49 protein-coding genes (1 of these 49 cut by a window edge) are annotated in these 54,479 nt (G+C 61.8%); 16 read left to right on the forward strand and 33 right to left on the reverse strand.

Translation table 11 applies throughout. The features are described from left to right. The 8 genes from RNA01_RS08565 to RNA01_RS08600 form a co-directional block, all read right to left on the reverse strand. Window positions 1-627, reverse strand: the 5' portion of a protein-coding gene (locus RNA01_RS08565) for an ABC transporter permease (protein ID WP_147179555.1). It extends 264 nt beyond the left edge of the window; only the first 627 of its 891 coding nucleotides appear in the window; its start codon is at window positions 625-627; the stop codon falls past the left edge of the window. 10 nt (window positions 628-637) lie between these two features. Continuing rightward, entirely contained in the window at window positions 638-1,588 is a 951-nt protein-coding gene (locus RNA01_RS08570; RefSeq protein ID WP_147179556.1) for an ABC transporter permease, read from the reverse strand. A 110-nt stretch (window positions 1,589-1,698) separates the two neighbouring features. Continuing rightward, window positions 1,699-3,363 carry a peptide ABC transporter substrate-binding protein gene (locus tag RNA01_RS08575; RefSeq protein ID WP_147179557.1) on the reverse strand — a complete coding sequence of 555 codons (1,665 nt, stop codon included), beginning with the start codon at window positions 3,361-3,363 and terminating at the stop codon, window positions 1,699-1,701. A 146-nt stretch (window positions 3,364-3,509) separates the two neighbouring features. Then, window positions 3,510-4,841 carry an NAD(P)/FAD-dependent oxidoreductase gene (locus RNA01_RS08580; protein ID WP_147179558.1) on the reverse strand — a complete coding sequence of 444 codons (1,332 nt, stop codon included), beginning with the start codon at window positions 4,839-4,841 and terminating at the stop codon, window positions 3,510-3,512. Between the two features lies 1 nt (window position 4,842). Next, the gene (locus RNA01_RS08585; RefSeq protein WP_147179559.1) at window positions 4,843-5,556 is read right to left on the reverse strand and encodes an SDR family NAD(P)-dependent oxidoreductase; all 714 of its coding nucleotides are present in this window, start codon (window positions 5,554-5,556) and stop codon (window positions 4,843-4,845) included. Next, the gene (locus tag RNA01_RS08590; protein WP_147179560.1) at window positions 5,553-6,041 is read right to left on the reverse strand and encodes a MarR family winged helix-turn-helix transcriptional regulator; all 489 of its coding nucleotides are present in this window, start codon (window positions 6,039-6,041) and stop codon (window positions 5,553-5,555) included. The genes RNA01_RS08585 and RNA01_RS08590 overlap by 4 nt, the downstream gene beginning before the upstream one ends. Before the next feature lie 330 nt (window positions 6,042-6,371). After that, a complete protein-coding gene (locus tag RNA01_RS08595) occupies window positions 6,372-8,018 on the reverse strand; it encodes an ABC transporter ATP-binding protein (protein WP_147179561.1) in 1,647 nt (548 codons plus the stop codon). A 222-nt stretch (window positions 8,019-8,240) separates the two neighbouring features. Further along, on the reverse strand, window positions 8,241-9,170 hold the full coding sequence (locus tag RNA01_RS08600) for a LysR family transcriptional regulator (RefSeq protein ID WP_147179562.1): 930 nt from the start codon (window positions 9,168-9,170) through the stop codon (window positions 8,241-8,243). A 353-nt stretch (window positions 9,171-9,523) separates the two neighbouring features. On the opposite strand from RNA01_RS08600, the gene RNA01_RS08605 reads away from it, so the two are divergent. The 3 genes from RNA01_RS08605 (at window position 9,524) to RNA01_RS08615 (ending at window position 14,913) form a co-directional block, all read left to right on the forward strand. Next, a complete protein-coding gene (locus RNA01_RS08605; RefSeq protein ID WP_147179612.1) occupies window positions 9,524-10,339 on the forward strand; it encodes an alpha/beta hydrolase fold domain-containing protein in 816 nt (271 codons plus the stop codon). Between the two features lie 55 nt (window positions 10,340-10,394). Further along, window positions 10,395-11,594 carry an efflux RND transporter periplasmic adaptor subunit gene (locus RNA01_RS08610; RefSeq protein ID WP_147179563.1) on the forward strand — a complete coding sequence of 400 codons (1,200 nt, stop codon included), beginning with the start codon at window positions 10,395-10,397 and terminating at the stop codon, window positions 11,592-11,594. A 118-nt stretch (window positions 11,595-11,712) separates the two neighbouring features. After that, window positions 11,713-14,913 carry an efflux RND transporter permease subunit gene (locus RNA01_RS08615; RefSeq protein ID WP_147179564.1) on the forward strand — a complete coding sequence of 1,067 codons (3,201 nt, stop codon included), beginning with the start codon at window positions 11,713-11,715 and terminating at the stop codon, window positions 14,911-14,913. 576 nt (window positions 14,914-15,489) lie between these two features. On the opposite strand, the gene RNA01_RS08620 is transcribed toward RNA01_RS08615, so the two are convergent. Together RNA01_RS08620 and RNA01_RS08625 are read right to left on the reverse strand one after the other, a co-directional pair. Continuing rightward, a complete protein-coding gene (locus RNA01_RS08620; protein ID WP_147179565.1) occupies window positions 15,490-16,053 on the reverse strand; it encodes an NIPSNAP family protein in 564 nt (187 codons plus the stop codon). A 98-nt stretch (window positions 16,054-16,151) separates the two neighbouring features. Continuing rightward, window positions 16,152-17,051 carry a helix-turn-helix domain-containing protein gene (locus RNA01_RS08625; RefSeq protein WP_147179566.1) on the reverse strand — a complete coding sequence of 300 codons (900 nt, stop codon included), beginning with the start codon at window positions 17,049-17,051 and terminating at the stop codon, window positions 16,152-16,154. Window positions 17,052-17,169: 118 nt separating this feature from the next. On the opposite strand from RNA01_RS08625, the gene RNA01_RS08630 reads away from it, so the two are divergent. From RNA01_RS08630 to RNA01_RS08640, 3 genes are read left to right on the forward strand one after another with little or no spacing between them, the layout of a single operon-like run. Beyond that, entirely contained in the window at window positions 17,170-18,876 is a 1,707-nt protein-coding gene (locus tag RNA01_RS08630; RefSeq protein ID WP_147179567.1) for an FAD-dependent oxidoreductase, read from the forward strand. Next, window positions 18,873-19,652 carry an SDR family NAD(P)-dependent oxidoreductase gene (locus RNA01_RS08635; protein ID WP_147179568.1) on the forward strand — a complete coding sequence of 260 codons (780 nt, stop codon included), beginning with the start codon at window positions 18,873-18,875 and terminating at the stop codon, window positions 19,650-19,652. Before RNA01_RS08630 ends, RNA01_RS08635 begins: the two co-directional genes overlap by 4 nt. After that, a complete protein-coding gene (locus RNA01_RS08640) occupies window positions 19,645-20,388 on the forward strand; it encodes an SDR family NAD(P)-dependent oxidoreductase (RefSeq protein WP_147179569.1) in 744 nt (247 codons plus the stop codon). Before RNA01_RS08635 ends, RNA01_RS08640 begins: the two co-directional genes overlap by 8 nt. 87 nt (window positions 20,389-20,475) lie before the next feature. Here RNA01_RS08640 and RNA01_RS08645 read toward each other — a convergent pair whose 3' ends face one another. The 8 genes from RNA01_RS08645 to RNA01_RS08680 form a co-directional block, all read right to left on the reverse strand. Next, entirely contained in the window at window positions 20,476-21,198 is a 723-nt protein-coding gene (locus RNA01_RS08645; protein WP_147179570.1) for an ABC transporter ATP-binding protein, read from the reverse strand. A 1-nt stretch (window position 21,199) separates the two neighbouring features. Continuing rightward, window positions 21,200-21,946: an ABC transporter ATP-binding protein gene (locus RNA01_RS08650; protein ID WP_147179571.1), complete on the reverse strand. Its 747-nt coding sequence runs from the start codon at window positions 21,944-21,946 to the stop codon at window positions 21,200-21,202. Then, a complete protein-coding gene (locus tag RNA01_RS08655) occupies window positions 21,943-22,917 on the reverse strand; it encodes a branched-chain amino acid ABC transporter permease (protein WP_147179572.1) in 975 nt (324 codons plus the stop codon). The genes RNA01_RS08650 and RNA01_RS08655 overlap by 4 nt, the downstream gene beginning before the upstream one ends. Beyond that, window positions 22,914-23,792: a branched-chain amino acid ABC transporter permease gene (locus tag RNA01_RS08660; RefSeq protein WP_147179573.1), complete on the reverse strand. Its 879-nt coding sequence runs from the start codon at window positions 23,790-23,792 to the stop codon at window positions 22,914-22,916. Before RNA01_RS08660 ends, RNA01_RS08655 begins: the two co-directional genes overlap by 4 nt. 99 nt (window positions 23,793-23,891) lie before the next feature. After that, a complete protein-coding gene (locus tag RNA01_RS08665) occupies window positions 23,892-25,019 on the reverse strand; it encodes an ABC transporter substrate-binding protein (RefSeq protein WP_147179574.1) in 1,128 nt (375 codons plus the stop codon). Between the two features lie 131 nt (window positions 25,020-25,150). After that, window positions 25,151-25,963: a shikimate dehydrogenase family protein gene (locus tag RNA01_RS08670; protein ID WP_235916523.1), complete on the reverse strand. Its 813-nt coding sequence runs from the start codon at window positions 25,961-25,963 to the stop codon at window positions 25,151-25,153. A 104-nt stretch (window positions 25,964-26,067) separates the two neighbouring features. After that, the gene (locus RNA01_RS08675; protein ID WP_147179576.1) at window positions 26,068-26,955 is read right to left on the reverse strand and encodes an NAD-dependent epimerase/dehydratase family protein; all 888 of its coding nucleotides are present in this window, start codon (window positions 26,953-26,955) and stop codon (window positions 26,068-26,070) included. Beyond that, window positions 26,952-28,682, reverse strand: a complete 1,731-nt coding sequence (locus tag RNA01_RS08680) for an FAD-dependent oxidoreductase (protein WP_147179577.1) — start codon at window positions 28,680-28,682, stop codon at window positions 26,952-26,954. The genes RNA01_RS08675 and RNA01_RS08680 overlap by 4 nt, the downstream gene beginning before the upstream one ends. Before the next feature lie 138 nt (window positions 28,683-28,820). Here RNA01_RS08680 and RNA01_RS08685 point away from each other — a divergent pair, with 138 nt between their 5' ends. The 5 genes from RNA01_RS08685 to RNA01_RS08705 are packed head-to-tail and all read left to right on the forward strand — an operon-like array spanning window position 28,821 to window position 33,982. Beyond that, window positions 28,821-29,918, forward strand: coding sequence for a Gfo/Idh/MocA family protein (locus RNA01_RS08685; protein ID WP_170253399.1), 1,098 nt, complete (start codon window positions 28,821-28,823; stop codon window positions 29,916-29,918). Then, window positions 29,915-30,751 carry an IclR family transcriptional regulator gene (locus RNA01_RS08690; RefSeq protein ID WP_147179579.1) on the forward strand — a complete coding sequence of 279 codons (837 nt, stop codon included), beginning with the start codon at window positions 29,915-29,917 and terminating at the stop codon, window positions 30,749-30,751. The genes RNA01_RS08685 and RNA01_RS08690 overlap by 4 nt, the downstream gene beginning before the upstream one ends. Window positions 30,752-30,810: 59 nt before the next feature. After that, complete coding sequence (locus RNA01_RS08695; protein WP_147179580.1) at window positions 30,811-32,553, forward strand: FAD-dependent oxidoreductase; 1,743 nt, start codon at window positions 30,811-30,813, stop codon at window positions 32,551-32,553. Further along, a complete protein-coding gene (locus RNA01_RS08700; RefSeq protein ID WP_147179581.1) occupies window positions 32,550-33,161 on the forward strand; it encodes an NIPSNAP family protein in 612 nt (203 codons plus the stop codon). The genes RNA01_RS08695 and RNA01_RS08700 overlap by 4 nt, the downstream gene beginning before the upstream one ends. A 2-nt stretch (window positions 33,162-33,163) precedes the next feature. Beyond that, on the forward strand, window positions 33,164-33,982 hold the full coding sequence (locus RNA01_RS08705; RefSeq protein WP_170253400.1) for a sugar phosphate isomerase/epimerase family protein: 819 nt from the start codon (window positions 33,164-33,166) through the stop codon (window positions 33,980-33,982). Between the two features lie 70 nt (window positions 33,983-34,052). On the opposite strand, the gene RNA01_RS08710 is transcribed toward RNA01_RS08705, so the two are convergent. Further along, on the reverse strand, window positions 34,053-34,649 hold the full coding sequence (locus tag RNA01_RS08710) for a pyridoxamine 5'-phosphate oxidase family protein (RefSeq protein ID WP_235916524.1): 597 nt from the start codon (window positions 34,647-34,649) through the stop codon (window positions 34,053-34,055). Between the two features lie 79 nt (window positions 34,650-34,728). On the opposite strand from RNA01_RS08710, the gene RNA01_RS08715 reads away from it, so the two are divergent. Next, entirely contained in the window at window positions 34,729-35,445 is a 717-nt protein-coding gene (locus RNA01_RS08715; protein ID WP_170253401.1) for a TetR/AcrR family transcriptional regulator, read from the forward strand. Between the two features lie 59 nt (window positions 35,446-35,504). Here RNA01_RS08715 and RNA01_RS08720 read toward each other — a convergent pair whose 3' ends face one another. The 4 genes from RNA01_RS08720 to RNA01_RS08735 all read right to left on the reverse strand — a co-directional run bounded on the left by RNA01_RS08720 (window position 35,505) and on the right by RNA01_RS08735 (window position 39,156). After that, window positions 35,505-35,732, reverse strand: coding sequence for a hypothetical protein (locus RNA01_RS08720; protein WP_147179584.1), 228 nt, complete (start codon window positions 35,730-35,732; stop codon window positions 35,505-35,507). A gap of 356 nt (window positions 35,733-36,088) precedes the next feature. Continuing rightward, window positions 36,089-37,639, reverse strand: a complete 1,551-nt coding sequence (locus tag RNA01_RS08725) for a tripartite tricarboxylate transporter permease (protein ID WP_147179585.1) — start codon at window positions 37,637-37,639, stop codon at window positions 36,089-36,091. Between the two features lie 23 nt (window positions 37,640-37,662). Continuing rightward, complete coding sequence (locus RNA01_RS08730) at window positions 37,663-38,094, reverse strand: tripartite tricarboxylate transporter TctB family protein (RefSeq protein ID WP_147179586.1); 432 nt, start codon at window positions 38,092-38,094, stop codon at window positions 37,663-37,665. Window positions 38,095-38,172: 78 nt separating this feature from the next. Then, the gene (locus RNA01_RS08735; protein WP_147179587.1) at window positions 38,173-39,156 is read right to left on the reverse strand and encodes a Bug family tripartite tricarboxylate transporter substrate binding protein; all 984 of its coding nucleotides are present in this window, start codon (window positions 39,154-39,156) and stop codon (window positions 38,173-38,175) included. 110 nt (window positions 39,157-39,266) lie between these two features. On the opposite strand from RNA01_RS08735, the gene RNA01_RS08740 reads away from it, so the two are divergent. The 3 genes from RNA01_RS08740 to RNA01_RS08750 are packed head-to-tail and all read left to right on the forward strand — an operon-like array spanning window position 39,267 to window position 42,417. Further along, entirely contained in the window at window positions 39,267-39,947 is a 681-nt protein-coding gene (locus RNA01_RS08740) for a response regulator transcription factor (protein WP_147179588.1), read from the forward strand. Further along, the gene (locus RNA01_RS08745) at window positions 39,944-41,347 is read left to right on the forward strand and encodes a sensor histidine kinase (RefSeq protein ID WP_147179589.1); all 1,404 of its coding nucleotides are present in this window, start codon (window positions 39,944-39,946) and stop codon (window positions 41,345-41,347) included. Before RNA01_RS08740 ends, RNA01_RS08745 begins: the two co-directional genes overlap by 4 nt. After that, window positions 41,344-42,417: an ABC transporter substrate-binding protein gene (locus RNA01_RS08750; protein ID WP_147179590.1), complete on the forward strand. Its 1,074-nt coding sequence runs from the start codon at window positions 41,344-41,346 to the stop codon at window positions 42,415-42,417. Before RNA01_RS08745 ends, RNA01_RS08750 begins: the two co-directional genes overlap by 4 nt. A gap of 292 nt (window positions 42,418-42,709) precedes the next feature. Here RNA01_RS08750 and RNA01_RS08755 read toward each other — a convergent pair whose 3' ends face one another. Then, a complete protein-coding gene (locus tag RNA01_RS08755) occupies window positions 42,710-43,459 on the reverse strand; it encodes an SDR family oxidoreductase (RefSeq protein WP_147179591.1) in 750 nt (249 codons plus the stop codon). A 97-nt stretch (window positions 43,460-43,556) separates the two neighbouring features. Between RNA01_RS08755 and RNA01_RS08760 the strand changes: the two genes are divergently transcribed. Beyond that, a complete protein-coding gene (locus RNA01_RS08760; protein ID WP_147179592.1) occupies window positions 43,557-44,465 on the forward strand; it encodes an AraC family transcriptional regulator in 909 nt (302 codons plus the stop codon). 304 nt (window positions 44,466-44,769) lie between these two features. Here the strand turns inward: RNA01_RS08760 and RNA01_RS08765 are convergent, their stop codons facing one another. The 9 genes from RNA01_RS08765 to RNA01_RS08810 all read right to left on the reverse strand — a co-directional run bounded on the left by RNA01_RS08765 (window position 44,770) and on the right by RNA01_RS08810 (window position 54,345). Then, window positions 44,770-45,780, reverse strand: a complete 1,011-nt coding sequence (locus RNA01_RS08765) for a zinc-binding alcohol dehydrogenase family protein (protein WP_147179593.1) — start codon at window positions 45,778-45,780, stop codon at window positions 44,770-44,772. Continuing rightward, a complete protein-coding gene (locus tag RNA01_RS08770; RefSeq protein ID WP_147179594.1) occupies window positions 45,777-47,204 on the reverse strand; it encodes a mannitol dehydrogenase family protein in 1,428 nt (475 codons plus the stop codon). The genes RNA01_RS08765 and RNA01_RS08770 overlap by 4 nt, the downstream gene beginning before the upstream one ends. A gap of 5 nt (window positions 47,205-47,209) precedes the next feature. After that, complete coding sequence (gene uxuA / locus RNA01_RS08775) at window positions 47,210-48,406, reverse strand: mannonate dehydratase (protein WP_147179595.1); 1,197 nt, start codon at window positions 48,404-48,406, stop codon at window positions 47,210-47,212. Window positions 48,407-48,423: 17 nt separating this feature from the next. Continuing rightward, complete coding sequence (locus tag RNA01_RS08780; protein WP_147179596.1) at window positions 48,424-49,473, reverse strand: L-idonate 5-dehydrogenase; 1,050 nt, start codon at window positions 49,471-49,473, stop codon at window positions 48,424-48,426. A gap of 69 nt (window positions 49,474-49,542) precedes the next feature. After that, on the reverse strand, window positions 49,543-50,949 hold the full coding sequence (locus tag RNA01_RS08785; RefSeq protein ID WP_147179597.1) for a TRAP transporter large permease: 1,407 nt from the start codon (window positions 50,947-50,949) through the stop codon (window positions 49,543-49,545). Between the two features lie 3 nt (window positions 50,950-50,952). Further along, on the reverse strand, window positions 50,953-51,528 hold the full coding sequence (locus RNA01_RS08790; protein WP_147179598.1) for a TRAP transporter small permease: 576 nt from the start codon (window positions 51,526-51,528) through the stop codon (window positions 50,953-50,955). A 70-nt stretch (window positions 51,529-51,598) separates the two neighbouring features. After that, the gene (locus RNA01_RS08795; protein ID WP_147179599.1) at window positions 51,599-52,573 is read right to left on the reverse strand and encodes a sialic acid TRAP transporter substrate-binding protein SiaP; all 975 of its coding nucleotides are present in this window, start codon (window positions 52,571-52,573) and stop codon (window positions 51,599-51,601) included. Between the two features lie 61 nt (window positions 52,574-52,634). After that, complete coding sequence (locus tag RNA01_RS08800) at window positions 52,635-53,348, reverse strand: FadR/GntR family transcriptional regulator (protein WP_147179600.1); 714 nt, start codon at window positions 53,346-53,348, stop codon at window positions 52,635-52,637. 241 nt (window positions 53,349-53,589) lie between these two features. Then, window positions 53,590-54,345 (reverse strand): response regulator transcription factor, encoded by a 756-nt coding sequence (locus tag RNA01_RS08810; protein ID WP_147179602.1) that lies wholly within the window; start codon window positions 54,343-54,345, stop codon window positions 53,590-53,592. Window positions 54,346-54,479 lie beyond the last annotated feature (134 nt).

Genomic DNA, 54,479 nt, shown 5'->3' on the forward strand with positions numbered 1-54,479 from the left:
ATTGGGCAGCAGCTCGCGGAACATGATCCAGGCATTGGACAGACCGAGCATGCGCGCGGCGAGCACGAAGTCACGCTCGCGCAACGATCGCACCTCGGCCTCCACGAGGCGGGCGATTTCCATCCAGCTGGTCACAGCGATGATGACCGTGATCATGAAGGGGCTCGGCTTGACGAATGCGGCGAGCGCCAGAAGCAGGAAGATGCTTGGGAAGGAGAGGAAGGCGTCGACCAGACGCATCAGTATGGCGCCGAGACGACCGCCGTAATATCCCGCGATGATGCCGATCACCGTCCCGAGGGTGGTCGAAAGGACCATGGCAAAGAAACCGACCAGCAGCGAGATCCGTCCGGCATTGAAGAGCCTGGCGGCGAGATCGCGCCCGAGAGGGTCCGTTCCGAAGATATGATAACCCGTGAACGGCGGGGCGAAGCGCGCCCGCAGATCGATATAGAGTTCGTCATAGGGGAGGATATAGGGTCCCGCCACGCAGGCGATGATGAGCACCGCGAGCATCAGCAGGCCGACGACGGCCAGCCTGTGGCGGGCGAAACGACGAACGGTGCGGTTGTTCCACCAGCGGGAGCGCGGTGAAAGTTCCGTGGAGGGAAGTGTCGTAGCGGACATGGCGGGACTCCTATCCGAGGCGGATGCGCGGATCGACAATGGCGACCAGCAGGTCGGCGAGCAGGCTGCCGAACAGAACGAGGATGGCGGAAAACATCAGGAGCCCCATCACGACCGGATAGTCGTGGTAACCGAGGCTGTCGAGGAACAGGCGTCCCATACCGGGCCAGGTGAACACTGTCTCGGTCACGAGCGCACCGCCGAGGATGGTCGGCAATTGCAGGCCGGCAAGGGTGATCATCGGAAGCAGCGCGTTGCCAACCACGTGTTTCATCAGGACCCGGCGCGGCTTCAGCCCCTTGGCGCGGGCCGTCCGCACGAAGTCCTGATTGATGACATCCAGGGTGGCGGTCCGCATGTAGCGACTCCATACCGCGATGTTGACCAGCGCCAACACCAGGCTCGGCATGATAAGGTGGATGGCATAGTCATAAAACGAGCTGTCGCCGATCGTGTACATGTTGCCCGCGGGCAGCCATTTCAGCTTCAGTGCGAACACGTATATGGCGACCAGTCCGAACCAGAAGGTCGGGATGGAAAGGGCGATCATCGCGCCGACAGTCGCGGCATAATCGAAGATCGAATAGCGTTTCGTCGCTCCCTTTATACCGATCCATGTGCCAATCAGGATCGAGATCAGCGTCGAGGAAACCATCAACAGCAGCGTGGCGAAGAGGTGTCCGGAGATGATTTCCAGAACCGGTCTCTGGTCACGGTAGGACTTTCCCCAATCGCCTTGCAGCAGTCGCCACATCCAGTCGAGATATTGGATGGGTATGGGCCGATCGAGGCCCATCTGGTGAGCGATGCGGTCGAGTGCCTCGCGGGTCATGCCGGGGGTCAGCGCATATTGCGACAACGGTCCGCCGGGTGCCAGGTTAAGGATGGCAAATCCGATGATCGAAACGAGCAGCAGCAGCACGAGGCTCTGCCACAGCCGGTGGAGAAGATAGGACAGCATGTTTGGGCTCCGGGTCACGCCGAGGGGGACACGTCAGGCCGGCCGCATGTCGCGTGGCCGGTCGAAGTTCCATGGCCGGTGCCGACACGACACCGGCCCGGTCTTCAGCCTCAGGCCCAGCGCCAGGTCGCGACGTTCCAGGTGTCGATGCGAACATTGACATTGGGGATGACGTTCTCGACACCCTGTTTGTGGCCGCGAACCGTCGCATACTGGAAGAGCGGCAGGAACGGCATGTCCTTGCGCATGATCTCCTGGATCTTCAGGTAGACCGCCTTGCGCTCCTCGGGCACGAAAATCTCGCCACCCTTGGTCAGGAGATTGTCCACTTCCTTGTTGGCATATTGCCAGGTGTTCTGGCCTGCGCCGCCCTTGGCAGGGCTCGAATTGGAGCGGAAGTAGTCGGACGTATCCGGATCCGATCCGGTGAGGAAGTCGAGACCGACGATGACCGTGTCGAATTTCGACAGCATCCAATAGTCGCCCCACATTACCGCCGGGGGCAGGTTGGAGATGGTCATCTCGACGCCGATGTCCTTGAACGACTGCTGCATGTACTGCTGCACCTGTTCACGGATATGGTTGCCTGCTGTCGTGGAGCAGGTGAAGGAGAGCTTCACGCCGTCCTTGGCGCGGATGCCGTCGGCGCCGGCAGCCCAGCCTGCGTCATCAAGCAGCTTCTTGGCCTTCTCGATATCGTATTCGTGCTTCGGCAGGTCCGGATTGAAGTAGAAGGACTGCTGCGGCACGTAGCTTTCAGTCGGCGTGGGCAGGCCGTAATAAAGCGCGTCGATGATCGATTGCTTGTCGATGGCGTGATAAAGCGCCTCGCGGACAGCCGGATCCTTGAATTGCGGCCGCTCCATGTTGAAGGTGAAGGATTCGATCGTCGAGCCCGGCACGACGTTGACTGCCTTGCCTTCCAGCCCCTTCGCCTCGTCGTAGTGATCGGGCGTGATCCACTGCAGGCCGACGACGTCGATGTCGCCGGTCTTGAACTGGGTGTACATGACGTTGAGGTCGGGAATGTACTTGTAGATGAGTTTCTCGACATAGGGACCGTCGCCGAAATAGTCCGGGTTGGCATCGAGCAGGATATGATCGCCGGCGACGCGCTCGGACCACTTGAACGGACCGGTGCCGACCGGGGCGTTGTTAAAGGCGGCCATGTTCTTGTCAGCTTCCGCGCCGAGGATGTGCTTGGGGGTGATGAATGTCGAAGCGAGGATGGACGGATAGGGCGCGAAGGGCTTTTCCATGCGCCAGGTGATTTCGGTCGGTGAAACCACGGTCAGGTCGCGCACGAGTTCGTGCCCGGTCCTGCGCCAACTGCGGAAATCGGGATCGACCAGAAGCTCGATCGTGAACTTTACGTCTTCGGCCGTGAACGGCTTGCCGTCATGCCATTTGACGTCATCGCGCAGCTTCACTTTCCAGATCAGGCCGTCGGCGGAAATGCCGCCATTCTCGACCGTGGGAACTTCGGCGGCCAGCGCCGCGACGAACTTGCCGGAGGGGTCGACGGAGAAGAGGGTGTCGAAAATGCTGAAGTGAATGCCCTCGTCCACCTCGATATGGGGCATGTGCGGGTTGAATACCGTCGGCTCCTGCGAGAAGCCGACCGTGAGTTGGCCCTTGATGGTCTTGGGCTGATCGGCCAGCGCCTTGCCCATGCCGGGCAGGCCGGAAAGAACAAGCCCGGAGGCGCCGAGCGCCATTAGGCCAAGCGCCTGCCGGCGTGTCGTTTTCATGAATGGGTTGTTTTGGTCAGACATGTCAGTTCCCCTTGTTCTTGGATACGATGAAACGTCAGTTTGCATTTCTGCTCTGCCTCTTCGGGCAGTTTTCGCAGTGAGGCGGTGAACCCTTTTCCACCGCCTGTTCCGGCGCCGGCAGCATTTCTGCCGCCGGCGAAAACCTGTCAGAAGCCGCTGATCAGCTCGATCTTCGATCCATCCGTGAAGCGCTTGAAGCGGAAGTTCTCACGCTCGACGAGCGGCGGGCGTCCGGCGACGATGTCGGCCATCAGTCGGCCGGCCGCGGGACCGATGCCGAAGCCGTGTCCGGAAAAGCCGGTTGCGACATGGAAGCCCGGAATGGCGTCGATCGCGTCGATCACCGGGATGGCATCCGGCGTAACGTCGATCATCCCGGCCCAGCGCTGCGCGATCTCGGCCTTGGCGAAGACAGGAAAGGCCTTCGTCAGCTTGGCGAGCGCGCTGTCAGTCATCGCCTTCGACGGGATCGGGTCGAGCACGCGATTGTATTCGAACGGGGAGGGCTCATCGAGCGTCCAGCGGCGCGGCATGCGGTATTCGTCATAGAACCGTCCGCCGAAACGGAAGCGCAGCGAACGCCATTCATGCCCCAGCGCCGGCAGGAATTTCGTCGCGTAACGGAAGGAGGCGGGCACGATGTCGACGATGTTCTGGAAGCCGTCGGCGATGGTGTAGCCGCCGTCCAGCCGCTTGCGGATGGCGAAGCCGTTCGACCACAACGCCTCCTCCGGGCCGCCGTCCAGCGGTTTCGTGCGCAGCACCGAGTTCATCACCTTGAGCTGCGGGAGATCGAGGCCGTTGTTGCCGAGGAAGAGGCTGGACCATGCGCCGCCGGCCAGGACCACGGCCTTGCAGGCGATTTCTCCGCGTTCAGTCACGACGCCGGAAACCCGGCCCGCAGACAGCTGCAAACCGCGTACCGCGCACTCGGTCAGGATATGGGCGCCCCTGTCGCGGGCGGCTTCCGCTATGGCCGGGGCGGCCCGCTGCGGCTCCGCGCGGCAATCGCCAGCGGTATAGAGAGCGCCGGCGATGTTCATGTTGGAGTCGGGATATTTCGCTTTGAACTCTGCCGCGCTCAGCATGCGGGATTCGATCTGGTAGCCCTCCAGATTGCGGTTCCAGCGTTCGTGTTCATCGAACTGCTTTTCGTCGGCGCAGGTGAAGACGATGCCGGAGCGCTTGAAGCCGGTCTCACGGCCGGTCCTGCGGTTGAGATCGGCCCAGATACGCAGGGACTCGGCCATCAGCGGCACTTCGCGGGGATCGCGGCGGGAAATACGAACCCATCCCCAGTTGCGGCTCGACTGCTCCTGGCCGATGCCTCCCTTTTCGCACAAGGCGACGCGCAGGCCGCTGTCGACCAGTTCCAATGCGGTGGAGGTTCCGATGATCCCGCCGCCGATCACGACGACGTCCACCTCTTTCGGCATTTCCACGTCGCCATGGACGGGAACGACATAAGGACCTGGCATTTCAGAAGAACTCCTCGAGCTGGCAATTGATGGCGAACTCGGCGACCGAGGCCTCGTTCGGAAGGGAAACGAGCAGGGCGATAATGCGGGCGAGATCGTCGGGCTGAGTCATCAGTTCGGCGGGACGATCGGTCAGCCCGGCCGCCATGTCAGTGGCAACGAAACCGGGGCAGACCGCAGTGGCACGCACGCCCTTGTCGAAACCGGCGTGGCGAATGGCGTGGGCGAGCGCCACAGCCGCGAATTTCGAGACGGAATAGCTGCCCGATCCGGGTGACTTGACCCGTTTGCCCGAAAGCGATGCGAGGACGATGACACGTCCTCGACCGCTCTTGCAGAGCAACTCCCAGGCGGCCTTCGCCAGGCGTCGTGGCGCCTTGACGTTGACCGCGAGCATCGCGTCGATGTCTTCGTCGTCGGCCTCGATCACCGTCTTGGGGATCATGATGCCGGCATTGGCGATGACGGCGTCCACCCGTCCGAAGCGCCGGACGGCATCTTGCACCCAGAGCGCTTCGGCCCCGGCGTCGTTGGCGTCGTATTCCGCAAGATGCACGTAATCCGCCCCCGCGCCGGCCCAGACCGGCATGATCGGTTTGCGCATCCCCAGCGACACGGCCCAGCCCTGCCGCAACAATTCCGCAGCGACATGATCGCCGATACCTCTGCTTGCTCCGGAAATCAGCGCGACGCGCCGTTCGATTTTTCCTGTCATGCGTCGAGCCCCACTATTCGGCGATATGCTCGCCGCAGGATGTCCATGAGTTGCTGCTGTTCATCTTCCGGAATGAAGTCGAAAAACTCGCGTGACTGCTTGGGCACGAGTTCGCGGATCTTCACCGCCAGAGCCGCGCCGGCGTCGGTGATGTAAAGCTCCTGAGCGCGGCTGTCCTCGGGCGATGTCTCGCGTCGAAGGAGGTCATGGGCTTCCATCTGGTCGATGATGCGCCCCATCGCCGACCGGTCCTTCATCGTCAGGTGGGCGATGACCGAGGGCCTGATTCCGGGATGGCTGTCGACGAGAAGCAGCGCGGTGATCTTTCCCGTGCCCTTGGCCACGTCGAGACCTTCAAGGTAATCGTCGAGATCCCGCGATACGGCCAGATTGACCGCCCGGATGTAGAAACTCAGTGTGTCCTTCAGGACGTCGAGATCGATTTCCTCGATGGTCGTTGGCGGTTTTGCAGGGGGCTTCGGCATTCTGTTCCTGTTCTTTCATGGACGCGGAAAGCCATTGGCAGTCCGCGCGGAGCGCGAGGCTGCCAGAGACGTTCGTCCGGCCATGTCGTGTGTCGCTGTCAGGGATATGAAAAGACAAATAGTGGATAAGTGCAACTATATTATTCCACTATTAGGAATTTTTTTCTCTTTTCTGGAAATCCTTAAGCACAAAAAGACCACCCCGCCGGACCGTGTGCGATCCAGCCTGTTATTCTCTCGTATCTTTCGCTTTGCCGGGCGGACCGCGCTTATTCCCGAAGAACGTAAGCGGCACGCCTCAGGCGGGATACCTGCAGGGGGGCTCGCCCGTCAGGCTCCGGCAACCCTTGCGGCCGGTTCCCAGTCTGCGCCGGGAATGGCCGAAACGAGGCGCCGGGTATATTCGTGCTCGGGTGCGCGGAATATCTTCGCGGGCGGGCCGTGTTCCACGACGCTTCCCTTGTACATCACGATCACGTTGTCGCAGATCTGGCTGGCCACGCGCAGGTCGTGGGTGATGAAGATCATCGCGACCTTCATTTCCTTCTGCACGCGGGCAAGCAGTTCGAGAATCTGCGCCTGGATGGATACATCGAGGGCGGACACCGCTTCATCGGCGACAAGCAATACGGGATCGAACATCAGTGCGCGCGCAATACCGATACGCTGACGCTGGCCGCCGGAGAACTCGTGCGGGAAGCGGTCGTAAGCGGCCTCGTCGAGGCCGACGAGCTTGAGCAGGCGGAAGGCCTTGGTCTTTGCTTCATGCAGTGCAAGACCGTGCGCCACCGGTCCGACCGTCAGAATCCTGCCGATCGTGTGGCGCGGGTTGAGCGATGCGAAAGGATCCTGGAAGATCATCTGGATATAGGGTCGGAGCAGGCGGAAGCTCTCTTCGGGCATGTTGGCGATGTCCCGGCCGTCGAAGAGTATTCGTCCCGCATCCGGCTCCAGAAGTTTCAGCAAAACGCGACCGAGCGAGGATTTTCCCGAACCGCTTTCGCCCACAACGCCGAGGGTCTGGCCCTTGTGAATGGCAAAACTCACATCGTTGACCGCTTTCACCGTTCGGCCCTTGGCAAAGAAGGTGCCGGAGGTGCGGTATTCCTTTTCCAGATTTTCCACCTGCAACACCACCGGCGCCTCCTCAACCGCCGAGCGATCGTCACTGCGCATGCGCGGGACGGCGGCCACAAGGCGTTGCGTATAGGGATGCGACGGACGGGTCAGGACCTCATCGGCTCCGCCCTGTTCGACCAGAATGCCCTTTTCCATCACGACCACACGATCCGCGATTTCCGCCACCACGCCGAAGTCGTGGGTGATGAACATGACGCTCATGTTCTTGCGTTTCTGGATCTTGCGAATGAGTTCGAGGATCTGCGCCTGCGTGGTGACGTCGAGCGCGGTCGTCGGCTCGTCGGCGATCAGCACGTCGGGGTCGAGGGCCAGCGCCATGGCGATCATTACGCGCTGCCGCTGCCCGCCCGAGAGGCGGAAAGGATATTGCATACGCAGCAGCTTCGGGTCCGGAAGGCCTACTTCCTCCAGCAGTTCGAGTACCTTGGCGGCACGGGTTTCCGGGCTGCCGACGCCATGCGCCTCCATAACCTCGGCAATCTGGTCGCCGATGGTCATCAGCGGGTTCAGCGCCGAAAGGGGGTCCTGGAAGATGATAGAGACGGCTTGTCCGCGCAAGGGCCTGATCTTCTCTTCGGGCGTGGAGAGAATGTCCATATCCTTGAAAAGAATTTGTCCACCCGTCACTTTGATGGACGGGGCAAGAAGCCCCATGATGGCATTGGCGGTTACCGATTTTCCGGAGCCGGACTCGCCGATGATGCACAGGATTTCACCGGCGTTGAGATCGAAGGAAATGTCATGGACCGCATGGGCACGTTCCATCTTGGGAGGCAGGCTGACTGTGAGATGGCGGACTGACAGCACCACGTTGGGAGGCATGGACGCTTGCGACATAGGTTCCCCTTGTTTTCTGGTTTGGTCGCTTTTTTGCCGCGCGGCCTTTTGACCGTCGTCGACCTCAAAATAGTGGATCACATCCACTATTTTGTCCAGAGAGCAATGTGCCTTCGCTCAGCCATGAGAGGGTGCATGAAGTAGGCCTGCGCCAACAGGTGGCCTGATGCTTTGGTCACCCCAAAGTGTGTCGTCGCGGCAAAACCGGTCCTGCCCAGAATGTCACCGACTATCATGCTCCGGGGTCCGGCTAAGCTGCTTGTCCGCCACCAGGCGCACCAACCAGTCGACGAAGACCCGGACCTTGTTACTCAGGTGTCGGTTTGGCGGATAGACGATGTAGAGCGGAATGGGTTCGGTGCGCCATTCGGGCAGGACGCGGATGAGGTCGCCTTTTTCGAGCGCGTCGGTGGCCATGAAGTAGGGTACCGGAGAGACCCCGAGACCGTTCAATGTCGCCGCCATATAGCTGCGCGAGTCATTCACCGAAACGACATAGCGCGCGTTGATTTCGAGCTTTTCGCCGGCCCGTTCGAAGTCGAATGTCATAGTACGATTGTTCTGGGCCATGAAATAGCTGACGCAATGATGCCTTTTCTCCAATTCGGAGGGATGCAGAGGGGTACCGTTCTTCTCCAGGTAGCCCGGTGAGGCGCAAGTGATCATCGAGACCTCCGAGACCCGGCGCGCGATCAGCGATTGGTCGGACGGAATGCCGCCGCGCAGGGCACAGTCGACGTTCTCCGCAAGATAATCGACGGGACGGTCGCCGACGCCAAGATCGACGCGAATATCCGGGAACCGCGCGTGAAAGTCATGTAGGGCCGGGATGACGATCCAGTCGGCAAAGGCGCCCGCCATCTCCACCCGAAGTCGGCCGCTGGGCGACAGGTGCGAGTTCGAGAGGCTGGTGTCGAGCTCATCGAGCTGGGAGATGATCTGTGTCGCTCTCTCGTAGTAGAGCGCCCCATCCGTTGTCACCATGACGCGCCGGGTTGTACGATTCAGCAGCTTGGTGTGAAGGTGCGCCTCCAGTCCCTGAATGAGATTGGTTACCGTCGCCTTGGGCAGGCTGAGCGCCTCGGCGGCGCGGGTGAAGTTGCCCATCTCCACCACCCGGACGAAGGCGCGCATGGCCGATAGCTGATCCATGTGACAGTTCCTGTCAGTATGCGATGCGGTATTGTTCGAAATATCGAACAGTGCGCTCGGATTTGCGAACTTGTTCAGATTTTTGAATAAAGTAGATTAGGTTTCAAGAAAAGCAAAGTGTCCGACAGATGGCCAGACCTGCAATCATCGGTCAAAGGGCGATTGAATCGCATTCTTGCTCTCGAAACTCCTGTCGGTCTAGGCGCGCCTCTTGCGCGACTTCGCTCAAGATTCGAAGCCGCCGGCAAACAAGGAAAGGTGTAGGAAATGCGTTTTCCGCGCTATCTGCCCGTGCCGGTGATGCTCTTCGTGAGCTTGTTCCTGGCAGCATGGCGTCTGAAGTGACCGATCCGATGCCTGTCGAGATCAAGGACATGACGCTGGACAACTTGACCGTTGGCCGCGTTGCGGTACGCGTCTATCAGGGGGCGGAGTATGGTAAGGGACCGCCGGTCCTGATCTATTTTCATGGCGGTGCATTTCGCCATGCCGGGCTTGTCGATTGCCCGATGGCTGAATGCCTGGCTGGTATAGGCGCGATCGTCGTGGTGCCGGATTACAATGCCCTCGGATCGGTCTTCCCGAAGCCGCTGGAGGTCGGCTTTTCCGTCTTCACCTATATGGCGAAGAAGCGGGCGGGGTTCGGCGATCGCAAGTCCTTGCTGCTTGTCGGCGGCTCGGAGGCCGGCGGCAATATCGCCGCCGCGGTCAGTCTCAAGGCCCGTGACCATTTCGCCGACGAACTGGATGGCCAGGTGCTGGTCTCGCCGCTGCTCGACCCCTTCATGGGAACGCCTTCGTTCCGCAAGGCCGAGGCGATCGGCATGCGGGACCTCTGGGCGGACGGCTGGAGCCACTACCTGAGCGGCGGCGTCTGTCACCCCTATGCCGCGCCGTCCGCCTGTTCTCGACTGTCGGGAATTGCGCCGGCGCTGCTGCTTTCTTCGCAGGACGACCCGCTTCTCGACGAGACCCTCAACTACGCTCAGCGACTGAAAAGCGCGGGCGTCGAGGTTCGACAGCATGTCCTTCCCGCCGGGACAGGCTGGCCATCGGTATACGGCGGGAAAACGGAGGAAGCCCCGAGTTGGCAAGAGAGCGCAAGCAGCCAATTCGCAAGTTTCGTACGCGACATCGGGATTCAAAGATCTGATTTGAAGCCCCTTTAGACCACTTAGACCATTTGATCACATGCGGCACCCCAAGGCCGCAAGGAGCTAGACCATGATAAGGAAAGCAAAGCGCTGGGCCCTCGCGGGCACCGGCCTGGGACTGGCTGCGTCCATTTCGGCAGCCGCACTGTTCCTCGACCTGCCTTTCAGCAGGGCAGCCGCGGAGACGAAGGAAGCGGGCGCCGCCGCCGCCCCGCCGGCGACACCCGTCACCGTCGCCGTGGTGCAGAGCCGCGACGTCACCACCTGGCAGGAATTCTCCGGCCGGCTGGAAGCCGTCGACCGTGTCGAGATTCGCCCTCGGGTCGGCGGCGCGATCCAGTCCGTCAATTTCCGCGAGGGCGCGTTGGTGAAGGCCGGAGACCTCCTCTTCACCATCGATCCCGCGCCTTATGAGGCGACCGTTGCCCAGGCCGCCGGGCAGGTCGCCTCCGCGGAAGCCAAGGTGGCGCTGGCGAACACCGAACTCGATCGCGGCCGCCGTCTTGCGAGCAACCGCACGATCTCGCAGAGCGATCTGGACCAGCGTCAGAACGCGGTCGCCGAAGCCGAAGCGGCGCTGAAGACCGCACAGGCCGTTCTTCGTTCCGCCGTGCTCGAGCTCGACTACACCAAGGTCCGCGCGCCGGTGTCCGGCCGAGCAGGCAAAGTCGCGATCACCGCGGGCAACCTCGTTGCCGCCGGCTCCACCTCCTCGGCGCTGACGACCCTGGTGTCGGCCGATCCGATCTATGCGAGCTTCAACGCCAGCGAGGAGATTGTCGCACGGGCGCTCTCGCGCCTTCCGGCGACCGACGGTGCGCTGCCGCCGATCGACCAGATTCCGGTCGAGATCGGCACGCTTGCCGACGAGGGCACCCCGATCAAGGGTAAGTTGCAACTGATCGGCAACGAGGTGGATGCATCGAGCGGCACCATCGCGGTCCGTGCCGTGATCGACAATCCGCAAGGCCTGCTGATCCCCGGCCAGTTCGTGCGCATCCGCATGGGCGAACCGCGACCGGACAGGAAGATCCTCGTCAGCGAACGGGCGATCGGAACCGACCAGGACAAGAAGTTCGTCTTTGTCGTCGATGCCGACAACAAGGTGTCCTATCGACCTGTCGAACTCGGCAGCAGTGCCGATGGCAAGCGGATCGTTGTGAGCGGCCTTGCCGATGGCGACAAGGTGATCGTCAACGGGTTGCAGCGCGTGCGTCCGGGCGCCCTGGTCGATCCGCAGACCAAAGAGGCCGTTGCGGTTGTGAACTGACCTGTCGGCGGGGCACAGGCGCCCCGCCTTTTTCCGCATTGCATCTGATCCGCTGGTGGGCCTCGTCCCACCGGCCCGGGCCGCATTGTCAAAATTTCACCCTGGAGAGGGCTTCGAAATGAGTATTTCCCGCTTCTTTGTCGACCGGCCGGTGTTCGCAGCCGTCCTGTCGATCCTGATCGTCGTCGCAGGTCTGATCGGCATGCGCTCGCTGCCGATCTCGGAATATCCGGAGGTCGTACCGCCATCCATCGTCGTGCGTGCGGTCTATCCCGGCGCCAACCCCGTGGTCATCTCCGAGACGGTGGCGACTCCGCTCGAGGAGCAGATCAATGGCGTCGACGACATGCTCTACATGAACAGCCAGGCGACGTCCGACGGCGTGCTGACGCTGACCGTAACCTTCAAGCTCGGCACGGATCCGGACAAGGCCCAGCAGCTCGTGCAGAACCGCGTCTCGCAGGCCGAGCCGCGCCTTCCGGCGGAGGTGCGCGCGATCGGCGTCACCACGGTCAAGAGTTCGCCGGACTTCATCATGGTGGTGAACCTGGTCTCGACCACCGACCGCTATGACGTGACCTATCTGCGCAACTACGCGACGCTGAACATCAAGGACCGTCTCGCCCGCATCGAGGGCGCCGGCCAGGTTCAGGTCTTCGGCGCCGGCGACTACGCCATGCGCGTCTGGATCGATCCGCAAAAGGCGGCCGAACACGCGCTTGCCGCAAGCGACATAACCAATGCCATCCGCCAGCAGAACGTGCAGGCCGCGGCCGGCATCATCGGTGCGTCCCCCAGCCCGAGCGGCGTCGAACTTCAGCTCAACGTCAATGCCCAGGGCCGTCTCAGCACGCCTGAGGAATTCGGCGAGATCATCGTCAAGACGGGCAATGAGGGCGAGATCACACGCCTCAGGGACGTCGCCCGCATCGAGATGGGTGCGGCCGACTATACGCTGCGTTCGCTGCTCGACGGCCAGCCGGCGGTCGCCATTGCCGTCCTTCAGGCGCCTGGTTCCAATGCGATCGAAATCGCCGACAATGTGCGCGCCACCATGGACCAGCTTCAGCTCGCCATGCCGGACGGCGTGAAATACGAGATCGTCTACGACACCACGGAGTTCGTGCGCGCGTCGATCGAGAAGGTCGTCGACACGCTTCTGGAGGCGGTTGCCCTCGTCGTTCTCGTCGTCATCCTCTTCCTGCAAACCTGGCGCGCGTCGATCATCCCGCTGATCGCCGTGCCGGTCTCGATCATCGGCACCTTTGCCGTGATGTATGCCTTCGGCTTCTCGATCAATGCGCTGACGCTGTTCGGGCTGGTGCTCGCCATCGGCATCGTGGTGGACGACGCGATCGTCGTCGTCGAGAACGTCGAGCGCAATATCGAGAACGGGCTGTCACCGCGCGAGGCGACCTATCGCGCGATGCGGGAAGTCTCCGGGCCGATCATCGCCATCGCGCTGGTGCTCGTTGCGGTCTTCGTACCGCTCGCCTTCATCAGCGGCCTTTCCGGCCAGTTCTACCGCCAGTTCGCGCTGACCATCGCCATCTCGACGGTCATCTCCGCCATCAACTCGCTGACCCTGTCTCCGGCCCTGGCTGCCCTCCTGCTGAAGGATCACCATGCGCCCAAGGACTGGCTGACGCGGGCCATGGATCGGGTCTTCGGCTGGTTCTTCCGTGGCTTCAACCGGGCCTTCGGTGCCGCATCGAACGGCTACGGCCGCAGCGTCGGCGGTCTCCTGTCGCGCAAGTCGCTGGTCATGGTCGTCTATCTCGCGCTGATCGGCGCCACCTATGCCGTCTTCAATGCTGTTCCGGGCGGCTTCGTCCCGGCGCAGGACAAGCAGTATCTCATCGGCTTTGCGCAATTGCCGGACGGTGCGACGCTCGATCGGACGGAAGAGGTCATCAAGCGGATGAGCGACATCGCGCTGGAACAGCCGGGCGTGGCTCATGCCATTGCCTTCCCTGGCCTGTCGATCAACGGCTTCACCATCGGCTCCAATTCGGGCATCGTCTTTGCGGTTCTCGACGATTTCGCTGAACGCACGACGCCCGAGCTGTCCGGTGGCGCCATCGCCATGCAGCTGAACCAGAAGTTCGCCGGCATCCAGGACGCCTTCATCGCCATGTTCCCGCCGCCGCCGGTCAACGGCCTCGGCTCCACCGGCGGCTTCAAGCTGCAGATCGAAGACCGCGCCGGTCTCGGCTACCAGGCGCTGGACGAAGCGACCAAGGCTTTCCTCGGCAAGGCATACCAGACGCCGGAACTCGCGGGCCTGTTCTCCAGTTTCCAGATCAACGTGCCGCAGCTCTATGCCGATCTCGACCGTTCCAAAGCGGAACAGCTCGGTGTGTCGGTGACGGACGTGTTCGAAACGCTGCAGATCTATCTCGGCTCGCTCTACGTCAACGACTTCAATGCCTTCGGCCGCACCTACAGCGTCCGCGTCCAGGCCGATGCCGCCTTCCGGGCGAGGCCCGAGGATATCGGCCAGCTCAAGGTGCGCTCGCGCACCGGGCAGATGATCCCGCTTTCGGCCCTGTTGAAGGTCGACAGCACCACGGGACCGGAGCGCACCACGCGCTATAACGGCTTCCTTTCCGCCGACATCAATGGCGGCCCGGCGCCGGGCTTTTCGTCGGGCCAGGCACAGGCGGCGATCGAGCGCATTGCCGACGAGACGCTGCCGAACGGCATCACCTTCGAATGGACGGACCTGACCTATCAGCAGATCCTGGCCGGCAATTCGAGCATCTTCGTCTTTCCGCTCGCCCTGCTGCTCGTCTATCTGGTGTTGGCGGCGCAGTACGAGAGCCTGACCTTGCCGATCGCGATCGTCATGATCGTGCCCATGGGCGTGCTCGCGGCGCTGGCCGGCGTCTGGTACACGGGCGGGGACAACAACATCTTCACCCAGATCGGCCTCATGGTGCTCGTGGGTCTATCGGCGAAGAATGCGATCCTGATCGTCGAATTCGCCCGGGAACTGGAGTTCGAGGGCCGAACGCCGGTGCAGGCGGCGATCGAGGCAAGCCGGCTCCGCCTGCGGCCGATCCTCATGACGTCGATGGCCTTCATCATGGGCGTCGTGCCCCTGGTGCTATCGACCGGCGCCGGTGCAGAAATGCGCGCCGCGATGGGACTGGCCGTCTTCTCCGGCATGATCGGCGTCACCTTCTTCGGCATCTTCATGACGCCGGTCTTCTACGTGCTTCTGCGCCGCCTCACCGGCAATCGCCCGCTGGTACAGCACAACGAAGATGTGCCGTTTGAAGATGGAGCGCAAGCCCATCGCATCGCTGCGGAATAGGAGGTGTGAAGCAGACAGCAGGAGGCGATGTCTCTTTGAAGACGTCTTGCCGCTCGTGGTGAACCAGATCAGTGCGTGATGATCGAGCGGCAGAACATCAGCCTACGTGGTGGCCACCCCGGAGAACAACCCACGGGTTTCGGTTCAGGCAGACACGCAGCCTGACCGAGCTCGCGGGCCGGTTCTTCGCCGGTTTCCACCCACGACCGGAAACGGCTTGTCGCGCAGGGGACATGACGTTGGGCGCCTTCTTGCCGCGAATCTCCAGCGTTAGGCATTGCGGAGCTTGGCAAGCTTTGCCACTGCCCACATGTCGTTGAACGTCCAAGATCTTGCCGGCATCGGCGGCGGAGCCGGACGAGATCAAAATCGTCGACGACCGCTATGGCGCTTTTGGGCGAGCGCGGATCGATCGCTGAACTGCGCCGGCCGGAACGTCTTGTTTCCTTCTATCTATCGAGGGCATGGGAAAGGGACATCGGCCGATTGATGAGGTATGTATCATGGCAAGTTCCTCATGCCGCTCAGCGATTTTCCAGCTGTGGTTCCCTTGGCGGCTTTAGCCGGAGAGACCGTTCAAAGACGCGAGAACGCCAATGGGCGAAGAACCACATGGGCGGCACCGCCCTGGGGCTTGATGGAGAGTGGGTCGGGGCCCCGCGGCAAAAGCACGAGCCGCGGGCCGGGCTCGCCCGACAATGTCTCCCATGCGGCAATCGGGTTCTCAAGCGCTTCTCCCGCGACCAGAACAGCGCACTGGGCTGCGAAAAGCGGAGCTGCGGCGCTTCGGGCGGGCAGGGGCTGCTGCCTGAGCTGGAGCGCCTGCTCGAAGCAGGAGGAACCGGAGCACAAGCGCAGCATACGATTTTGCTGCTCCTCGACCAGCGCGAAGGCCTTCGGAATGAAGCCGTTCACCCAATCGCTTTCCTGGGCGAGCGCTGCGCGGCAAGCCTCACGCTCGGCCCAATCCGTATAGCTCCACAGATGGTGGATCACATTCAACGGGCCGGTCTCGGCGAGCCAGTACCCCATGAGTGGAAGATGCCGGGTGACAAGCGGCAGCCCGTGGTCGGCCAGCAGTTCTAGATAGGGCACCGCCGCGCCGGGTTTCAGCCGATAGCTCCGCCATTCGTGAATCATGCCATCCTCCGTGGTGGAGCAGGTTGGTCTGGAACGACGCGAAAGGAAATGGATTGTCCGGCGCAAAACATGGACAATTCATGGTTCGCCGACCCGCGTCACTCGCTGGCGCCCGCCGCCTGCTTGCGGTAGGCGCCAGGCGACATCCCGACCTGCCGGGTGAAGAACCGGTTGAAATAGGCCGGATCATCGAAACCCGTCATATGCGCCACCTGCGCCACAGTGCTTTCGCTGTAAACAAGATAGCGCTTGGCCTCGATGATGACGCGCTCGTACAGCAAGTCCGAGGCCGTCTTGCCCGCCCTGTTCTTGCAGGCTGCGTTGAGCCGCGCCGGCGTGACCGCTAATGCGTCCGCATAGAAGGCCGGCGAACGCTCAACCCGGAAGTGATCCTCGAACAGGGAACGATAACGGGCGAGAAGATCGTAGTCGCGATCCGGAGCGATGATGCGAGGATCATCCTGGGTGATGCTGAGGCGCAGGACCATCACGAGAACCCGCATGAACTGTGCCATGATCGCGGTTCGGCGGCCGGGAGCGGACCAGACATATTCTCGGTGCAGCCAGTAGAAGGTGTCGACAGCGGCGGCGATGTTCACACCTGTCCCTTCCAACGGATAGACGGCGGGGCGGTTCGCGGCGTCGGTAAGTCTTGAATCACTCATCGAGGCGGCTTTCAGGCAGCCCACCGCGGCGGTGATGACGAAGCCGTCGGTCCCAGGATCGAAGTCGATCTTGTGCACGATGCCGGCAGGGATAACGAGAATGCCGGGTGCTGGAATCGTCAGCGGTTGCGCCTCCATGCGGATGGTGCCGCCGCCGTCTCGTACCAGCAAGATCTGCATGTGGTCGGGATGGGCGTGTGGACGAATTCTCCAATCATTCGGCCCACTTCGTTCCCGGATGATCTCGATATTCAGAAAGTCGAGTTCGATGTCCTCTCCCTGATCTCCGTAGAGATAGTAATGCGGAATGCTCGCCGTCGTTTCGCCACTCATTCTCACTCCCTCAAATGTGCAGAAAGAATTGTGCAACAATTGCGCGGTTGCGTCCATTGGTCCCGGCCGCCCCGCGCAGTAGCAAAATCCTTGTGACATCCAGCAACGGGAGGAAGCCATGGAACGTGCAGAGGAGGAGCGCGTCTACGACGTGCTCGTGATCGGATCCGGCGCGGGGGGACTCGCCACGGCGATCACCGCAAGAAAACACGGCCTGTCGGTCATCGTCATAGAGAAGGAACCCGTCTTTGGCGGCACCACCGCCTTTTCCGGCGGCGTGCTCTGGATTCCCGGAAACCGCCACTGTAAGGCGCTCAACCCCGGTGATACGCGTGAGGCCGCACGCCACTACATGGCGCTGGAAACCGGTAACTGGTTTCAGCCGGCCGCCGTCGATGCGTTTCTGGACGAAGGCCCGCGTATGCTCGATTGGTTCGAGAAGGAGACGGCCGTCCAGTTCGTGCCGACGCTTTATCCAGATTACCATCCAACGGTGGATGGCGGGGTGGATGTCGGACGGTCTGTCCTTGCCGCGCCCTTCGATACCAGTTCTTTGAACGAGAACCTGAAACGGCTTCGGCCTCCGCTATCGACCATCACCTTTATGGGCATGATGTTCAATTCCTCGAATGCCGACATCAAGCATTTCTTCAACGCAACGAAGTCGCTGACGTCATTTCTCTATGTGACGAAGCGGCTCGTCGCTCATGCCGGCGAAGTGGTTCGTCACGGCAGGGGGGTGCAGGTAACCAGCGGCAATGCGCTCGCCGCACGGCTCGCCAAAACCTGTTTCGACCTCGGCATTCCGATCGTCACCGACACTCCGGCCAAGCATCTCGTCAAGGCGGATGGTCGCGTTGTCGGTGTGGAGGTTGGTGGGCCAAAGCCTGGGCGGATCATGGCGCGACGCGGCGTGGTGTTGGCTTGCGGCGGTTATGCCCATGATCTCGCGCGCCGTGCCGAGGCCTATGCGCATTTGAGGGCGGGCGGAGAACATTTCTCGCCGGTGCCGGCCGGCAATACCGGGGACGGCATTCATCTGGGCGAAGAAGCGGGCGGCGTATTCGAAGCGGAGTTCCCGCAGCCGGCTGCGTGGATGCCGGTCAGCCGCGTACCGGGTAAGGGCGTTTTCCCGCATCTGCTCGACCGCTACAAGCCAGGCATGATCGCGGTGCTTGCCGATGGGCGTCGCTTCACCAATGAGAGCAACAGCTATCATGACGTCGGCGCCGCGATGATCGCGTCCGGCGATGCCGCCGCCTGGCTGATCTGCGACCATCGCACGATTCGCAAATATGGCCTGGGCCATGCCAAGCCGGCGCCGATGCCGCTGTGGCTCTGGCTGCGCACCGGCTACCTGAAAAAGGGTCGCACGCTCGCCGATCTGGCAAAGGCTTGCGGCATCGACGCCAAGGGGCTGGAGGAGACCGTGTCGACCTTCAACCGAGGCGCCAGAGAGGGCCGCGACGATGCCTTCCATCGCGGCGAGACCGCCTTCAACCGCTATCTCGCCGACGCCGACCACAAGCCCAATCCGACTGTCGCTCCGGTGGAGCAGGGACCGTTCTATGCGGTGCGGATGGAAATGGGCGACCTCGGCACTTTCGATGGGCTGAAGACCACGGTGCCGGGCGAGGTCATCGACCGGCAAGGCGCGGTAATCCCTGGCCTGTTCTCCGTCGGCAATGACCGGGCCTCGATCATGGGTGGGAATTATCCCGGTGCGGGCATTACCCTCGGTCCCGCCATGACCTTCGGCTGGATCACCGGACGCTATCTGGCTGGCATCGCGCCGGTCGCAGGGAATGAGGAGAAAGCCGCATGAACTGGCTTGGACTGGAAGGAAAGACCGCCGTTATCACCGGTGCCGGCGGCGGCATCGGTCAGGCGTTGGCGCGTGCCTTCGCTGCGCAGGGTGTTCGCGTAGTGCTTGTCGATCGTGGCGAGGACCGAACGGCGCCGCTCGCCGCCGAACTGGGGCAGGGGGCTTTCGCGCTCGCCTGCGACCTGTCGCGACCGGAAGAGATCGCTTCAGCGGCCGAGCGGGTGGAGACGGATGGCGGCGCCGATATCCTGGTCAACAACGCCGGCATTCTGCGGCCCGGCCCGCTCGACAGCGTGTCGGAGGCCGATTGGTCGGCCATGCTGTCGGTGAATCTCACTGGCTACATGCTGGCAGCGCAGGCCTTCGGCAGGGGCATGGCGACACGGGGAGCGGGTGCGCTCGTGCATATCGCCAGCATAGCCGGCAGCGAGCCGCAACCGGCGAGCGGTGCCTATTCAGCCTCGAAAGCGGCGATCCTGATGTTGTCGCGCCAACTGGCCTATGAATGGGGTCCGAAGGGCATCCGCTCGAATACCGTGAGCCCGGGGCTGGTGCGCACGCCGCTGTCGGAAGCCTTCTACGCTGACGCGGAAACCAAGGCGCGGCGCGAGGCCATGGTGCCGCTGCGCCGCATCTCGACTCCCGAGGACATGGCGGACGTGGCGCTGTTCATCGCCTCGCCACGCGCCTCCTATGTCACTGGCCAGGACATCGTCGTCGATGGCGGATTGTCGCAGACCTTGATGGGCTTGGTGCCGAGGCCGGGCTATGCTTGAGGCGCTCGTAACCGGCGGCGCCGATGGGATGGGCCTTTCCACCGCGCGCAAGCTGGCGGAGGCCGGCTACCGGGTGACGATCGCCGATCTCGACGGCGCGAAGGCAGAGGCGCGCGCCGCCGAACTCGGCGCCGGTCATCGTGGCATCCCCTGCGACATCACGGACGAGGCCCAGGCGATCGCCGCTGCAGCGTCCGCACCCTTTGACGTTCTTGTCAACAATGCGGGCATCGGCGACAGCCACCTGCCAACGCTGGAGCAGGGTATCGAAGCCTTTCGTAAGGTGCTCGATGTGCATCTCGCCGGCACCTTCCTGATGTCGCGGGAGGTCGGGCGAGGAATGGTGGCGCGAGCAAGTGGCGCCATCGTCAACCTATCCTCGATCGCTGGAATTACCGGCCTGCCGAAGCGCAATGCCTATGGCGCCGCCAAGGCCGGGATCGTGGCGATGACGCGGGCCATGGCCTGCGAATGGGCCGGCCATGGCGTCAGGGTCAACGCCGTGGCACCGGCCTTCGTCGAGACCGCGCTCGTGCGCAAGCTGGCCGATGCCGGGCGTGTCGACCTGGCGACCATCCGCCGTCGCACACCGATTGGCCGGCTGATCGCCTCTGAGGAAGTGGCGTCCGCCATTGCCTTTCTGGCCTCGCCGGCCGCGTCCGGGATTACCGGAGTCGTCTTGCCCGTCGATGGAGGCTGGACAGCCTTCGGAGATTTTGGAGACGCATCCGCCTAAATCAGCGGCTTCCGCCAGACGTTGGAAAGCACAAAGGCCCGGCGACGACGTCGCCGGGCCTTTGTTGCAGCGCGCCTTGGGAGGGCCTCACGCGGCATCCTCGATGTGCCCACCGAGGAAGAGTTGGCCAACGCGGGGATCCTTCAGAAGGGCATCCGCCTTGTCGAACATACGGGTCTGGCCGAGTTCGAGCACGAGGCCGTAATCCGACATGGCGAGCGCTGCCTTGGCGTTCTGCTCGACCATCAGGATCGTCACGCCCTGATCGCGCAGCCGCATCAATGTCTGGAATACCTCTTGTACCAGATTGGGCGAAAGGCCGATCGAGGGTTCGTCGATCAGGATCATCTTCGGGTCGAGCAAGAGCGCGCGGGCGATCTCGAGCTGTTTCTGCTGGCCACCGGAAAGCTCGATGGCCTTCTGGTCCTTGCGCTGGCGCAGCATGGGAAACTGGTCCATGACCTCCTCCATCCGCACCTTCACCCGGTCCTGGTCCCTGGAGGTGATGCCGCCAAGCTCAAGATTATGATAGACTGAAAGCTGGGGTACGACATTGCGGCCCTGCGGCACATAGGTGACGCCGCGCTCGATCATGTCCGCCGGGCTCTTGCGCGTCACGTCCTTGCCGTCCAGCAAAATCTGTCCGGAATGGATGTTAAGCAGACCGAAGATGGCCTTGAACACAGTGGATTTTCCGGCACCATTCGGCCCGATCACGGTGGTGATCGAGGCCTTCGGAATGGTGAAGGAGGTGCCGTTGAGGATGGTGATGCGGCCATAGCCGCCCGTGACGTTCTTCAGTTCCAGCATGTCAACCTCCGAGATAGGCGTCGATGACCATCTGGTTCGACCGGATTTCCTCCGGCGTTCCTTCGGCAATGATTTCGCCTTGCGCCAACACGATGATACGGGTGCAGAGCGACATAACGAATTCCATGTTGTGTTCGATCACGACGAAGGTCGTGCTGTGCTCGCGGTTATAGGTGACCAGCCGTTCCTTCAGGTGCGCGAGCATCGTGAGGTTGACGCCGCCGGCGGGCTCATCAAGCAGAACGATACCGGGCCCGGCCATAAAGGCCATGGCCGCGTCGACCAGCTTCTGCTGTCCGTAGGACAGCGAACCCGCCGGTGTATCGCGATAGGGCGTTAGCCGAAAGAATGCGATGAGCTGTTCCGCTTTTTCGGTGAGCCCCGCATCTGACTTGCCGAAGAGGCGCGAGAGCATTGAGCCTTCGTGTTCTTGGCCGGCGAAGATGACATTGTCGAGAACGGTCATTTTGGGAAAGACCGACAGCTGCTGGAAGGTTCGACCAACGCCCATCAGCGACAGGTCGGCCGGACGCACGCCGTCGGTCGATATGCCGTTAATTTCGCAACGCCCTTCGGTAGGCCGAAGCTGACCGAGGATACAGTTGAACAGAGTCGATTTCCCCGAGCCATTCGGTCCGATCAGCCCCAGAATTTCGCCTTTGTGGACGTCGAAGCTGACGCCATTCACGGCGCGGATGCCGCCGAATTGCTTGGAGATGTTGTGAACGGAGAGCACTGGAGTACTCATAGCTGGGCTCCCTGCTGCAGATCGCGCCTTGCCTCGTGCTTCGGGCGGAACTTTCCGGCCATTTTCTGTCCAAGACCGATCAGGCCGTTCGGCGAAAAGACCATCAACACGATGACAAGAAATGCGTAGATTATGAGATAATAGCCTTCGGTGAAGCGGAGTACTTCCGGCAAGAGAATGACGACAGCCGCCCCGAGCATCGGCCCGAAGAAGAAGCCGGAGCCGCCGACTACGACCATCAAAAGAAGCTTCAGCGAGTGGACGAGCGAGAAGCTGCCGGGTTCGATGAACTGTACGAGCGGGGCCTGTAGCGCACCGGCAAGCCCGCCGAACGCCGAGCCGATTGCGAAGGCGAGCAGCGTCTGACGACGAACCTTCAGGCCGAGGCTTTCCGCCCGGATCGGGTTTTCGCGCAGAGCCTTGAAGGCCCGGCCCCAAGGTGAACGCAGAATCCACCACATGCCGCCGACCGCGATCAGAAAGCAGGTGAGCGAGAAATAGTAGAAGGGCAGGTTCTTGTCGGTTGAAAGACCGAAGAAGGACGGCCTGGGCATGCCGAAAAGACCGAAGGAACCACCAGTGATCTCTTCCTCGTTGCGCAGCACGAGAAAGAGCAGCGTGTTGAAGGCGAGCGTGATGAAGGCGAGAAAGTGATGCTGCACCCGCAAAGCCGGGTAGCCGAGCGCAAGGCCGACAATGAAACTGGCGCCGATGGATGCGATGGCGGCAAGAGGCCAAGGAATGCCGGAAAGCGTCATCAGCGCTGTGACATAAGCCCCGATGGCCATGAACCCGGCCTGTGCGAGGCTCACCTGCCCCGCATAGCCGAGGGTGAGGTTAAGGCCCATCGCCGAGATAGAGAACAGCAGCCAAGAGCACAGCGTGTAGATGATGTAGTTGCCCTGGCCGATCGGTGCAGCGATAAGGACGACAATTCCCAGAGCGACGAGAATGGCTTGGTTGCGGGTCATACGGTTCTCCCTTCCGCGGTGCCGAGCAGCCCCTGCGGGCGCAGCAATATGATGGCGATAAGCAGGATCAGCGGCATGGCGGAACGGTATTCAGCGGAGACGTAGACTGCCGAGAGATTATCGACCACGCCAATCAGAAGCCCGCCGACAAGTGCGCCGCGAATCTGGTTGAAGCCACCGACGATCGCCGCGATGAAGGCAACGAGGCCCAGTGTTTCGCCGTTCGAGAACTTGGCGAGATAGATCGGGGAGATCAGCACGGAGGCAATGGTGGCGAGCGCCGCGTTGATCAGGAAGGTGTAAAGGACCATGCGCTTGACATTCACACCGAGAATTTCAGCCACGGCAGGATTCTGGGCGCTGGCCTGCATGCACCGTCCCGTGCGGGTACGACCGAGGAAAAGCTGGAGGCCACCGATCGCCAGCATCGAAACTGCCAGGTTGCCGATGTCCTGCAGCGAAACGCTGGCGCCGAAAACATGATAGACCGACTGTGGAAAGATCGGCGGGAAGGGCTGTGCAGTGGCACCGTAGAATTCTTTAACGCTTTCTTTCAACAGCAGCCCGAGCGCGATGGTCGCAATAACCAGTGGCAGGGTGCCGTGGGGCAGCATGGGCTCCACGATCAGCCTCTTGAAGGCGATGCCCAAAATCAGCAATGAAAGCACTAATGCCAGTCCGATAGCCGGCCAGAGCGACAGGCCGAAAACAGTCATACCGACCAAGACGAAGAATGCCGGAAGCATCACGAACTCGCCTTGGGCGAAATTGATCGTCTGCGAAGCCTGCCACAGCAGCGTGAACCCGACGGCGGCAAGGGCATAGATGGAGCCGGCGGCAAGGCCGGAGATGAAGATTTGAATGAGCTCGGCCACTGGGTCGTCCTCGGCGAGATTTGATCGGCATTTCATGCCGCGAATGAACGGATAGGGTCGACGCCGATCCGGCGTCGACCCGGACGCATCTCTCGGAGCCTAGTTGGCGGGCAGGATGGATTCGACGACCTGCTTGCCGTTATCGACCTTCACGAAGAAGCTCTCGCGCGACATTTCGCCCTTTTCGTCCCAGCTCACATCCATCAGCACGCCGGGATATTCAGAGGCCTTCAGTGTCAAACCATGCAACTTCTTTGCAATGGCTTCGCTATCGGCGCTGCCGACCATCTCGGTCACATATTTGATCGTCCAGGCGGCGATGTAGCCTTTGATCGCATTGTGATCGGGCGTGTACTTGTACTGCGTCTTGAAGCGCTCGACCATGTCCTTCATGGCGGGAATATCAGCGTCGGGGGTGAGGCCGACGTGGCCCATGGCGCCGTTTGCCGCCTCACCAGCCAGTTCGATTACCTTGTTGCCGACAAGCGTGGTATCGCCCAAGAGAGGCTTGTCGAGACCCTGCTTGCGGGCCTCGCGCAGGAAGCGTGCGCTCTCCTCCTCAGTGTAATAGATGAAGAATGCGTCCGCATCGGAGTGTTTCAGCTTCAGCACATCGGCCGAAAAATCGGTCTGTCCCTGTTCCGACGCCACGTCCGCCACAACCTCTATGCCAGCCACTTGCATCGCTTCCATGAAGGCCTTGTATCCGCCCTTGCCGAACTCGGTGTTGGCCCAGGCGACACCGACCTTTTTTACGCCCATGACGTCTGCCATGTATTTTGCGAGCTTCGGTATGCCTTTTTGCGAACCGAAGGCGGTGCGGAAAATGTAGGGATTGCCTGTCGCGGTGATCGATGGCGCTTCGGAGCCCGTGAACTGAGGGATGCCGGCCTTGGCCGCGACCATCATGTTGACGACGGTCGAGGACGAATAGACCGTACCCGTGATAGCGTACACGCCCTCATCGATGGCCTTTTGAACGAGGGCACGCGAAACCTGCGGATCGGTCTGGCTGTCGTATTCCAGGATGTCGACCTTTTCGCCGAGGATCCCGCCTGCGGCATTGATTTCCTCAAAACCCATATGCACGCCGTCACGGAAATTGGTGCCGGCGGCGGCACCGGGTCCGGAGAGTTCGACGATCGAGCCGATCTTCAAATCGGCGAGTGCGGGCGTCGCGGCGAGTGCGATCACAATTGCGGTTGTACTCAGCAGTTTCTTGATCATGACTATTCCTCCCATGTCAGATCGTGTGGCAGTGGCTTACCAGCGGCGATAACGGCCAGTCTTTTCGTGGCATGCGCTCTTCGGCAACGCTTCGGACAACAGTCAAAAACGGTGGGCGGCGGCGCGCGCTGTCATGCGACAATCTTGCGGTTGCCCATAAGCAGTTCGGCCAGCAGCACGGCCTGCGCGTCGAACATACCCGAGCCGGGCATCGTCCCGCAGCCTTTGGCGCGGGCCGCGGCAATCAGTGGCGGGACAGCTGGACGCGTGACGACATCGGCTACGAACTGGTCGGCTGACAGATGTTCCACCTGCACCGGCAGCGGATCGCCTTCGCGCATGCCGAGCGGTGTGGCATTGGCGACGAGCGCGAAACCCCGCGGATCGGTGCTGCCTGCACGCGCCTTGCCGGGAAATGCCTGGTTCAACCGCGCGAGCAGGGCATCGCGGCGCTGCACATCGATATCATGCAGGGCAAGCTCCGACGCTCCGCGCGCGAGAATCTCATAGGCGATGGCCGATCCGGCTCCACCGGCGCCGACGAGCAATGCTGGCTTGCCGGCGACATCAAACCCCTCGGCGGCAATGCCGTCCATATAGCCATGACCATCGGTCGCGTCGCCGATCCAGTGGTCGTCCTCGCGGATCATGATGTTGACCGCTCCGGATGCCTTGGCGCGGTCGGACGCTCGGGCGCAGAAGGCGAGACAGGGCACCTTGTGCGGAACGGTGATGACAATTCCGTTGACATTGCGCATCGCCTTGGCCTGTGCCAGCCACCCGGACAGATCCTCAGGCAGGATGTGCAACGGCACGACAAGCCCGTTGAAACCGCGGTCCGCCATAATCTGGCTTAGCGAGGCCGGAGACTTCACCTGTCCGATGGGATGGCCGATGATCGGGAAAATCCTCGTTTCCCCGTCGACACTGATCTGCTGTTTCACGATTTCCTCCTCCAACACGGTCGCGATTTCATCGGATCGAGCCGTGATTGACAAAAGCATTTGGTTCGCCCGCCGGAAATGGACGATGGGAGCGAATGATTGCACTATTGCTCATGCGCGACCGCCTTCAGTTCGGAAAGGGAAAGGGTGATGCCCTCTTCCATCGCGGTGGACGGCTGTGCTCCAAGCCAGGCCGGAACGACATCCGACGCGAGATCGGCGGGGATACGCAAGGGTAACCCTTCGACCGAAATCCCCGACCATCCGCTCTGCCGCGCGAGTTCGCGCACGAAGTCGTCCATCTCCCGTGTGTCCCCGGCCATGGTCAGGGCTGTCGCCTGATCAAGGGGAACATCCATGGCAGCAATCAGCATCCGGGCAACGTCGTCGACATGGACGAAACCGGCGCGGCCGGAGAAGCGGATGATGGCCGGTTCGTTTCGGACAGACGCCGCGATCGCAATCGACGGACCGGCGGCGAGACCCGAACTGATGCCTGGTCCGTAGACGATATAGGGCCGCAGCCCAAGGCTCGGCACGCCATGATCCGCATGGAAGGCGCGGGCCGCGCCTTCGACCGCGAGCTTGGTCGCGCCGTAAATGGTCATTGGTCGGGGATTGATCCCGTCGTCCGGCCCGAAGACGCCGGCCGTGCTGAGATAGGCCACGGGCAGGCGACGGGGCGCAGCGGCTCCAAATACGTTGAGGCTGCCGATCAGGTTGACCCTGACACCCAGGACAGGATTGTTTGCGCAGTCGACCGTCATTAGACCGGCGAGATGAATGATCCCGTCGCAGCCGTCCACCGCTTGGGCGACGGCTTGGCCGTCGGTGATGTCGCCGGCAACGAGTTCGACACGGGTGCCAGGGGGCAACCGGGCCCGGTCCGGCTTGAGGTCGAAAATGCGCACATCATGCCCGGCACGCATGAGCATTGTTATGGTCCTTTGACCGATGAAGCCCATGCCGCCTGTGACAAGGATCCGGCTCATGCCGCCTGCTCTCTCGCTGCCGACGAAGCGCGTCTGGCCGCATGGCGCGCGGCGATCGCCCCGAACACGATGGCCGGGCCGATGGTGATGCCAGGACCGGGATAGACGCCGCCCATGATCGATTGCAGGTCGTTGCCGCAGGCGTAGAGCCCGCCGATCACGGAACTGTCGCGGCGCAGCAGCCGGGCATTCTCGTCCGCGACCAGTCCCACGGCCGAGCCAATATCGCCTGGCAGCAGACGTACGGCGTAATAAGGCGCCGTTTCAAGCGCGCCGAGCGTCGGGTTGGGGCCATGGGTCGGATCGCCGTTGGCCTTCTCATAAACGGTCGTCCCGCGCGCGAAGTCCTTGTCCACACCGGTCTTGGCATAAGCGTTTATGCGCGCCACGCTGTCCTTCAGCCCGGCCGCATTGATGTCGAGCTTGGCCGCCAATTCGTCGAGTGTTTTGCCTTCAGTCAGATAGCCGTCGGCAAGATAGGACTTAATGTCGGCACCGCCGGGGCGGATCATGCCCATGCCGTATTTCTTCAACGCTTCCGCATCGGCGATCAGATAGGTGGGAATATGGCTGTCGCCCTCATTGGCGGCGTACATAGCCGAGACGAACAGGTGATAGCTGGTGCTTTCGTTGACAAAGCGCCGTCCGTCCTTGCCGACGGATATGATGCCCGGCTTGGAACGGTCGAAGACGAAATGCGGGAAGACCGCCATGCTGCCGTCCTGGCGACGGCGGCAGGAGACCGGCGCCCAGAAACAGGGCTGCTTCGATGTCTCACCGTGATAGGCGCCGATGCCGAAGGCAAGCTCATGCAGGGTGCCGGTATGACCAGGCGCGGAGGGGCTGAATTGCGGTACTGGGTGCGGTAGCTTCTCCTCGCGCATACCGGGATGGCGGGCAAAGCCGCCGGATGCCAGCACCACGCCGCCCCTGACGGCGACCTGCCGCTCGAAACCCTTCTGCCGAAGGGTGATCCCGGTAACGCCGTTCGTGTCGGACGCAAAAGCGACCGTTTCGGTCTCTGTCAGAATGGTGACGCCGAGCTTGCGGGCCGTCTTCAACATGCGGCCGATCAGAGCATTGCCCATCAGCAGGCGGGAATCGCGGCCATATCGCATCTTGCTCAGATAGAACCTGCCGATCAGGCGGAGAGAATAGGTGGTCGACTTCAGCGATTTGCCGATCTTCATAAGGTGGGCGATGTCGTCGCGGTCGATCATCATGCCACCGAGAATGGTGAATTCCGGGATCGGAGGACGGATCAGCTTCAAGTCCTCGCCGAGCGAGGACGCCTCGAACGGTTCGGGCTCCAGTGCCCGCCCGATGGACGTCGCTCCTTCCAGCTCATAGAGATAATCGGGGTGAAACGGCCTCGGTCGGAGGTGAACGTCCGTGCGGTCTTCCAATGTGTCGACGACGCCCGGACCGGCGGCCAGAAAGGCGTCGCGCATCCGTTTGGGGCTAAGGTTGCCGACCGCGCGATCGAGAAAGCCGGAGACCTTTTCCAGGCTGTCATCGGCGCCGACCGTCTTTGCATGGCGGGTGAGCGGTATCCATGTCGTGGCCGCCGAAAAGGCGGACGTGCCGCCGAGATACTCCGTGCGCTCCACGAGCAGAACACGGGCGCCCTCGAGTGCGGCAAAGACCGCGGCGGACATGCCGCCCGCGCCACCGCCCAATACGACGACGTCATAATCCGGCGCGATCTTAATCAACGCGTTGCGCATCCGGGCCTCCTCCCTGCTGCCGACGGCTTCTGTCTGCGCGGACAATTGCAGAAAATGGAAAGCTATTCAACAATAAAAATATGTTCCATTTTATTTTGGTGTCTGTTATTCCATCGTTCGACGGTTCGGGAGGAACGCATGAGTGAGGTCATCGATATCGCCGTTATCGGCGCAGGCGCGATTGGGCGCACGCATATCGATACGTTGGCGCGCATGTCTGACATGCGGCTGTCGGTGCTGGTCGACACGGCCCCCGGCGGCATGGCGCTGGCGGCGTCGCTCAGTTTGCCCTGTGTACCCACCATCGAGGCGCTTCTGGCCTCCGGTCTTGCCCAGGCGGCGATCGTCGCCACTCCCAACGAGACGCATCTGCCGATTTCGCAGACCTTGCTTCGCGCGGGCATTCCGGTGCTTCTGGAAAAGCCGGTGGCCGAAAGTCTCGACTCGGCCCTGCAGCTGATCGCCGTGGCCGACGAGACTGGCGTTCCGCTGCTGGTCGGCCATCACCGGCGGCATAATCCGATCATTCGCGCAGCGCGGGCTGCGATCCAGTCCGGAGAGATCGGCGATCTGGTGCTGGCGACGGTGACCTGTTCGCTGGCCAAGCCGGACAGCTATTTTGAAGCCGCCTGGCGCCGCGAACCGGGTGCCGGAGGGCCGCTTCTGATCAATCTGGTTCATGAAATCGATCTGTTGCGGCATTTCTTCGGGGAGATCGACAGCGTCCAGGCGATTGCCGGCAATGCCCGGCGCGGCTTCGCCGTCGAAGACACCGCCGCCGTCTGCCTGGCATTTTCCGGCGGGGGATTGGCGACGCTCTGCATTTCCGATGCAGCGGTCGGCCCTTGGGCCTGGGACCTGAGCGCCGGGGAAAACCGTGCCCGCTTTCCCGCCCACGACGTCAGTGCCCATCACTATGCCGGCAGTTGCGCCGGGCTGTCCCTGCCGGACCTGACACTGTGGCGGCCGGCCGGCGAGCCGGACTGGACGCGGGAATTACGCCCTTCGAAACTGGCGGTGACGCCGGCCGATCCCTACGAGGAGCAGCTCTCCCATTTCACCACTCTCATTCGCGAGGGAGGAGCGCCTCTCGTCTCGGCGCGTGACGCGACGACCAATCTTATCGTGCTCGACGCCATCAGAAGCGCTGCGGCAAATGGCCGGGTCACCACTGTTGACCTTTCACCCTTGAATTGCGTTAGTGGAACCATATTCAACAACGGAATTGGTCCATGAGCAGCGTCCTTGAAAAATCCCTTGCCATAATCGAACTCCTTGTCGATCACCCGACCGGACTGTCGGTGTCCGCGATCGCGGCGGCGACCGAGCAGCCCGTCAGCGGTGTCCATAGGACACTGCAGGAGCTCTCTCGGCTCGGCTATGTTCGCCAAGCACAAGTGCAGGGCAACTACGCCATGACTATCAAGCTTCCCGCCATGGGACTGGGTTTTCTCGGTCGCGCGGGAATTACCGATGTGGCGCAACCCGTACTCGACGCGCTTGCGGCGGATTCTGGCGAGCTGATCCGATTGTCGGTCATCGATGGCGATCGCCTGATCTGGGTGGCGGTGGCGCAAGGCGCCACGCGCGGCCTCCGATACGATCCGGGGCAGGAACAGGGCGTTGTCGTCCATCTTGCCAGCTCAGCCGGCGGCAAGGCCTGGCTTTCGACGATGAGCGACGAGGAAGCACTGGCGAAGGTTTCCGCGCAGGGTCTGCTCCGACGGGCCGAAGGCGGGGGGGCGAATGCGCCACGAAGCCTCACGTTGCTACTGGAGCAACTGGCCGAAGCACGGGCGCGCGCCTATGCGACGGCGGTGGACAGCTATATCGCCGGTATGGCGGCGATGGCTGTGCCGGTCCGTTATCACGGGAACGGTCCGGTGTTGGGCTGTCTCTCTATTGCGGGGCCAGCGGTACGCATGACAGCAGAGCGCATGGCCGACCTCGCGCCGCGGCTTCAGTCGGCAGCAGTCGAACTCGGCGAGGCGGCTGTGGGCTCGCAGTATTTTCAGGCAATAATGAAGGCACTGGATCCGGTGTCCGCGCAAGATCGGAGGCCCGCATGACAGGCGTGTCGTTCCGTCGTGCCAGGCGTCCGATCCCAATGGCCTTCGGGCAGGAGTGAATGGAACGACAGATTGTCCGCACCATTGCGTGCGATGTACTGGTGATCGGCTCGGGTGCCTCCGGCCTTGCGGCGGCGGTGACCGCCGCCCATCACGGCTTGAAAGTCGTGGTCGCCGAGAAAGCGCCGGTATTCGGTGGCACATCGGCCTGGTCGGGTGGCTGGCTCTGGATTCCACGTAATCCGCTGGCGCGGGCGGCAGGCATCGACGAACCGCCCGAGGCACCGATGGAATATCTGCTCGGCGAACTCGGCAACCGGGCCCGCGACCCGCGACTGGCGGTTTTTCTCGCCAATGGACCAGACATGGTGTCCTTCTTTCAGGACCACACGGCGATCCGCTGGATCGACGGCAATCGTATTCCCGACTTCCACGAAACGCCGGGCTCCGGAAACGGCGGGCGCTCTGTGTCGGTGGCTCCGTTCGACGGGCGTGAACTTGGCAAATGGATAGAGAAATTACGCCCGCCACTCGACGTCATAAGCCTCTGGGGCATGGGCATCGCCAGCGGCGCGGATATGGGGCATTTCTTCCGCGCAACGCGCAGTCCAGGTTCTGCAATCTATGCCTGGCGGAGGCTTGCCCGCCATTTCCGTGACCTCTCCTTGCATCGACGCGGCATGCAACTGGTCAACGGAAACGCGCTGGTCGCCCGGCTGATGCGCTCGGCGCTCGACCTGAAGGTGACGCTGTTGGACACCACCCCGGCCCGGCAATTGCTGCAAGACGGGGACCGGGTGATCGGCGCCCGGCTCGCGACCTCCGATGGGGACGTGGAGGTTCGCACAGCGCGCGGCGTGGTGCTGGCCACCGGCGGTTTTCCTCATGATAGCGAGCGCCTCGACGCGATCGGGCGTCAGGCAGGTGGCGGCAAAGGGCACTATTCGGCCGCGCCACGTACGAACACCGGCGATGGCCTGCGGCTCGGCGAAAGCGCCGGCGCCGAGGTCGACAACAGCCTCGTGTCGTCCATCGCGCTCGCCCCCATTTCGCTTGTTCCTCAGGCCGATGGCTCCTTCGCTCATTTCCCCCATCTGGTCGAGCGGGCCAAACCCGGCATCGTCGCGGTCACGGCGGCGGGCCGGCGTTTCGTCAGCGAGGCCGACAGCTATCACGACTTCATGAAGGCGCTGATCGCGGCGACACCCGCGGGAGAACCGGTGATGGCCTGGCTGATCGCCGATCACAGAGCACAGCGCCGCTGGGGTCTTGGCTGGTCCAAGCCCTTTCCCTTCCCGACCGGACCGGCGATCCGCTCCGGTTACCTGAAATGCGCGGGAACCCTCGGCGAACTCGCGCAAGCCTGCGGTATTTTGGGCGGCGCGCTGGAAGAGACGGTCGGCGCCTTCAACCGCCATGCCGCGCGCGGCGAGGATCCCGAGTTCCATCGCGGTCGCTCGATCTACAACCGCGTGCAGGGCGACGGCGATCATCGCCCGAACCCCTCGCTCGCGCCGCTCGACAAGGCGCCATTCTACGCGGTGAAGATCGTACCGGGTTCGCTCGGCACCTTTGCCGGACTGAAGACCGACCCAGAGGCGCGGGTGCTGTGCGAGGCCGGCCGGCCGATCCCCGGCCTTTTCGCCGTCGGCAACGACATGGCCTCCGTCATGGGCGGCAATTATCCGGCGGGCGGCATCACGCTCGGCCCGGGCATGACTTTCGGTTACATCGCCGGCCGCGTTCTGGCCGGTCAGCCCGTCAGGGGCATCGACATCAAGGAAAAGGAGAAGGCAGAATGAGCTATTACGAGCTTGCGACACTCGACACGGTGATCTTCGGTGCCGGCAAGGCATCGTCCGGCATCGAGGCCTGGGTGAACGAGGGCGGGGGCCGTCTCTGCGGCGCTTGGGGCACCGACATCGGCACCCTGAACCGCGTCTTCGTGCTGCGCGGTTTCGATACGCTCGACGAGATGATGACGGAACGCGAGCGGGCGCTGCGGAGCGAAAATCCGTTCGGCTGCGTCGAACACCTGGTATCGCTCAATATGGAAAGCTACCGCGCGCTGGACTTCCTGCCGCCGGTCGGGCCGGGCAGCGACGGCCCGGTCTACGAGTTCCGCACCTATCGCACCCGGATCAACGGCATCATGCCGACCATGGCGAAATGGGCCGATGCCGTGCCGGGGCGAGAAGCCTATTCGAAGCTGACTGTCGCCATGTACGGGCTCGACGGTGAACCGAGACTCACGCAGATCTGGCCCTATGCCAGCCTCGCCGCCCGTTCCCAGGCGCGCGCGCAATCCGTCTCTGACGGCAAGTGGCCACCGAAGGGTGGACCGGACTGGCTGACGCCGGACATGACCAGCCAGATCGCCCTTCCCCTGCCATTCTCGCCGCTCAAATGATCATGAACCCGCTATCCCTTGCTTTCTTGACCACATTCGAGGTCGACCCGGTTTCGGCGGTGAAAATCGCCGCCGAAACCGGTTACCAGATGGTGGGCCTGCGCATCCTGCCGGCCGCCGCCGCCGGCGAGCCGGACTATCCGCTACTGACGGACGACCGCACGCTCGCCGAGGTGCGGGCCGCGCTCGCCGATACCGGCGTCACGGTCGGTGACGTCGAGATCATTCGACTGAAGCCGGAAAACGACTGGGAGCTGTTCTCGCGCTTTTGCCAGCGGTGCGAGGCGCTTGGCGCGCGGCATGTGCTGGTGGCCGGCGACGATACCGAACGGTCGCGCCTTGTCGACAGCTTCGCTCGTTTCTGTGAACTGGCGAAGCCGCATCGCCTCACCGCCGATCTGGAATTCATGCCGTGGACGGCGGTGCCGGACCTTGCCGCCGCCCTTTCGGTGGTGGAGGAGGCGGGCTTCGACAATGGCGGCGTGCTGGTCGATGCCCTGCATTACGACCGCTCCGCCACCACGCTCGAACAGATCGCCGCCCTTCCGCCGGCGCGGGTCAACTATGTGCAGTTCTGCGACGGGGCGGTGCCCTATGATTCGAGCGTCGAGGGGTTGATTCGTGTCGCGCGCGGGGAGCGGCTGTTTCCCGGCGAGGGCGGTATCGACCTCGTGGGGCTTGCCAGGATCATCCCGCAAGGGGTGACGATCAGCGTCGAGGTGCCGCATCGGGCATTGGCGCAAAAAATCGACGCGCTCGGCCGGGCCGCCATGGCCCGTGCCGCAACCATGGCAATTCTGCGCGCCGCCGACCGCACCTGAGATTTAACACAGGCCGGGACAGGTGCCCGACCTGTGTTAAGGGTGGTTGACGCCCTATTGAAAACACGGATTACGACGTGCCACGAGGCGCCACCTTGCCGTGACCATCGGCCAGCCTCATCCGCGGGATACGCGCCGAGCAATTTCTATACGCCTGCTCTACCGTGACCAGAACGGCAGCCTGGGCGGTGGGCCAGATACTTCCAAATTCGGCATTCGCGGCGACGATCCGCGCAATGCCATTTATCCGTGCGCGCCGTTGACGTTCAAAGTCGATGAACAACATACCGATATGCGGGTTGATCAGCATGTTTCCGAGACTGTTGTAGAGCCCGTTTCCTGAGAAATCGGGAAAGACCAGGCGATTTCTATCAAGGACCCGAACCGCGGGAAGCAGATTGCCCGAGGCATCCTGTTCCCGGCCCCTAAAGCTGCAATCGCAATGCCCCTCAGGGCTTGCAGTCGCGATAAAGAAGAAAGGCACGGCTTCGATGAAACGCGCTAGCGATGTCTGAATAACCGGGCTCATCATGGCGGCAAGACTGTGCTCGTCCCAATCGTACTGGCTTGGAAAGCGCGCGCGCATCCCAAGTTCACCGGCGTGTCCCAGTGGATTGTCGGGCACGAATTCTCGCGCGCTCTGCTGCTCTCTACCGTTTTCGGTCACTCCACTGCCCATCCTGCTTGCCAGACGAAATTTCGCGCAATATAAAACGAACAAACGATCGGTTGTAAATGGAGGCAACGTGACGAAGACATCCAAAGCCGAAATCGTCACCGCGGCGCGCGATCTGATGCGTGACAAAGGCTATGCCGGCACATCCATGAAGGATGTGGCGGAACGGGTCGGACTACTCAAAGGCAGTCTTTACAGCCACTTCCCCAGCAAGGAGTCTTTGGTCCCCGAGGTGCTGAACCTGACGTTCAACGAACTCTTTGGGGAGATAGAGCCCAGCGGGAATTGGCGGGACGATTATGAAATCGCTCTTGACCGCTTGACGACCATGCTGACGCGACATCGGCGCTGTATCGGTCTCCATCTGGCCTATGGTCTGGAAGATACATCGCCGCAACTCCAAGACGCTGTGGCCGGATTCTTTCTCGACATTCGCGAGGCCTTTCGGGAACTACTCATGCAGGGCCTGGATTTAGGACTTGCCGAGCCCCTGGCGCTTGACACGATGACGGCGGTTGAAGGGGCAACGCTGTGGTTAGCCCTATATGGCAATTCCGGCCCCATTGAGGGGGCTAAAGCAGCGCTGCTTGCACGTGCCGATAGTCTGGCGGCCGAAGACCCCGACGAGAAAGTCTGCAAGCTGCTGGACCAGATGACGGGCGACTGGCGCCGCGCCAGCCTTGCCGAAAAGCGGCTCGCCGCGCGTGTCATCAAAGCCGAAGATGACTTGCTGATGGCGCAAGCCAAATTCGACGCCTATGCGGAAGCCGAGAGCTGCTTTCGATAAGCCTGTGAACTGTGTTGCGCAGGCCGCGTCTTGATCGAGATAACCCCCTTTGGCATTTTTCACGCAACGCCTTTGATCTCCGGACGGCCAAGTTCGGTGATCCGCTTAAGAACGTAGATGCCGATCTTCGCTTCTGTTTTCTGGGAGCCATCTAGACATGCCGTCTTGCCTGCCACAGCTCCGAGAGCTTTCCTCTCCCAAGCGGCTTCCTCCCTGTCATCGCAGGCTTGAAGCTCCTCTCCACTATCCAATGATAGCGGCGCCGAAGGGGAGGGCTTGACGCTCACAACATATTCCCGTGAAAGTTGCCCGTGTGAGACCGACCTTCAAGTCATGGTCTCAGGTTGGTCAAGCGAGAGAAACCCGCGAGGTATTTACGACCTTGGCGAGCCATAGGATTTTGCCATATTGCAATTCACGAGGCTGGAGCCAGCAGGCCTTTATGCAATCCTGAATTGTGATGCGCTGACGTTGCCACGGGCAGCCAGCGGATCCGCAACCACTTGCCGAACATGAGGAAAGGCCAGACGACGTTGGCGATAACGTCGTCTGGCAATCGGCGGCGGCAGTGCATTGGATCAAGGGAGCGACATCCCTCGTCTTCCAAGGGTACCTCTCGACAATCCGTTAGGTTGACTGACGCTCAATCGCCTGCGGCGATTTCGTCCGCGACCACGTTTCGGGGCATCGCCGGTTTGCGGAAAAACCGGCTAACGGCGATCGGCAGCAGGAAGCCAGCGATTGCAAGAGCCCACAAGGCGATCGAAAGCGGTGAAGCGAACAATGTTGACCATTCACCGTCTGAAATCGTCATCGCGCGGCGTAGGTTCACCTCCATCTGGTTGCCGAGAAGCACGCCCATGATGACCGGCACCAGCGGAACATTGAGCTTGCGCAAAACCCAGCCGAGCACGCCGAAGATGATCATCACGAGAAGATCGAAGGTCGAGCCGGAAATTCCATAGATGCCAACGAAGGAGATCATCGCAACGGCCGGCATCAGATATTTGGTCGGGATCAGCAACACACGGACGAACAGGCCAACCATCGGAATGTTGAGCAGCAGCAGCATGATATTGCTGATGAAAAGCGCGGCGATCAGGCCCCAGACCACATCGGGATTGTTGGTGAAAAGCAAGGGGCCGGGCGTGATGTTGAGCGCCAGCAGCATGGCCAGCAACACGGCCGTGGTTCCAGACCCAGGCACGCCGAGCGCCAGCATGGGAACCAGAGCGCCACCGGCGGCGGCGTTGTTTCCAGCCTCCGGCGCAGCCACGCCACGGGGATCGCCGGCGCCGAAAGTCTTGTCCTTGTCGTTGATGGTCTTTTCCAAGCCATAAGCAAAGAACGAGCCGAGAGAAGCGCCGGCGCCGGGCAGAACACCGGCCAGAAAGCCGACGACCGTGCTGCGAACGATCGGCCAGGCCGTTAGTCGCAAGACGGACAGCGATGGCAGCAGCGGACCGAAATCGACCTTGGATTTGTGATGCTCTGGAAGATCGTCCTTGCCGCGGTTCTCGATGAAGATGAACACTTCCGACAAGGCGAACAGGCCGACGATCGCCACCAGGAAATCGATTCCATCATAAAGATGAACTTCACCAAATGTCAGGCGCGGCACGCCGGTCTGTCCGTCGACGCCGATCATGGCGATGCCGAGACCAAGGGCCGCGGCAAAGGCCGCCTTGGCCTGATTGCGGCTTGCTATTCCACCCAGTGTGGCGAAGGCGAGAACATAGAGTGCGAAATACTCGGCCGGGCCGAAAAGAAGCGCCATCTTGACCAGTTGCGGCGCCAGAATGGCAAGTCCCCAGGTGGCGGCAAACGAACCGACGAAGGACGCGATGCCGGAAATGGTCAGGGCGACGCCGGCCTGGCCCTTCAGCGCCATCGGGTAACCGTCCAGGGTGGTCATCACCGCCGGTTCGTCGCCCGGAATATTCAGCAGGATCGAGGAGATGCGGCCCCCATACATCGCACCATAGTAGACGCTGGTCAGCAGGATGAGGGCAGGGGTGGCAGGAAGCCCGAGTGTGAAAGCGAGCGGGATCAGGATCGCAACGCCGTTGGACGGGCCCAGTCCAGGAAGGGCGCCAATGATGGTGCCGAGAAAGCAGCCAATCAGCGCAAGGGCCAGGTTCTGCCAGGTGAGCGCGACGGCAAAACCGTCGGCGAGGGATGAAAGCGTGTCCATATCTCTGTTCCTTGCCTTTTGCCTTAGAAACCCAGCGGGCCTTTGGCCAGCGTGAGGCCGAGGGCGAGATGAAAGACGGCATATATGCCGATCGAGATCGAAATCCCGGCGAACCCGGACTGAACAGGTGTCGCCCCGAGCCGCCAGGCGATGAAGGCGCTGGCAAGCACGGTGGAGATCACGAATCCGGCGCTGGGCAGCAGATAGGTATAGGCGACGAGCACCGCGATGGTGACGATCACTTCGAGCAGGCGACCGAACCGCGGCCATTCGGGCTCCGCGTCCGGCATCAGGAAGATCACCACGCTTGCAATCGCCAGCACCGTGCCAATGATGATCGGAAATGTCTTCGGGCCGACAGGATCGCTCATGAAGCTCTCCTCAATCAGCGTTGCCTGCCAGATGTAGAAGATTGCCAGGAGGGCGCTGATCGCGCCAAGTACACGATCGCTCACGTTGAGTCCTCTCATAGAAATTGGGGAAACATACGTGCCGGCACGCGCAAGAGACGGTTTGCCGGCACGCTGTTGCGATTATTTCACCAGACCGATTTCGCGGGAAATAGTCTGGATCTCCGTGATCGATTCCTTGACGAAGGCATCGAAATCGGGACCGCGCTTGTCCAGCGGTGCCAGACCGCTCTGTTCCATGATCTGCTTCCACTCGGGCGATTCATAGACCTTGCCGACCGCATCGACCCAGTAGTTGTAAGCTTCGTCGTTCATGCCGCCGGGGGCATAGAAGCCACGCCAGTTGGCGCCGATGGCATCGATGCCCTGTTCGCGCGCCGTCGGGAACTGGGCAAAATCACCGCTCATGCGCTCGGGCGCCAACACAGCGATCACCTTGATGTCGCCGGAATCGACGAAACCCTTGGCTTCAGAGGCATCGCCGGTAAAGGCCTGCACCGAACCGGCAAGAAGCTGCGTCACGGCTTCACCGCCGCCATCGAAAGCCACATATTTGATCTTGCGGACGTCCTCGACGCCGGCCTTCTTGGCCGCGATCAGGACTTTCAGGTGATCCCAGCCACCAACGGCTGAACCGCCGGCGATGGAAACGCTTTTCGGATCGGCCTTGATCTTTTCCATCAGCTCGGGAAGCGTGTTGATGGGCGAGCCCTTGGCTACCGCGATAATACCGTAGTCGGCGCCGATGCTCGCGATCCAGCGGACCTGATCCGCCGTATTGCCGGGATAGGCGCCTTGGGCGAGACGGGTAGAGGTCGAGGAAGACGCGGCGACGATCAGATCGTTACTGTCGTTGCGCTTGGCGACCACTTCGCTATAGGCCACGCCGCCGCCGCCGCCGGCAAGGTTGGTGACCTGCATCGTTCCCTTGATGAGCTTGAGATCCTGAAGGACCTTGCCAACCTGGCGGCAGGTGAAGTCCCAGCCGCCACCAGCAGCCGCAGGCGCGATACATTCGGTCGCCTCGGGCTCGAAAGCGAAGGCATTGGCGGTGAGCGCGAGTGTTGTCGCAGCCGTCAGCACGGCGCGAGAGAACCAGTTTTTCATGAGATTTCCTCCATGGATTCAAAAATTGCGCAAGCCTCCACTGACGCAATTCGCTATAGCTACCCAATGAAACTGTCATTTCACTGTCAGCACGGAGACCGCGAACGGGGATGCGCTTTTTGTTGGTTGAGGATACCCAGGATGTCGCCGAGGCGATCCGGGACCGGTTCGTACGCGGCGGCCATGTGATCGACATCGTCGGGCATGTGGCGGACGCGGAACAGCTGAGCGCGTTCAATATGTACGACCTTGTGATTCTCGATGTGAATCTGCCCGACGGTTCCGGCTTCGATCTGCTGAAACGCCTGCGCCTTGCCAAAAACACCGTTCCTGTCCTGGTGTTGACGGCACGGCTTGCCGTCGACGACAAGATCAGCGCGCTCGACATTGGCGCCGATGACTATATGGTCAAACCCTTCGATCTCGGCGAGCTCGAGGCCCGGGTGCGCGCCATTATCAGGCGCCGCGCAGGGGGGAACCAGTCGTTCCTGGAAGCCGGCAATCTGACATTCGACATGGTGGAACGTCGGACCCTGGTGGCCGGCGAAGAGCGCGAGCTTACCCGTCGCGAGCAGATGCTGCTGGAGATATTCCTCACCAACAGCGGCCGCGTGCTGGAAAAGGAAGACCTGCTTGTGCGGCTCTTCGGTCTGAACGGCGACAGCAATCCCAACGCGGTCGAGGTCTATGTCGGCCGGCTGAGGCGCAAGATCGAAGGGTCGGATCTGGACATACGCACCCTGCGCGGCCTCGGCTACCAGGCGCGGCTGACGGTCCGGCCGGACTCATGATTTTCGGGCGCAGCCTGCAGTCGCGCGGCCAGTCCGTCGCCTTCCGACTGGTGGTGGTGCTGGCGCTTGTCACGGCAATCGCGATCGTGGCGACCGTGATTGCGGCCTATCGTTACGGACGCGCCGCCGCCGACGAGGCTTTCGACCGGTTGCTGACGGGCGCCGCTTTGCAGATTTCCGAACGGGTGTTCGTGGCCGACGGCAAGGTGCAGGTGGATCTGCCGCTCTCGGCTTTCGAACTTCTGGCGCTGGCCTCCGACGATCGCGTCTTCTACCGGGTGAGGGGGGCGACGGGTGAAACCGTCACAGGCTATGATGACCTGCCATTGCCAGCCCAACGCCGCAAGATGACCACTCCTCTCGTCTACGATACGGAGTATCTCGGCGTCCCTGTCAGGGCCGTCATCCTGCAGAGGCGGCTTGCCGAAACCCAGCTCCGCAGTGCCGTTGATGTCATTGTCGCCCATACGACGCAGGCACGCGCCGACCTTGCCCGTGACATCGCGACCCGTGCCATGCTGGGGGCCGCGCTCGGCGGGATCGTTGTCATCGCCGCCACCTTCTTTGCCACCCGCTATGCGTTGCGGCCGCTGGGCAGGATCGAGGAGCATATGCTGGCGCGCGATCCGCTCGACCTTTCTCCGATCACCGAAGCCGCCCCAAAGGAAGTGGATGCCCTGGTCTCCGCCATCAACCGCTTTATGTCACGACTGGACCGCCGCGTTGGCGACATGCAAGCCTTCGTGGCTGATACTGCCCATCAGATGCGCACACCGATCACCGCATTGCGTGCCGTCACCGAAAATGCGCTCGACGAAACAGACCCCGGCCGGCTCAAATCGATGCTGCACAGGATCCGCAATCGCGCGATCGGCGTGAGCCGTCTGATGGAACAATTGCTCAGTGAGGCGCTGATCATACACCGATCTGACACAGCCCCGCTTGTCCCGACGGATCTGCGCCGCGTGGTGCTGGATGCCGAACGCGAATTCCGCACCACCGTAAGACCGGAACACGACGCGCTCGAACTGGATCTCTCGACCGATGCCGCCACAGTGCTGGCCGATCCATTCAGCCTGAAGGAAGCCGTCAAGAATCTGATTGCCAATGCGTTCGCCCATGGCCAGCCACCGGTGCGACTGGTGGTGGAGACGGAGGAGGGGGGCACGGCCCTGCTGCGTGTCGAGGACCATGGGCCGGGCATCGATGGCGAGCAGCTTAAACTTCTCGGCCGCCGGTTCAGCCGGCGCGAGGATCGCACCGAGAGCGCGGGACTGGGTCTTGCCATCGCCCACAAAGTCATCGCCTTTCACGACGCAACGTTTCTGACCGGACGCTCGGAAAAGGACCATTTCTGGATCGGCTTTCGCATCGCCTTGGCGAAGGAGACAACGACATGATCGGAAAAGCAGCGCTTTGCCTGGCCTCCTTTTTCGTTGCCTGGCTTATCGGCTCTATTGCCACACCGGCGATGGACATGGATTTTCCCGCGTCATCGACCCCGCAGGACGTGCTGACAATCGCCAGTGTCACCGATCTCGACGCGATCCGCCCGATGATCGAGGGTTTCCAACGCCGGCACCCGTCCATCACTGTCCGTTATCATGAGAGCGAGAGCCCTTCGCTCGACAAGGCGACCGCCGAGGCCTGTCGAGAGGGCGTATTCCTTGCCGATGTGGTGATCTCGTCTTCGGTGGCAAAGCAAGTCGGCCTGGTCAACGATGGCTGTGCCCGGCCAGTGGAGACCAGCCTGGTCGCTCGGCTTCCCGCCTGGGCCAAATGGCGGCAGGAGCTGATCGGGCTGACTGCCGAGCCCGCCGTGATCGTCTACAACAAGGCAGCGTTCGCGGCGGAGAAAGTTCCAGCGGACCGATTCGAGCTCGTGGATCTTTTGCGAAAATCCACCCGCTTCATGGATCGGATCGGCACCTATGACATTGCCAGCTCGGGTGTCGGATATTTCTTTGCTTTCGAAGACGCCGTGCAGGCCACGACCTGGGGCCGTCTTATCGAGGTTTTCGGCCGAAACCGGGTGAAGTTCTATTGCTGCTCAGCGGACATTCTTGATCGGGTTGCCGATGGCAGCCTTTACATCGGATACAATATCCTTGGTTCCTACGCGCTGGCACGGGCGGACGCCGATCCCCGGATCGGCGTCATTTTTCCCTCCGACTACACGCTTGTGATGACCCGCACCGCCTTCATTTCCAAAGAGGCGAGAGCGGTGGCGGCGGCAAATCTGTTTCTCGAGTTCGTTCTTTCGCCGGAAGGAACCAGGATCCTCGAACAGCAGATGCGCTTCTATTCGCCGATCGACGGGATCGCGAAACTGGCCGAACTCTCGCCGGGCGAGGACAACACGATCCGTCCCATCGCCCTCACGCCGGCCCTGATTGTCGCCCTCGACAAGGAAAAGCGACGCCTTTTTCTCGAACAATGGGACAAATCCGTTTTCATCCCCAGCCCGTGAAAGCCACAAGACTGATCTTTCAGCCTAGCGTTTTCCCTGGCGGATAGGGACAGATCAGCCAAGGGGTATCATGAGCACTATGGCCGTGACCCAAGCTCCCTGGGCATGCGTGCTTTGCGACCAAGACATGCAACTATCGCGCATCTCAAATACACGATAGTTGCACAGATACCCTGCCATCTCGTTGGCGAAAATATCGACAAGACTCGCGGCTTCCGCCAGCCCCGCTTGGCACCCGCAGCTAAAAGAAATACGTCCGGACGCGGCCAGGGCCTGATACGGATGGCGTTCGTCAGCTCCCTTGAGTCAAGGCCACGGCGTCCGGACCCGCCGGGAAGCGGAGTTGGCCGGAGACATCATGGACAGCGTTCCAGATCGCCTCCGCGACATCGTCTTCCGCCGTCGTCAGGGCCGGCCTGGCAAAGTCCTCCAGGATCGGCCGGGCGAACTCCGCATAATCGCCCGGAAGCAATTGATCCAAGGGCAGGACGGAGTTCGCAATGAAGTTCGTGGTCGGCGCATAACCTGGCTCGACCAGCTTCACGCGAATGTCGAAATAACCCAGTTCATGCGCGAGCGAATCGGAGAAGCCCTCGATCGCCTGCTTGCTTGCGGTGTAAGCCGCAGTAAGTGGGAAAGGTGCGAGCGTGACGCTGGAAGTCACGTTGACAATGGTGCCGGATCGACGCTCGCGCATCTGCGGGATCACTGCCTGCGCCATCGCCATCACGCCGAAAGTGTTGGTGTCGAAAATCTTGCGGATCGCCGGCATGGGCGTTGCTTCGAACGCGCCGGCCATACCGATGCCGGCGTTGTTGACCAGCACGTCGACTGGACCGGCCGCCTTGACGAGAGCTGCGATGCTCTCACCGCTCGTTACGTCGAGCGGCAGCACATGCAATCGGTTGTCTTCACTGCCGAACAGGGCGGGATCGGGACGCCGCATCGTGGCGATGACATGCCATCCGCGAGAAAGGAAATATTCGGCGGTGGCCTTGCCATAGCCCGACGAAGCGCCGGTAATCAGGATCGTCTTGGTCATTTTCTGTCTCCTTGGTTTCCATGGAGAAGGAGATAGACGATGATTTCGAGATGATATATAATTCAAAGTCTGAATTTATTTATCTATCGTCTACGAAATGGACCCTCTCAGCGAAATTATAACTTTGTTGCGACCGAGCGCCGCCGTCTCGAAGCCGATTTCCGGCCGTGGGCAATGGGGTGTCCGTTATCGGGCGCATGACGCGCCGGGTTTCACGATTGTCCTTTCCGGGGAGGCATGGGTCCTGTTCGACGGCAGGGAGCCGCTAGGACTGACGCAGGGCGACTTCCTGCTGCTGCCGACGACACCCGCATTCTCACTTTGCAGCCAGCCCGGCCTCACCTGCACCCCCGTCGAGCCGACGGATGTGGCGGTTCGGCATGGTGAGCAAGAAGGCGAAGCCGACTTCGTCGCGCTGGGCGGGAGTTTCACCTTCGAGCAGGTTAACGCCTCGCTTCTGCTTTCTCTACTGCCCAACCTCATTCACATCCCCGCCTCCGAGGGACGAACATCCCGGTTCGGTCGCCTCATAGAACTACTGTCCGAGGAGTGTGTCGCCGACCATCCGGGCAAGCAACTGATCGTCCAGCGCATGCTCGAGGTGCTGCTGGTCGAGGCACTGCGCTGGCGCAGCGTCGAGAGTGAGAGGGTTCCAGTCGGGCTGTTGAATGGAATGCGTGATCCCGGGCTTGCCCGTGTGCTGGCAGCCATGCACGCGGATGTTCGCGCGAACTGGACGGTTGCCGAACTGGCCGGTATCGCCGACATGTCGCGCTCGGCTTTTGCCGCACGCTTCGGCGAGACGCTTGGTTGCGCGCCTATCGAATATCTGGCGCGCTGGCGCATGGCGCTCGCCAAGGATGCCCTGGTGCAGGGAACAAAACCGCTGGACCGCATTGCGGACGAAATCGGCTACGGGTCCGCCAGCGCCTTTAGCACCGCGTTCCGCAAACGGCTCGGTATGGCGCCCGGCAGATTCGCCCGCGCCAACGAATGGCGAAGTTAGGTACTCCGGGCGTCATCACCTTGTCTGCAGCCTGAGGGTTGATGGAGACCTAGGCTGACATGAACAATTCCGTGACAAAGGCCACCGGTTTCCGCCGCAGACAGTCGCCCGTGAAGGGCGACTGTCTTTCCGTTCCCGTTTAACCTGCGTTCGTTCGAGGAACCGTCGTTGGAGCGTGGCATTGCCGTGTCATAGGAAACGGTCCCCCGATGGGGCCGCCGATTTGAGCCGGCGTATGCAGAGCAAGGCGCCGGCCGTTCGAAATCCCCACGGCAATTCTCCGCACCCCGGAGCCGTTGTCGAATCATACCTCCAAGATGGCCTTGATCGCGCCAGCTTCCGGGCGCGACCATTCGGAAAATAGTCGCGCACCGTCTTCCAGACGACCCCGATGGGTGTTGAGCGCCCGGGTCGGCACACGGCCGGCCTCCATCTGGCGCACGACCTCGGCAAAATCATCAGGTTGCGCGTTGCGGCTGGCGAAAAGCGTTGCCTCACGCTTGTGAAATTCGGGATCGGCAAAGGTGATATCCTGCCGAACGACCGAGAGCAGCACATAGCGCGCACCATGGTTCAGGAAATTGAAGCCTCGCTGCATTGGGGCGGCATTGCCTGTGGCGTCGATGACGACGTCGTACCATTCGCCGTCGGTCCGGCGCTCCGCCTCGCTTTCGGCCTGATCACCGGCGATCAGGATTTCATCCGCGCCGAGTTGCTCGACGGCAAACGCCAAGCGGTCCTCTCGGGTGTCCATCACGGTCACATGAGCGCCGCGCGCCTTGGCGAAGATGATCGCCGACATGCCGATCGGGCCGGAGCCGGTGATCAGCACGCGATCCTGTGCGCCGAGATTGCCTCGCTTCACGCCATGGGCGCCGATGGCCAGGAATTCGATCATTGCCGCGTCTTCCAGCGCAATGCTGCCGGTCGGCACGACATTGCGTTCGGGAACACAGACATATTCGGCCATGCCGCCGTCGCAATGAACGCCGAGCACTCGGATATTGCGGCAAGCGTTGGTCAGCCCCTTGCGGCAGGCCTGGCAGTTGCCGCAGGACAGGTAGGGAACGATGTAGACTGGCTCGCCCTTTTCCAGGCTGCTGCCGACGGGTGCCTCCTCGACCGTGCCGGAAAGCTCGTGGCCCATCACCCGTGGATATTCGAGGAAGGGGTGCTTGCCGGCGAAGATGTGGAAGTCGGTGCCGCAAACGCCGACATTACGGATGCGCACGAGAACTTCGCCTTCACCGCGTACGGGTTCGGGTCTGGAGACGAGCGAGAGACGGCCTGGTTCGTCACAAACGAGCGCTTTCATGGGATTTTCCTGTCTGCAGTGGAAGCAAAGGTTTTCAGTTCTCTGTTGATGAGGTCGCGCCAGACTCGGGCGGCGACCAGTTCGGGCGGGAAAAGCCCGCCGATGGCAAAGAAGGAAGCGGATGGATCGGCTGGATCGAGCGCACGCGCGGCGGCCAGAATCTCTTCACGGCGGGGATCGTCGCAGTCCATACGCTTGCGAACCACGGCGATCCAAAGGGCCACCGCATGGGCAAATTCGGCAGCGTCGCCACCCGTTGTCAGGACATCGACGGCTGCGGTGAAAACGCGCTGCGGCAGCTTCTGACTGCAATCCATGGCGATCTGGATGTTGCGATGGGCAATCGCCTTGTTGGCGAAGCGATCGACAAGCTGGCGCTGGTACTCATCAAGATCAATGCCCGGAACAGGGTCAAGGGTCGGGACGACTGCTCTCATATGGCGATGCACCTGATCGACCAGTTCCGGCACGGCCATGACGTCGCGGACGAATTCCAGGCCATGCAACAGCCCGAGATGGGCGATCAGCGTGTGGGAGCCGTTGAGAAGCCGGAGCTTCATCTTTTCATAAGGCTCGACATGATCGGCAAAGATGGCGCCGCCGGCCTCCCAGGCGGGGCGGCCGGAGACGAAGTGGTCCTCGATCACCCATTGCATGAAAGGCTCGGTCTCAAGCGCCAGATGATCCTCTACACCGAGCAACTCGCCGGCAAGCGCGCGGGTGGATTCGGTTGCGGCCGGTACGATACGATCCACCATACTACAGGGAAAAGCCCCGTTTTCTGCGATCCAGCTGGCAAGTTCCGGGTCCCGGCGCTCGGCCATTTCCAGCACGAGGCGCCGGACGATTTTGCCGTTGGACGGGAGATTGTCACAGCAGAGCACAGTGTAGGGTGCCACACCGCTGGCGCGGCGCAATGCCAACCCCTCGATGAGAAAACCGAGCGCACCGACCGGCGCATGCGGGTTGGTCAGGTCGGCGGCGACAGCCGGATGATCGAGATCCAGACCACCCGTCGCCGGGTGCAGGCCATAGGCCTTTTCGGAAACCGTGAGCGTGACAACGCGGATCTCCGGATCGGCGAGATAGTCGATTACCTTTTGCCGGTCGCGGGCAGCACAGAGCCAGTCTACCGTTGCTCCAATGACTTCGACGCTCTCTTCGCCGGAACCGCGGATGACGATCGAATAGAGACCGTCCTGCTCTTCAAGGGCCTCCACGGGTTCGGGAGAGCGCAGGTTGATGGCAACAATGCCCCAGGGTCCGAAGGCCGCGGTCAAGGCCCGTTGCGTGTAGACCGCCTGATGAGCGCGGTGGAAGGCGCCCAGCCCGATGTGAACGATGCCGGGGCGCAGCGCCTTGCGATCAAAGGCGGGCTGTCGCACGGTGGCGGGAAAGGTGGTCGCGGCTGAGAGGCGTTCCATCGGTGTCAGGCCATTCCGTAGTGAGAGTGAAGCAGCGCGCGTTCGATGCCGCGCAGTTCGGCCAGACCCTTCAGCCGGCCGATCGCCGGATAGCCGGGCTGGGCACCGCGCGTCAGGTCGCCGAGGATCTCCTGTCCGTGGTCGGGTCGCATCGGAATGCGATGGTCCTCACGACCTTCCACCCGTCGGCGCTTTTCCTCCGTCAGGAGGGCGGCGATCACGGCGACCATATCGGTGCCGCCCTCCAGATGTTCGTCCTCGAAAAACGAACAGGGCAAGGTATCGGTATCGCGAGTCACGTTGCGCAGATGGACGAAGTGGATCCGTTCGGCAAACCGTTTGGCGATGATGGGCAGATCGTTGTCGGGCCGGGCGCCGAGCGAGCCGGTGCAGAGCGTTACGCCGTTTGCGCGGCTGTCGACCTGGGTCAGCATGTGGGCGTAGTCGGCTTCGGTCGAGAGTATCCGCGGCAGGCCGAGCAGCGGCCATGGCGGATCGTCGCCGTGAGCGCAGATATTGATGCCGACCTCTTCAGCGACCGGCGTCACCTGCGACAGGAAGTCGACAAGGTTCTGCTGCAGCCTGATACGGTCCACGTTCTTGTAGGAGCGCAGTTTTTCAAGCAGTTGATCGAGTGTGTAGCCATCGGCCGAGCCCGGCAAACCGGCGCCGATGTTGCGGCCGAGTGCCGTGATCTTTTCACCCGGCATTTCGATGAAGCGTTTGGCTGCGTCCTCCGCCAGCCATTCCGGATAGTCGGCGCCGGCGTCGGGGCGCGTCAGGATGTGGATGTCGAAAGCGGCGAAGTCGGCGAGATCGAAACGCATGGCTTTTGCGCCGTGGCGGGTTTCCCAATGCAGGTCGGTGCGGGTCCAATCGAGTACGGGCATGAAATTGTAGCAGACAGTGCGAATGCCGCAGGTGGACAACCGCCGCAGTGTTTCCTGCCAATTGGCGATGTGGCTGCGCCATTCGCCGGTCTGGGTCTTGATGTCTTCCGACACGGGAACGCTCTCGACGACGTCCCAGGAGAGGCCGCCGACCCTGATCTCGTCTTGCCGCTTGCGGATTTCGTCGAGTGTCCAGGCAGCCCCAGTGGGAACGTGATGCAGCGCGCTGACGATACCCTCCGCTCCGGCCTGCGCGGCATCGCGCACGGTGACCTTGTCAACCGGGCCAAACCACCGCCATGTATGTCTCATAGTCTTGTCCTTTTGGTTTAACGGTCGCCGTCGAAGGTGAGCTGCACCTTGCAGGCGATGCTGCGGTCACCGGCCTGCTTGAAGGCCTCAACCGCGTTTTCGAGCGGGAATGCGTGAGATATGATCGGCCGGACGTCGATTGTCCGGCTGGAAATGAGGGAAACGGCCTCGGAGAATTCCCGGTCGAAGCGCTGCGAGCCGCGCCAGAGGATTTCTTTGCCGACCAGTGCGTTGAGCGGAATGGCCATGTCGCCGGTGACACCGACCTGCACGATGGTTCCGCGCGGTTTCACAGCGGCAAAGGCGGAGCGCAGCGCCGAACCCGCGGCCGAGCAGTCGAAGGCCACGTCGAACTGACCCTTGTCCCTCTGCCAGGGGGAGAGGCTGTCCGGTTCTCGGGTGACATTGACGGTGGAATTAGCGCCCATGGCCGGCGCGCGTGACAAGGCCGCATCGCTGAGGTCGGTCACGATGATCTCGGCCGCGCCGGCATGGCGGATCGCCGCAACGGTCAAAAGACCGATGGGCCCTGCACCCGTCACAAGGACTTGTTTTCCCGAGAGATCGTCTGCCTGCGCCACGGCATGCAGGCAAACCGCAAGCGGTTCGGCGCAAGCGGCTTCCGCCGGGCTGACGTCGTCGCCGACGGCATGGCACTGGATCGCCGGCACGATCATCCGGTCGCGGAACATGCCCTGCTCGTGCGGCAGGCGCATGGCGCTGCCCATGAACCGCATGGAAAGGCAATGGATGGGCAAGTTGAGGCTGCAGTAGTGGCATTCACCGCAGGGCTGCGACGGATTGATGGCGACCAGCATCCCAGGCACGATGGAAAAGTCACCTTCGCCTATGGCCTCAACATAGCCGGAGGCCTCGTGGCCAGCGATGATCGGTTCGCGGACCCGCACCGGCCCGAAGCCGCCATCCTGGTAATAGTGCAGATCGGAACCGCAAATGCCGCCGGCCGCCATGCGCAGCAGGACCTCGCCCGCACCGAGCGGCGGGAGTTCCTGCGTTTCGACCCGAAGATCGCGTTTCCCATAGAGGCGTGCCACTCGCGTCAGCATGTTCGAAGCTTTCCTGATGTCCCATATCTGGCAAATGAACCCCGCACGCCGGAGCGCGCGGGATACCGATTAACGAATCAAACCGAGTTGCGTTGGCAGCCACAGCGTGAGTGACGGGATGAAGGTGATCAGCAAAAGGGCGATGAATAACGGGATCATCCACGGGAGAATGGCCATGGTCGTACGTTCCACCGACAGTTTGGAGATCCGCGACAGGACGAAGAGGACCATGCCGAGTGGCGGTGTTAGAAGACCGATCATCAGGTTCAGCGTGATGACGAGGCCCAGATGCACCGGGTCAATGCCGTAGCGGGCAGCGATCGGCATGAGGATCGGTACAAGGATGCTGATGGCGGCGATCGTATCGAGGAAAGCGCCAACGATCAGCAGGAGGATGTTGACGATGATCAGGAAGGTCCACCAGTTGTCCGTCAGCGAGAACATGAAGTCCGAGAAGAGCTGAGCCGCCTGGCTCACCGTCAGCAACCACGCGAAGATCGAAGCCGCCGTGACGATGAAGAGCACAGAAGCCGTGGTCTCGATGGTGTCGAAGGACGCTTTTGCCAGCGCCCTGAAGGTCATGGTGCGATAACGCACCAGGCCGAGAAAGAGCGACCAGATGACGGCGGCAACTGCGGCCTCTGTCGGTGTGAACCAACCCATGGACATGCCGCCGATCAGCAACACCGGTGTCATCAGTGCCATGACGGCATGGAAATCGAAGTACCAGTCGAGTGCAACGAGCGCCGCAAGCCCGATCAACACGGCGATATTGACGGAAAGCCCGGCCAAGATCAGCAGGTAGATGGCCGCAGGGAAGCATAGCACGATGACCACTTCGAGAGAGGCGCCTGCCAGCCGGCGAAGCTCGAAGGGCGTGTCCGAACCCCAGCCCTTGCGACGTGCAAAGATGAAGACCGTCAGCATAAGCAGCACTGTCATGACGACGCCGGGCAGGATACCGGCCATGAAAAGTGCACCGATCGAGGCATTGGCCATCATGCCGTAGATAACGAAAGGCAGTGACGGCGGGAAAATCGGACCAAGGGTGGCCGAGGCCGCCGTAACGCCGACCGCCGCCTCGACGGGGTAACCATGATCCCTCATGGCCTTGATCTCGATCGTGCCGATCCCGGCCGCGTCGGCAAGCGCGGTGCCGGACATGCCGGAGAATACTACCGAACCGATGATGTTGACCTGCGCCAGGCCACCCTTCATCCAGCCGACCAGCGACAGGGCGAAATGGTAGATGCGGCCGGTGACGCCGGCGATGTTCATCAGATTACCGGCAAGAATGAAGAAAGGCACGGCAATCAGCGGAAAACTCTCGACGCCGGCGATCATGCGCTGGGCCGCGATGATATCTGGCGCAACGCCGTAGACCAGGAGATAAGACAGCGACGCCACGCCCATGGCGACCGCGACCGGCGTGCCGATGAGCATGAGAAGCAGGAATGCACCGATGAGAAGCAGCACTGTTCAGACTCCTTGTGAAAGGTCGGCTTCTTCAGCCTGCTCGCGAACCGTTTGGGCGCCGGTCATGTCCTTGATGAGGTTTTGCAGCGCGCGCAGGAACATCAGGGCGAAGGCAGCCAGAACGGTGTAGAAGACGACTCCGCGCGGCAGGTCCACGGTGACCATGCGTTCGCTGCCGACAACCGCCACATAGCGCCACATCAGCCACGTCATGTAGGCGAAGAAGCCGATCACGATGAGGTCCACGAGGCCCTGCAGCAGGCACGCGCCGCGCTTCGATATCAGGCGGTAGAGTATATCGACCTGGATGTGCCGGCACATGCGCACGCACATGACCGAACCGAGAAAGACGATGACCACGAGGCAATTGGCGGCGATTTCTTCCGTCCATGCCAGACTGTTGTTCAAGGCGTATCGCGTAAAAAACTGCAGGAAGACGCAGAAAGCCATGCCCCAGAAGATCGCGAGCGTCAGCCAGTCTTCTATCGCGTAGCGCGTAAGGTCGACTGGGCCTGCATCGTCCTCGAAAGCGTGCGCAAGCTCATCCACGCTGCTCGGCGTGTGTTGCGGGTCTGTCATTTGAGAAGCTCCAACGGGCGGAATATGCGGGGTGAAACCCGGCGCCTGACAGGCACCGGGTCGCGCGCGGCTATTGAACCGCGCGGATCGCTTCCCAGTCGGCCTTGTTGTAACCGAACTCCTCGAAGGTCACCTTTTCGAGCACGGTCTTCTCGAAGTCGGACTTGTCGACTTCGACGACATTGATGCCGCGCTTCTTGAACTCGCCGACAAGGCCTTTCTCACGTTCCTCGATGATCTTCGTGGCCCTTGAGGCTGCCTCCTGCATTACGTCCGTGAATATGCCTTTGTCGTCATCAGAAAGGCTGTTCCAGAGGTTCTTGGAGACGACCGTGTTCAGGTGGTCGACGATGTGGCCGGTGAGGATGATGTTCTTCTGAACTTCGTAGAACTTCTTGGCCTCGATCGTCGTCAGCGGGTTCTCCTGAGCTTCGACAGTGCCGTTTTGAAGCGCCAGATAGACTTCCGCAAAGGCGATCGGCGTCGTGTTGGCGCCACAGGCGCGCGGCATGGCAAGATAGGCGGGAACGTCCGGCACGCGGATTTTCAAGCCGGCCATGTCGGCGCATTTTTCGATCGGTCTGTTGGATGTCGTGTGGCGCGTGCCGTAGTAGGTGACGGCGGTGATCCGGTTGCCGGTGGCGTCTTCGTAGCCCTTGGCCAGACGCTTGAAGATGTCGCTTTTCGTATAGGCAAGCAGATGGCTCGGGTCGCGGAAGATATAAGGAAAGTAGGTCACCCCGATCGGCTTGAAGTCACGGGCGGCAAAGCTCGAACCGGAGATGATGATGTCCACGGTACCAAGCTTCAGGCCCTGATTGATGTCGGCCTCCTTGCCGAGCTGAGAGGCCGGATAGACATCGATCTTGTATCGTCCATCGGTCCGCTTGGCGATCTCCTCAGCCGCCCAAACGGATTCGGTATGGAAAGGCTCCGACGTCTCATAGACGTGGGCCCATTTCAGCACCGTTTCGGCCTGAGCCGCTAGGGCAGAGACCAGAACAAGCGCGGTTGCGCCCAATACTGCTTTCAATCTGAACATCATTTTTCCTCCCAAATTGATTTCAGACTCCACTCCCCAACCCTCCGCGCCATGCGCAGCAGGATCAGTCTTCTCCGGCCAGCTCCTCCCCGAAGCTCTCCGAAAATCTCTTCTGCGCCAGCGTCAGATGCCGGCGCATCGCTTCGCGTGCAGCGGGCGGATCGCCGGCCGCTATGGCGTCACGGATCGCCTTGTGCTCCTCTGCCGCCCTTTGCCAGGTGTGGGGCCCTTCGAAATAGCTCGCCAGCTTCTCGAAGTAGGGCGACGTGCGCTTGTCGATCAAAAGGCTGATGACGTGGTGAAGCGCAGCATTGCCGATCATGTCGGCGATGGCCGCATGGAAAGCGAGATCGGCGGCGATGGCGCGCTCCGGCTGTTCGAATGACGCTTCCATCCGCGCCAGCATTTCGTCGAGCTGGGCGATGCCTTCGGGTGAGGCATGCCGGGCGGCCTCTTCTGCAATGGCGCTCTCGACGATGCAACGGGCCTGAAGAATCTCGAAGGGGCCATCGACTTCGTCCGCCGGTAGGGTGACCGGCACGGCTGCCGGCCTCTTGGCGATATAGACGCCCGAACCCATGCGGATCTGGATATAGCCTTCAACCTCGAGGACGATCAGGGCCTCGCGTACTGTCGGACGCGAAACGCCAAACCGTTCGGCAAGATCGCGCTCGGCTGGAAGCCGTTGACCAACGACCAATTCCCCTGCCGCGATCAGCGCGCGTATTTGGTCCGCGACCTGCCTGTAGAGGCGGCGCGGCTCCAAGGCCACAAACATTGCTATCCTCCCTCAGCGCATGTCCTTGCACGCGAATTTGGTAAAGTGGTAATACCAATTTACCCATAGGAGCGCATTGGTCTCCGGAGTCAACCGAATTTCTTAACAAGATTCAATTTCGCCTGGCGCGGCGCGCGCCCGTGGCCTGCACCTGCAGCGGCGCGCTCTGGACTCGGCCTGTCTGGAACGACTGGTGCCGGGCGAGACCCAGTGGGTTCAGGCGGTCTATACAGCGCCGCTTTTACGCGGACGCCGAGCGGTGGTTGGCGGCGGTCGGTTTGCGCTCGAGCCATTGCTCAAGCTCCGCTTCGGCGCGCTCCAACGCATTGTGGTTGAGCAGTTTGCGTAGCAGTGCCACCGTCACTGCCCGGGCGCGCAGATTGAAGCGGCCTTCTTCAGCCGCATCGCCGACCGGTTGGTAGACGCCGAGTTTCTCATAGAGTTGCTGCAGGCGGTTCTGGACGCTACGCAGCGACAGATTGCGGCGGCGCGCGATCGCCCGGTCGGTCAAGCCGAGCGCGATGTCGATCAGGATCTCGTATTCCGAGTCGGTGAAACCCTTGGCATGGCCAAGGCTCTTCTGCTGCAGGCCGCGAACCTCCCGGTCTATCACGCATTGCGCCTCGATGAAGATCGAGCGCAGGGCAAGGTGCAGGCGCTCGTCAGATGCGGATTTCAGAACGTAACCATAGGCGGCACCCTCCGGCACAATGCGGGCTATGCCCCGGACATTGGCCTCGTCGGCATAGTTCGACCAGAACAGGATTCGCGTGTCCGGCCTTTCCTTCCATATGGTACGCGCCGCCTCTATGCCGTTTCGTGGGCTCATTTGCAGGTCCATGACGATGTATTCCGACCGGTGGTCGCGCGCCAGCTTCTCGCCGCTGAGACCGTTTTCGGCCTCGAACACGGTGTCGCATTCCGGCAAGGCGGAACGCACGGCCTCATTGAGATAGGCCCTGTGGAGGGCGTCATCCTCGATGATCAGCACCTTCATGTTTCGTCCTCTTGTGTCTGATCCGGCAGCGGCAGGCAGACGCGAATGAAGGTTTCGTCATTCTCCCGGCCATAGTTGAACCCGGCGGAGATCAACCGGGCCCGTGTTGTCATGTTACCGAGCCCGCTGCCGGG

Source organism: Paenirhizobium naphthalenivorans, assembly GCF_007992095.1.
Classification (GTDB): Bacteria; Pseudomonadota; Alphaproteobacteria; order Rhizobiales; family Rhizobiaceae; genus Allorhizobium; species Allorhizobium naphthalenivorans.

What these genes read in the sequence shown, in the direction of transcription:
- RNA01_RS08570 (WP_147179556.1), bottom strand. Translation starts at nt 1,588, where the DNA reads ATGCTGTCCTATCTTCTCCACCGGCTGTGGCAGAGCCTCGTGCTGCTG.
- RNA01_RS08575 (WP_147179557.1), bottom strand. Translation starts at nt 3,363, where the DNA reads ATGTCTGACCAAAACAACCCATTCATGAAAACGACACGCCGGCAGGCG.
- RNA01_RS08580 (WP_147179558.1), bottom strand. Translation starts at nt 4,841, where the DNA reads ATGCCAGGTCCTTATGTCGTTCCCGTCCATGGCGACGTGGAAATGCCG.
- RNA01_RS08585 (WP_147179559.1), bottom strand. Translation starts at nt 5,556, where the DNA reads ATGACAGGAAAAATCGAACGGCGCGTCGCGCTGATTTCCGGAGCAAGC.
- RNA01_RS08590 (WP_147179560.1), bottom strand. Translation starts at nt 6,041, where the DNA reads ATGCCGAAGCCCCCTGCAAAACCGCCAACGACCATCGAGGAAATCGAT.
- RNA01_RS08595 (WP_147179561.1), bottom strand. Translation starts at nt 8,018, where the DNA reads ATGTCGCAAGCGTCCATGCCTCCCAACGTGGTGCTGTCAGTCCGCCAT.
- RNA01_RS08600 (WP_147179562.1), bottom strand. Translation starts at nt 9,170, where the DNA reads ATGGATCAGCTATCGGCCATGCGCGCCTTCGTCCGGGTGGTGGAGATG.
- RNA01_RS08605 (WP_147179612.1), top strand. Translation starts at nt 9,524, where the DNA reads ATGCCTGTCGAGATCAAGGACATGACGCTGGACAACTTGACCGTTGGC.
- RNA01_RS08610 (WP_147179563.1), top strand. Translation starts at nt 10,395, where the DNA reads ATGATAAGGAAAGCAAAGCGCTGGGCCCTCGCGGGCACCGGCCTGGGA.
- RNA01_RS08615 (WP_147179564.1), top strand. Translation starts at nt 11,713, where the DNA reads ATGAGTATTTCCCGCTTCTTTGTCGACCGGCCGGTGTTCGCAGCCGTC.
- RNA01_RS08620 (WP_147179565.1), bottom strand. Translation starts at nt 16,053, where the DNA reads ATGATTCACGAATGGCGGAGCTATCGGCTGAAACCCGGCGCGGCGGTG.
- RNA01_RS08625 (WP_147179566.1), bottom strand. Translation starts at nt 17,051, where the DNA reads ATGAGTGGCGAAACGACGGCGAGCATTCCGCATTACTATCTCTACGGA.
- RNA01_RS08630 (WP_147179567.1), top strand. Translation starts at nt 17,170, where the DNA reads ATGGAACGTGCAGAGGAGGAGCGCGTCTACGACGTGCTCGTGATCGGA.
- RNA01_RS08635 (WP_147179568.1), top strand. Translation starts at nt 18,873, where the DNA reads ATGAACTGGCTTGGACTGGAAGGAAAGACCGCCGTTATCACCGGTGCC.
- RNA01_RS08640 (WP_147179569.1), top strand. Translation starts at nt 19,645, where the DNA reads ATGCTTGAGGCGCTCGTAACCGGCGGCGCCGATGGGATGGGCCTTTCC.
- RNA01_RS08645 (WP_147179570.1), bottom strand. Translation starts at nt 21,198, where the DNA reads ATGCTGGAACTGAAGAACGTCACGGGCGGCTATGGCCGCATCACCATC.
- RNA01_RS08650 (WP_147179571.1), bottom strand. Translation starts at nt 21,946, where the DNA reads ATGAGTACTCCAGTGCTCTCCGTTCACAACATCTCCAAGCAATTCGGC.
- RNA01_RS08655 (WP_147179572.1), bottom strand. Translation starts at nt 22,917, where the DNA reads ATGACCCGCAACCAAGCCATTCTCGTCGCTCTGGGAATTGTCGTCCTT.
- RNA01_RS08665 (WP_147179574.1), bottom strand. Translation starts at nt 25,019, where the DNA reads ATGATCAAGAAACTGCTGAGTACAACCGCAATTGTGATCGCACTCGCC.
- RNA01_RS08675 (WP_147179576.1), bottom strand. Translation starts at nt 26,955, where the DNA reads ATGAGCCGGATCCTTGTCACAGGCGGCATGGGCTTCATCGGTCAAAGG.
- RNA01_RS08680 (WP_147179577.1), bottom strand. Translation starts at nt 28,682, where the DNA reads ATGCGCAACGCGTTGATTAAGATCGCGCCGGATTATGACGTCGTCGTA.
- RNA01_RS08685 (WP_170253399.1), top strand. Translation starts at nt 28,821, where the DNA reads ATGAGTGAGGTCATCGATATCGCCGTTATCGGCGCAGGCGCGATTGGG.
- RNA01_RS08690 (WP_147179579.1), top strand. Translation starts at nt 29,915, where the DNA reads ATGAGCAGCGTCCTTGAAAAATCCCTTGCCATAATCGAACTCCTTGTC.
- RNA01_RS08695 (WP_147179580.1), top strand. Translation starts at nt 30,811, where the DNA reads ATGGAACGACAGATTGTCCGCACCATTGCGTGCGATGTACTGGTGATC.
- RNA01_RS08700 (WP_147179581.1), top strand. Translation starts at nt 32,550, where the DNA reads ATGAGCTATTACGAGCTTGCGACACTCGACACGGTGATCTTCGGTGCC.
- RNA01_RS08705 (WP_170253400.1), top strand. Translation starts at nt 33,164, where the DNA reads ATGAACCCGCTATCCCTTGCTTTCTTGACCACATTCGAGGTCGACCCG.
- RNA01_RS08725 (WP_147179585.1), bottom strand. Translation starts at nt 37,639, where the DNA reads ATGGACACGCTTTCATCCCTCGCCGACGGTTTTGCCGTCGCGCTCACC.
- RNA01_RS08735 (WP_147179587.1), bottom strand. Translation starts at nt 39,156, where the DNA reads ATGAAAAACTGGTTCTCTCGCGCCGTGCTGACGGCTGCGACAACACTC.
- RNA01_RS08740 (WP_147179588.1), top strand. Translation starts at nt 39,267, where the DNA reads ATGCGCTTTTTGTTGGTTGAGGATACCCAGGATGTCGCCGAGGCGATC.
- RNA01_RS08745 (WP_147179589.1), top strand. Translation starts at nt 39,944, where the DNA reads ATGATTTTCGGGCGCAGCCTGCAGTCGCGCGGCCAGTCCGTCGCCTTC.
- RNA01_RS08750 (WP_147179590.1), top strand. Translation starts at nt 41,344, where the DNA reads ATGATCGGAAAAGCAGCGCTTTGCCTGGCCTCCTTTTTCGTTGCCTGG.
- RNA01_RS08755 (WP_147179591.1), bottom strand. Translation starts at nt 43,459, where the DNA reads ATGACCAAGACGATCCTGATTACCGGCGCTTCGTCGGGCTATGGCAAG.
- RNA01_RS08760 (WP_147179592.1), top strand. Translation starts at nt 43,557, where the DNA reads ATGGACCCTCTCAGCGAAATTATAACTTTGTTGCGACCGAGCGCCGCC.
- RNA01_RS08765 (WP_147179593.1), bottom strand. Translation starts at nt 45,780, where the DNA reads ATGAAAGCGCTCGTTTGTGACGAACCAGGCCGTCTCTCGCTCGTCTCC.
- RNA01_RS08770 (WP_147179594.1), bottom strand. Translation starts at nt 47,204, where the DNA reads ATGGAACGCCTCTCAGCCGCGACCACCTTTCCCGCCACCGTGCGACAG.
- uxuA (WP_147179595.1), bottom strand. Translation starts at nt 48,406, where the DNA reads ATGAGACATACATGGCGGTGGTTTGGCCCGGTTGACAAGGTCACCGTG.
- RNA01_RS08780 (WP_147179596.1), bottom strand. Translation starts at nt 49,473, where the DNA reads ATGCTGACGCGAGTGGCACGCCTCTATGGGAAACGCGATCTTCGGGTC.
- RNA01_RS08790 (WP_147179598.1), bottom strand. Translation starts at nt 51,528, where the DNA reads ATGACAGACCCGCAACACACGCCGAGCAGCGTGGATGAGCTTGCGCAC.
- RNA01_RS08795 (WP_147179599.1), bottom strand. Translation starts at nt 52,573, where the DNA reads ATGATGTTCAGATTGAAAGCAGTATTGGGCGCAACCGCGCTTGTTCTG.
- RNA01_RS08800 (WP_147179600.1), bottom strand. Translation starts at nt 53,348, where the DNA reads ATGTTTGTGGCCTTGGAGCCGCGCCGCCTCTACAGGCAGGTCGCGGAC.
- RNA01_RS08810 (WP_147179602.1), bottom strand. Translation starts at nt 54,345, where the DNA reads ATGAAGGTGCTGATCATCGAGGATGACGCCCTCCACAGGGCCTATCTC.